Source organism: Bacteroidota bacterium (assembly GCA_020161395.1).
Taxonomy (GTDB): domain Bacteria; phylum Bacteroidota; class Ignavibacteria; order Ignavibacteriales; family Ignavibacteriaceae; genus UTCHB3.
This window is the reverse complement of sequence record JAIUOE010000009.1, coordinates 1-57,671: the sequence shown is the minus strand read 5'-3', so window position 1 is coordinate 57,671 and position 57,671 is coordinate 1. Positions and strand designations below refer to the sequence as shown.

48 protein-coding genes (1 of these 48 running past the window's edge) are annotated in these 57,671 nt (G+C 43.9%); 23 read left to right on the top strand and 25 right to left on the bottom strand.

Features of this window, described 5'->3' with window-relative positions; translation table 11 throughout:
- Nucleotides 1-150 carry the 5' portion of an outer membrane protein assembly factor BamD gene (bamD, locus tag LCH52_13525; protein MCA0389503.1) on the bottom strand. It extends 615 nt beyond the left edge of the window, so the window shows 150 of its 765 coding nt (coding positions 1-150); its start codon is at nucleotides 148-150; its stop codon lies off the left edge, out of view.
- 500 nt (nucleotides 151-650) lie between these two features.
- Here bamD and dnaN point away from each other — a divergent pair, with 500 nt between their 5' ends.
- The 5 genes from dnaN to gyrA are packed head-to-tail and all read left to right on the top strand — an operon-like array spanning nucleotide 651 to nucleotide 7,701.
- Nucleotides 651-1,760 carry a DNA polymerase III subunit beta gene (gene dnaN / locus LCH52_13520; protein MCA0389502.1) on the top strand — a complete coding sequence of 370 codons (1,110 nt, stop codon included), beginning with the start codon at nucleotides 651-653 and terminating at the stop codon, nucleotides 1,758-1,760.
- Nucleotides 1,757-2,848, top strand: a complete 1,092-nt coding sequence (gene recF, locus LCH52_13515; protein MCA0389501.1) for a DNA replication and repair protein RecF — start codon at nucleotides 1,757-1,759, stop codon at nucleotides 2,846-2,848. Before dnaN ends, recF begins: the two co-directional genes overlap by 4 nt.
- A gap of 51 nt (nucleotides 2,849-2,899) precedes the next feature.
- Complete coding sequence (locus LCH52_13510; GenBank protein ID MCA0389500.1) at nucleotides 2,900-3,190, top strand: DUF721 domain-containing protein; 291 nt, start codon at nucleotides 2,900-2,902, stop codon at nucleotides 3,188-3,190.
- 20 nt (nucleotides 3,191-3,210) lie between these two features.
- Nucleotides 3,211-5,211 (top strand): DNA topoisomerase (ATP-hydrolyzing) subunit B, encoded by a 2,001-nt coding sequence (gene gyrB / locus LCH52_13505; GenBank protein ID MCA0389499.1) that lies wholly within the window; start codon nucleotides 3,211-3,213, stop codon nucleotides 5,209-5,211.
- 18 nt (nucleotides 5,212-5,229) lie between these two features.
- Nucleotides 5,230-7,701, top strand: a complete 2,472-nt coding sequence (gene gyrA / locus LCH52_13500; protein ID MCA0389498.1) for a DNA gyrase subunit A — start codon at nucleotides 5,230-5,232, stop codon at nucleotides 7,699-7,701.
- Nucleotides 7,702-7,805: 104 nt separating this feature from the next.
- Here gyrA and LCH52_13495 read toward each other — a convergent pair whose 3' ends face one another.
- Nucleotides 7,806-8,540, bottom strand: coding sequence for a hypothetical protein (locus tag LCH52_13495; GenBank protein MCA0389497.1), 735 nt, complete (start codon nucleotides 8,538-8,540; stop codon nucleotides 7,806-7,808).
- A 175-nt stretch (nucleotides 8,541-8,715) separates the two neighbouring features.
- A complete protein-coding gene (locus LCH52_13490; GenBank protein ID MCA0389496.1) occupies nucleotides 8,716-9,771 on the bottom strand; it encodes an NAD(P)-dependent alcohol dehydrogenase in 1,056 nt (351 codons plus the stop codon).
- Between the two features lie 194 nt (nucleotides 9,772-9,965).
- Between LCH52_13490 and LCH52_13485 the strand changes: the two genes are divergently transcribed.
- The 9 genes from LCH52_13485 (at nucleotide 9,966) to fbp (ending at nucleotide 23,032) form a co-directional block, all read left to right on the top strand.
- Entirely contained in the window at nucleotides 9,966-10,538 is a 573-nt protein-coding gene (locus tag LCH52_13485; GenBank protein MCA0389495.1) for a hypothetical protein, read from the top strand.
- A 157-nt stretch (nucleotides 10,539-10,695) separates the two neighbouring features.
- Complete coding sequence (locus tag LCH52_13480; GenBank protein ID MCA0389494.1) at nucleotides 10,696-13,377, top strand: hypothetical protein; 2,682 nt, start codon at nucleotides 10,696-10,698, stop codon at nucleotides 13,375-13,377.
- 207 nt (nucleotides 13,378-13,584) lie between these two features.
- Nucleotides 13,585-15,330: an ABC transporter ATP-binding protein/permease gene (locus LCH52_13475; GenBank protein MCA0389493.1), complete on the top strand. Its 1,746-nt coding sequence runs from the start codon at nucleotides 13,585-13,587 to the stop codon at nucleotides 15,328-15,330.
- Between the two features lie 11 nt (nucleotides 15,331-15,341).
- Complete coding sequence (locus LCH52_13470; protein MCA0389492.1) at nucleotides 15,342-16,352, top strand: hydroxyacid dehydrogenase; 1,011 nt, start codon at nucleotides 15,342-15,344, stop codon at nucleotides 16,350-16,352.
- A 7-nt stretch (nucleotides 16,353-16,359) separates the two neighbouring features.
- On the top strand, nucleotides 16,360-18,153 hold the full coding sequence (locus LCH52_13465) for an ABC transporter ATP-binding protein/permease (protein MCA0389491.1): 1,794 nt from the start codon (nucleotides 16,360-16,362) through the stop codon (nucleotides 18,151-18,153).
- 777 nt (nucleotides 18,154-18,930) lie between these two features.
- On the top strand, nucleotides 18,931-20,559 hold the full coding sequence (locus LCH52_13460; protein ID MCA0389490.1) for a T9SS type A sorting domain-containing protein: 1,629 nt from the start codon (nucleotides 18,931-18,933) through the stop codon (nucleotides 20,557-20,559).
- A gap of 267 nt (nucleotides 20,560-20,826) precedes the next feature.
- Nucleotides 20,827-21,069, top strand: a complete 243-nt coding sequence (locus tag LCH52_13455) for a hypothetical protein (protein MCA0389489.1) — start codon at nucleotides 20,827-20,829, stop codon at nucleotides 21,067-21,069.
- An 82-nt stretch (nucleotides 21,070-21,151) separates the two neighbouring features.
- The gene (locus LCH52_13450) at nucleotides 21,152-21,607 is read left to right on the top strand and encodes a T9SS type A sorting domain-containing protein (GenBank protein ID MCA0389488.1); all 456 of its coding nucleotides are present in this window, start codon (nucleotides 21,152-21,154) and stop codon (nucleotides 21,605-21,607) included.
- 393 nt (nucleotides 21,608-22,000) lie between these two features.
- Nucleotides 22,001-23,032, top strand: coding sequence for a class 1 fructose-bisphosphatase (gene fbp, locus LCH52_13445; protein ID MCA0389487.1), 1,032 nt, complete (start codon nucleotides 22,001-22,003; stop codon nucleotides 23,030-23,032).
- Nucleotides 23,033-23,099: 67 nt separating this feature from the next.
- On the opposite strand, the gene LCH52_13440 is transcribed toward fbp, so the two are convergent.
- The 8 genes from LCH52_13440 to LCH52_13405 all read right to left on the bottom strand — a co-directional run bounded on the left by LCH52_13440 (nucleotide 23,100) and on the right by LCH52_13405 (nucleotide 30,126).
- Nucleotides 23,100-23,366: a hypothetical protein gene (locus tag LCH52_13440; protein ID MCA0389486.1), complete on the bottom strand. Its 267-nt coding sequence runs from the start codon at nucleotides 23,364-23,366 to the stop codon at nucleotides 23,100-23,102.
- 124 nt (nucleotides 23,367-23,490) lie between these two features.
- On the bottom strand, nucleotides 23,491-24,321 hold the full coding sequence (locus LCH52_13435) for an FAD/NAD(P)-binding protein (GenBank protein MCA0389485.1): 831 nt from the start codon (nucleotides 24,319-24,321) through the stop codon (nucleotides 23,491-23,493).
- Nucleotides 24,322-24,333: 12 nt separating this feature from the next.
- Nucleotides 24,334-25,362: a 4Fe-4S dicluster domain-containing protein gene (locus tag LCH52_13430; GenBank protein ID MCA0389484.1), complete on the bottom strand. Its 1,029-nt coding sequence runs from the start codon at nucleotides 25,360-25,362 to the stop codon at nucleotides 24,334-24,336.
- An 8-nt stretch (nucleotides 25,363-25,370) separates the two neighbouring features.
- Complete coding sequence (locus LCH52_13425; GenBank protein MCA0389483.1) at nucleotides 25,371-26,234, bottom strand: 4Fe-4S dicluster domain-containing protein; 864 nt, start codon at nucleotides 26,232-26,234, stop codon at nucleotides 25,371-25,373.
- Complete coding sequence (locus LCH52_13420) at nucleotides 26,234-26,701, bottom strand: hydrogenase iron-sulfur subunit (protein MCA0389482.1); 468 nt, start codon at nucleotides 26,699-26,701, stop codon at nucleotides 26,234-26,236. The genes LCH52_13425 and LCH52_13420 overlap by 1 nt, the downstream gene beginning before the upstream one ends.
- Before the next feature lies 1 nt (nucleotide 26,702).
- Nucleotides 26,703-28,709, bottom strand: a complete 2,007-nt coding sequence (locus LCH52_13415; GenBank protein MCA0389481.1) for a CoB--CoM heterodisulfide reductase iron-sulfur subunit A family protein — start codon at nucleotides 28,707-28,709, stop codon at nucleotides 26,703-26,705.
- Nucleotides 28,700-29,584 carry a CoB--CoM heterodisulfide reductase iron-sulfur subunit B family protein gene (locus tag LCH52_13410; GenBank protein ID MCA0389480.1) on the bottom strand — a complete coding sequence of 295 codons (885 nt, stop codon included), beginning with the start codon at nucleotides 29,582-29,584 and terminating at the stop codon, nucleotides 28,700-28,702. Before LCH52_13410 ends, LCH52_13415 begins: the two co-directional genes overlap by 10 nt.
- Entirely contained in the window at nucleotides 29,581-30,126 is a 546-nt protein-coding gene (locus LCH52_13405; protein ID MCA0389479.1) for a 4Fe-4S dicluster domain-containing protein, read from the bottom strand. Before LCH52_13405 ends, LCH52_13410 begins: the two co-directional genes overlap by 4 nt.
- A 262-nt stretch (nucleotides 30,127-30,388) precedes the next feature.
- On the opposite strand from LCH52_13405, the gene LCH52_13400 reads away from it, so the two are divergent.
- Entirely contained in the window at nucleotides 30,389-30,853 is a 465-nt protein-coding gene (locus LCH52_13400) for a MarR family transcriptional regulator (GenBank protein MCA0389478.1), read from the top strand.
- 3 nt (nucleotides 30,854-30,856) lie between these two features.
- On the opposite strand, the gene LCH52_13395 is transcribed toward LCH52_13400, so the two are convergent.
- Complete coding sequence (locus tag LCH52_13395; protein ID MCA0389477.1) at nucleotides 30,857-32,359, bottom strand: glycosidase; 1,503 nt, start codon at nucleotides 32,357-32,359, stop codon at nucleotides 30,857-30,859.
- Between the two features lie 108 nt (nucleotides 32,360-32,467).
- Here LCH52_13395 and LCH52_13390 point away from each other — a divergent pair, with 108 nt between their 5' ends.
- The 6 genes from LCH52_13390 to rseP all read left to right on the top strand — a co-directional run bounded on the left by LCH52_13390 (nucleotide 32,468) and on the right by rseP (nucleotide 40,507).
- On the top strand, nucleotides 32,468-32,932 hold the full coding sequence (locus LCH52_13390; GenBank protein ID MCA0389476.1) for an 8-oxo-dGTP diphosphatase: 465 nt from the start codon (nucleotides 32,468-32,470) through the stop codon (nucleotides 32,930-32,932).
- 195 nt (nucleotides 32,933-33,127) lie between these two features.
- Nucleotides 33,128-34,327, top strand: coding sequence for an ATP-binding protein (locus LCH52_13385; GenBank protein MCA0389475.1), 1,200 nt, complete (start codon nucleotides 33,128-33,130; stop codon nucleotides 34,325-34,327).
- A 99-nt stretch (nucleotides 34,328-34,426) separates the two neighbouring features.
- The gene (locus tag LCH52_13380) at nucleotides 34,427-37,282 is read left to right on the top strand and encodes a S8 family serine peptidase (GenBank protein MCA0389474.1); all 2,856 of its coding nucleotides are present in this window, start codon (nucleotides 34,427-34,429) and stop codon (nucleotides 37,280-37,282) included.
- Between the two features lie 193 nt (nucleotides 37,283-37,475).
- A complete protein-coding gene (locus LCH52_13375; protein MCA0389473.1) occupies nucleotides 37,476-37,967 on the top strand; it encodes a hypothetical protein in 492 nt (163 codons plus the stop codon).
- Between the two features lie 7 nt (nucleotides 37,968-37,974).
- Complete coding sequence (locus LCH52_13370) at nucleotides 37,975-39,117, top strand: 1-deoxy-D-xylulose-5-phosphate reductoisomerase (protein ID MCA0389472.1); 1,143 nt, start codon at nucleotides 37,975-37,977, stop codon at nucleotides 39,115-39,117.
- A gap of 16 nt (nucleotides 39,118-39,133) precedes the next feature.
- Nucleotides 39,134-40,507, top strand: coding sequence for an RIP metalloprotease RseP (gene rseP, locus LCH52_13365; protein MCA0389471.1), 1,374 nt, complete (start codon nucleotides 39,134-39,136; stop codon nucleotides 40,505-40,507).
- A 23-nt stretch (nucleotides 40,508-40,530) separates the two neighbouring features.
- Here rseP and LCH52_13360 read toward each other — a convergent pair whose 3' ends face one another.
- The 13 genes from LCH52_13360 to LCH52_13300 form a co-directional block, all read right to left on the bottom strand.
- Complete coding sequence (locus LCH52_13360; GenBank protein MCA0389470.1) at nucleotides 40,531-40,884, bottom strand: four helix bundle protein; 354 nt, start codon at nucleotides 40,882-40,884, stop codon at nucleotides 40,531-40,533.
- 22 nt (nucleotides 40,885-40,906) lie between these two features.
- Nucleotides 40,907-42,106, bottom strand: coding sequence for a hypothetical protein (locus tag LCH52_13355; protein MCA0389469.1), 1,200 nt, complete (start codon nucleotides 42,104-42,106; stop codon nucleotides 40,907-40,909).
- A gap of 124 nt (nucleotides 42,107-42,230) precedes the next feature.
- A complete protein-coding gene (locus LCH52_13350; protein ID MCA0389468.1) occupies nucleotides 42,231-43,349 on the bottom strand; it encodes a carboxylate-amine ligase in 1,119 nt (372 codons plus the stop codon).
- 6 nt (nucleotides 43,350-43,355) lie between these two features.
- A complete protein-coding gene (locus LCH52_13345; protein ID MCA0389467.1) occupies nucleotides 43,356-44,312 on the bottom strand; it encodes a hypothetical protein in 957 nt (318 codons plus the stop codon).
- A 172-nt stretch (nucleotides 44,313-44,484) separates the two neighbouring features.
- The gene (locus tag LCH52_13340; GenBank protein ID MCA0389466.1) at nucleotides 44,485-45,483 is read right to left on the bottom strand and encodes an AAA family ATPase; all 999 of its coding nucleotides are present in this window, start codon (nucleotides 45,481-45,483) and stop codon (nucleotides 44,485-44,487) included.
- On the bottom strand, nucleotides 45,468-46,670 hold the full coding sequence (locus LCH52_13335; GenBank protein MCA0389465.1) for a putative DNA binding domain-containing protein: 1,203 nt from the start codon (nucleotides 46,668-46,670) through the stop codon (nucleotides 45,468-45,470). Before LCH52_13335 ends, LCH52_13340 begins: the two co-directional genes overlap by 16 nt.
- Before the next feature lie 137 nt (nucleotides 46,671-46,807).
- The gene (locus LCH52_13330; protein MCA0389464.1) at nucleotides 46,808-47,011 is read right to left on the bottom strand and encodes a type II toxin-antitoxin system HicB family antitoxin; all 204 of its coding nucleotides are present in this window, start codon (nucleotides 47,009-47,011) and stop codon (nucleotides 46,808-46,810) included.
- Between the two features lie 19 nt (nucleotides 47,012-47,030).
- Nucleotides 47,031-47,618, bottom strand: coding sequence for a hypothetical protein (locus LCH52_13325; protein MCA0389463.1), 588 nt, complete (start codon nucleotides 47,616-47,618; stop codon nucleotides 47,031-47,033).
- Between the two features lie 245 nt (nucleotides 47,619-47,863).
- Nucleotides 47,864-48,064, bottom strand: a complete 201-nt coding sequence (locus LCH52_13320) for a hypothetical protein (GenBank protein MCA0389462.1) — start codon at nucleotides 48,062-48,064, stop codon at nucleotides 47,864-47,866.
- Between the two features lie 31 nt (nucleotides 48,065-48,095).
- Nucleotides 48,096-50,198, bottom strand: a complete 2,103-nt coding sequence (locus LCH52_13315) for a S46 family peptidase (GenBank protein MCA0389461.1) — start codon at nucleotides 50,196-50,198, stop codon at nucleotides 48,096-48,098.
- A gap of 22 nt (nucleotides 50,199-50,220) precedes the next feature.
- A complete protein-coding gene (locus LCH52_13310) occupies nucleotides 50,221-52,188 on the bottom strand; it encodes a carboxypeptidase regulatory-like domain-containing protein (protein MCA0389460.1) in 1,968 nt (655 codons plus the stop codon).
- The gene (locus LCH52_13305; protein ID MCA0389459.1) at nucleotides 52,188-53,945 is read right to left on the bottom strand and encodes an FAD-dependent oxidoreductase; all 1,758 of its coding nucleotides are present in this window, start codon (nucleotides 53,943-53,945) and stop codon (nucleotides 52,188-52,190) included. The genes LCH52_13310 and LCH52_13305 overlap by 1 nt, the downstream gene beginning before the upstream one ends.
- A 4-nt stretch (nucleotides 53,946-53,949) precedes the next feature.
- On the bottom strand, nucleotides 53,950-54,546 hold the full coding sequence (locus LCH52_13300) for an SIS domain-containing protein (protein ID MCA0389458.1): 597 nt from the start codon (nucleotides 54,544-54,546) through the stop codon (nucleotides 53,950-53,952).
- A gap of 203 nt (nucleotides 54,547-54,749) precedes the next feature.
- Here LCH52_13300 and LCH52_13295 point away from each other — a divergent pair, with 203 nt between their 5' ends.
- The gene (locus tag LCH52_13295; protein MCA0389457.1) at nucleotides 54,750-55,892 is read left to right on the top strand and encodes a metallophosphoesterase; all 1,143 of its coding nucleotides are present in this window, start codon (nucleotides 54,750-54,752) and stop codon (nucleotides 55,890-55,892) included.
- A 104-nt stretch (nucleotides 55,893-55,996) separates the two neighbouring features.
- Complete coding sequence (locus LCH52_13290) at nucleotides 55,997-57,529, top strand: serine hydrolase (protein ID MCA0389456.1); 1,533 nt, start codon at nucleotides 55,997-55,999, stop codon at nucleotides 57,527-57,529.
- Nucleotides 57,530-57,671 lie beyond the last annotated feature (142 nt).

The following is a 57,671-nucleotide window of genomic DNA, read 5'->3' as shown; positions in this document are numbered from 1 at the left end:
GGTTATTGCCTCAAGATATGACTCATCTTCGTACAAAGACAGTGCATACTTGAATCTCTCTTCGGGTGACATGGCAGAACGGTCGACATCAAGTGAGCAGCCTGCCAGGAAGATCACAGCCAAAAGTGCCGGAAATAATACTTTTTTCATCTCTAATTATTTTTTTGAGCAATTTGCAAATTTAACAAATAAAGCCAAGGTGGGAAAGGGATTAATTTAGCTATGAATTCTCCCCCCGACAGAAGGAAGAAACTCCAATTCCATATTTTCCATTTTGGCTTTAAAGTAAAATATAAATATTTATATTTTCCATTTTGGCTTTAAAGTAAAATATAAACTGTAAATATCCTCTTTTTTCACCATGACAGACCGCGTGAAGCCGTCAAATGTGAATGCGTGGTGCCCGGGCGAGCCGAAAAAAGTTCTGCAGACCATAGCGGGACGAAGCAGCGGGGGTGGTTTTCCGGACGCCTTTATATCCATTATAAGCGACATGTTTGGGCAAAAGAGGAAAAAACCTCAAACCCGAATGATTTTTGTTACCATGCCACCTGCAAGATTAAAAAAAAGCACTGTTTGAAGTAAGATAAAACTGCCAAAAATTGCGGGAAATTTTGTATTTTTGACATTCGGAAAAACAGGAAATCATAATGCAATTTACCATTAACAGTATAGCTTTTGACAAGCTGATAACAAAAGTCCTCCCGGCTGTGCCACTGCGTACCCCGATGCCTATTCTCGAGAACATCCTTGTGGAATTTGGGGATGGCGAACTCACCCTTACTGCCAATGATCATGAAGTTGCGATCAGTGTAAAAGATCTGGTTACATGCGACGGTTCGGCAAGATTCATCGTGAAAGGAAAACTCCTGAGCGATTTTGTGAAATCACTCGGTGACACGCTGATCAGAGTGGTGATTGAGGAACAAAAAATTGTGATGCAAACAGATTTGGGCCATTACAACTTCAATTACTCCTCCCCCGACAATTTCCCCGGATTTAAGGACATTGAAACCGAAAACAGCCTTGAAATAGACGCAAAGCTCCTCAAAAAAGCACTTCAGGCTGCCTCCTTCGCTGTATCCAAGGATTCAGCAAGGGTTTCCATGACGGGTGTGCTAATCGACATGAAAGAGGATGGTACTCATTTTGTTGCCACCGATGCCCACAAACTTGTCAGATTTTCGGCACTCAATTTGAAGCATGATGATCCCGTGGCTATAGTTGTACCGGGTAAAACTGTTAATATCCTTGTAAAACTTCTCGAAGACGGGGTTGTTTCCCTGAAATATACAACAGGCGGCATGTATTTTGAATCCGGAACCACAAGGCTTGTTTCCAGACTGATCGAACATAAATTTCCGGAATACAGCGCCGTAATTCCTGCTGACAGTCCGAATAAACTTTCAATCAGCAAAGCGCCCTTTATCTCCGCCACAAGAAGGATGGTGCTTCTCAGCAACAAAAACTTCCAGCTTGTAAAAGTTACTCTCGACAAAGAGAGCATACAAATGAATACAGAGGATCAGGAGAGCGGTTCGAGGGCTGACGAGTCGATTCCGGCAAATTATATTGGTGAAAATTTTACCATTGGCTTCAAAACCGAATCCCTGCTTGAAATTTTGAATAATCTAAACTGTGATGATCTCGTGGTCGAGTTGGTATCCCCGTCAAAAGCAGCAATATTCAAGCCGCTTAAACAGGATGAAAATGAGGATCTGCTGATGCTCCTCATGCCGACGCGTCTGAACACAATATGATATTAAAGTCACTGGAACTTAAGAATTTCCGGTTGCATAAAGATTCGCATTTTGATTTTTCTCCGGGGCTAAACTTCCTGGTTGGTGGTAACGGTAAAGGTAAAACAACCATTCTTGAGGCTGTGTACCTCATATGTACCACAAAAAGTTTCAGATCGAGTCCCGATACTGAGATGATAAATTTTGACTCGGATGTTTACGAAATCGTCTCATCCATCGAGAGCTTCACTTCTCATAAAGTGAGGATAAGGTATGGAAGAGAAGAGAATAAAAGAGTATATTTTAAGGACGGGAAGCAGTTAAACCGTGCCGCAGATGTGATTGGCAAATTTCCGGTCGTGGTACTGACTCCGGCAGATCTCGACCTTACCCACGGGTATCCCGCTGACAGAAGAAAATTTGTCGATTCGGTTATTTCGCAGTCAAGTGAAGTGTATCTTGATACACTACTCGACTACAACAGAACATTAAAACAAAGGTCATCTCTCTTAAATAAATTGAAAGAGTTCAGGTCGAAAACCCTCTTTGATCAACTGGAAGCCTGGGATGAAAAACTGGTTAATTCAGGCGTCCAACTCATCGTGATGAGACGAAAGTTCATCAGCGAATTCAAGGACTACCTCTCCGAATCATACTCTCACATCATGAACAACCAAGAGATTCCGGCAATCGAATACGATTCTTTTGCCGCGGATGATGCCGGCATTCAGAGTGTGTTTCACAAGGCGATCCTTGCGAACAGAGAGAATGAAATAAGGCGGGGGACAAACCTTACGGGTCCTCACAAGGATGATTTTGTTTTCAGTATAAACGGAAATTCCGTAAGGACTTTCGGATCACAGGGGCAGCACAAGACATTTCAGGTGGCTTTGAAGTTCGCACAGTTCTTTTTCCTGAAGAAGATTTTGAAGAACACCCCTTTTTTCCTGTTGGATGATGTTTTTGGTGAGCTTGACAAGGCAAGATCGATCGCAATCAGCGACTACTTAAAGGAAGTGGGGCAGGCATTTATAACATTGACCGACTTCTCAAACTACGGGTTTTTAAAAAAGGATGAGAACGATTCAACAATTTTTGTTAATCCCTGACAGGTACAATTGATGATTGGTTTTCAACCTTGTAAAATTTCAGGCTAAGGAATGGCAAAAAAAATCGTCACTTCGGTCGGTGAGGTTATGGCAAACGACCCCGCATTTCACAAAGTGAGAGAGATTCTCGAGAAAGAGGAAATTTACGAACACTTTTTCCTCATCTTCCCCGAGCTTGCAGGTCATGTTCTCCCTGACAAATATGACAACGGAATATTAAGAATCAAGGTTGACAATCCTTCGTTAAAGAACGAACTGAAGTTCAACGAGGAATTGCTTATTAATAAAATGAACACTTACTTTAAAAGTGAAAAGATTAAACAAATAAAGTTTTCAAGATAAAAACGGATTAGAACAATCAGATGAATGAAAAAAACGGTATTCCTAACGGAAACGGGAGTGATTACAGTGCATCGAGTATCAATGTCCTAAAAGGACTCGAGGCTGTAAGAAAACGACCCGCAATGTATATCGGTGATGTCGGTGTAAGAGGTCTTCACCACCTGATTAATGAGGTAGTGGACAACAGTATTGATGAGGCTCTTGCCGGATATTGCGACCAGATAAGAGTTACCATTAATCAGGACAGCAGTGTGACCGTGGAAGACAACGGTCGCGGTATCCCGGTTGATATTCACGAGGAAGAGCAGAAATCGGCTCTCGAAGTGGTGATGACTGTACTTCATGCAGGCGGAAAATTTGACAAAAATTCATACAAGGTTTCCGGTGGTCTCCATGGTGTTGGTGTTTCGGTTGTGAACGCACTTTCAAGATGGTTGAGAGTGGAAGTGAAGAGAGACAGAAAAGTTTACTTCATGGAATTTAAAAGAGGTGAGATGACAACGCCTCTGAAGGTGATCGGAAAACTTAAAACAGATGAAACGGGCACCAAAGTCACTTTCATGGCTGATGATGAGATATTCAAAACCACTACTTTTAAGTATGATACGGTAGCTTCCCGTATGCGTGAGCTTGCATATCTTAACAAAAATGTGAGCATCGCAATAAAAGATACCCGTGAAGGGCTTGAGGAAGAGGATATTTTCCACTTCAAAGGAGGATTGGTTGAATTCGTCGCTTACATGGATGAAGGAAGAAAACCCCTCCATAAAACTGTTTATATCGAAGGTGAAAGAGAAAACACCCCGGTTGAGGTTGCGTTCCACTACAACGAGGAATTTTCTGAAAACATTTTCTCCTATGTAAACAACATCAATACACACGAAGGTGGTACCCATCTTGTTGGTTTCAAAGCTGCTCTTACCAGAACATTGAATGCCTATGCAGCAAAAAACAACCTGCTTAAAAATTCGAAAATCAATCTTTCTGGAGATGACTTCCGCGAGGGACTGACCGCGATCATCTCAGTAAAAGTGATGGAACCACAGTTTGAAGGACAGACCAAGACAAAACTTGGCAACAGTGAAACAAAATCTGCCGTTGAAACCCTTGTGAATGAGAAACTTGCCGAATTCCTGGAAGAGAATCCGGGTGTTGGGAAAAAGATCATTGAAAAAAGTCTCAGAGCTGCCGAAGCAAGAGAAGCTGCCCGCAAAGCGCGTGATCTCGCAAGAAGAAAAAACGCTCTCGACAGTTTCGATCTCCCCGGCAAACTTGCCGACTGCTCGATAACCGACCCCGAACACTGCGAAATCTACATCGTTGAGGGTGATTCCGCGGGTGGATCTGCCAAACAGGGACGCGACAGAAGGTTTCAGGCGATACTTCCGCTTAAAGGTAAAATCCTCAATGTGGAAAAGGCAAAACTTCACAAAATCCTTGAAAACAACGAAATTCAGGCAATTATTGCTGCCATGGGTTGCGGAATCGATACCGAATTCGATCTCGCCAAGCTTCGTTACGGCAAACTTATTCTCATGACCGATGCCGATGTGGACGGAAGTCATATCCGGACACTTCTCCTTACCTTCCTCTACAGATACATGAAAGATCTGATCATTACGGGCAAGGTTTACATCGCTCAACCCCCTCTTTACAAAGTGAAAAAAGGGAAAGAGGAATTTTACGCTTTCGATGACAAGGAAAGAGATGAAATTCTGAAGAGAATAAGAGCCGGTCAGAAAAAAGCCACTGCCGTGGAAGCCGATGGAACCGAAGAATATGATGACGAAGGAAACATCAAAGGTGTGGTTATTTCCCGATACAAAGGTCTTGGTGAAATGAACCCGAGCCAGTTGTGGGAAACCACCATGAACCCCGAAACGAGAACCATTCTTCAGGTTAACCTTGAATCTGCTGCAGATGCCAACAGACTCTTCGAGGTTCTCATGGGCGACAGCGTTGAACCAAGAAGACTGTTCATCGAAAAAAATGCAAAATATGTAAGAAATTTAGATATATAAAGAAGAGTTTAAATCAATATGTCAAATATGTTTGATAAAATCATTCCTGTTTCACTTGAAGAAGAGTTAAAATCTTCTTACATCGATTATTCGATGTCGGTAATTGTTTCAAGAGCGTTACCCGATGTCCGCGATGGTCTGAAACCTGTTCATAGAAGAGTGTTGTTTGGTATGCACGATCTGGGCTACTACTACAACAGACCCTTCAAGAAATCTGCCAGAATCGTGGGTGAAGTGCTTGGAAAGTATCACCCGCACGGTGATTCCTCCGTTTACGATGCGATGGTGCGTATGGTCCAGGAATTCTCTCTCCGCTACCCGCTTGTGATGGGTCAGGGTAACTTCGGATCAGTAGATGGTGACTCCGCAGCAGCGATGAGGTATACCGAGGCAAGACTTGCGAAAATCTCAGATGAAATGCTTCGCGATCTCGACAAAAACACGGTAAACTTCGTCCCCAACTTCGATGATTCACTTCAGGAGCCATCGGTTCTCCCCTCGTATCTGCCCAACCTTTTGATCAACGGTTCGAGTGGTATTGCTGTGGGTATGGCTACAAACATCCCGCCGCACAACCTGACAGAAACGATTAACGGGCTTGTTGCCATGATCGACAATCCCGCAATTGATATCGATGGACTGATGCAGCATGTCTCAGCCCCCGATTTCCCGACTGGCGGAATTATCTACGGGTATTCAGAAGTGAAAAGTGCCTACCACACGGGCAGAGGAAAGCTTATCGTTCGCGCAAAAGTGAATACTGAAACGCAGAAAAACGGCAGAATTCACATTATTGTTACCGAACTTCCCTACCAGGTTAATAAAGCAGCTCTTATCGAAAGAATTGCTCAACAGGTTAAGGAGGGGAAACTGCAGCACATCTCGAATCTAAGGGATGAATCCGACAGGGACGGTATGCGTGTGGTTATCGAATTGAAAAAAGATGCTCAGCCTGCTGTAGTGCTCAACCAGCTCTACAAACATACCCAGATGCAGGTAACCTTTGGTGTAATCATGCTCGCACTTGTGAACGGAGCTCCAAAGGTACTCAACCTTAAAGAGATGATGCACCATTTCCTGCTCCACAGAATGGATGTTCTCATTCGCAGAACCCGTTTCGAACTCGATGCGGCAGAGCGAAGGGCACATATTCTTGAAGGCTACATCATTGCCCTCGATAATATCGATGAGGTAATTGCGGTTATTAAGGCTTCGAAAGATACCGAAACTGCAAAGAAAAACCTGATGGAACGCTTCAAACTTTCAGAAATTCAGGCAAAAGCGATACTCGATATGAGATTGCAAAGACTGACCGGTCTCGAAAGAAAGAAAATTGAGCAGGAATATAAAGAGCTTATCAAACTGATTGAAAAACTCAGAGGGATCCTCGAAAGTGAAGAGAAGAGAAATCTGATCATTAAAGAGGAACTCATAGCTCTTCGCGACAAATTCGGTGACGAAAGAAGAACCGAGATCATCTACGACTACGAAAACTTCTCACTCGAAGATATGATTGCTGAAGAGGATGTGGTGGTTACCATATCCCACAGAGGCTTCATCAAGAGATTCCCTGCCAGCGGCTACAGAAAACAGAAACGCGGCGGAAGAGGTGTAACAGGTGCAGGAACAAAAGAAGGTGATTTCGTGGAGACAATGTTTGTTGCCTCGACACACCATTACATTATGTTCTTCACCGACAAGGGTCGCTGTTACTGGCTTAAAGTACACGAAGTTCCCGATGTCGGAAGATCCGCACTCGGAAGGTCGATCCTCAATCTGATTGAGAAAACACCCGACGAGCAGATCACAGCTTTTGTTACCGTAAAAGAGTTCAAGGATGATCAGTACCTGATAATGGCAACCAAAAACGGCATCATCAAGAAAACTGTCCTCTCTGCCTACGGAAATGTAAGACGGGGTGGAATTATCGCCCTGAATCTGAACGAAGGTGATTCCCTCATCAGTGCCAAACTTTGTGAAGCCGGTGACAATATCATTATCGGTACACACGATGGTATAGCAATCCGTTTCGACGAGAGTGCTGTTCGTGACATGGGTAGAGCTGCAACAGGTGTTATCGGTATCAGACTCGAGAAAGGCGACTTCGTGATCGGTTCTCTCGTTATCAAAAGAACAAGTACCGTAATGGTGGTTACTGACAAAGGTTATGGAAAACGGTCGGATGTGAACGATTATCGCGTTACCAACCGTGGCGGAAAGGGTATCATTACCGTGAAAACCACCGAAAAAACGGGTAAACTGATGTCGATCATGGAACTCAACGACAACGATGAACTTATTTGCATCACTTCAGGCGGCATGGTCATTAAAATGGCTGCGAAAGATATCCGCACCATGGGAAGAAACACCCAGGGCGTAAGAATCATCAACCTGAAGGATAATGATTCGATTACCGACATCGCAAAAGTCGTACCGGACGACGATGATACTGCAACCGATACCGCAGAAACGGAAGAAACACTCCTTTAATGCAGTAATGCAGGTAATCCAATAATGCAGTAATGTTTTAAGCCTCTTCAGAAATGGAGGGGCTTTTTTAATGCAGTAATGAAGAGAATCCAATAATGCAGTAATTAAAAACACTCGGTAACAATTGCAATACCCGCTTTTATTTCGAAGCCACCGAAGGAGCCGGTGGTCTCTCTCAAGTGACGGTAATATGTGGAAGTGCCTTCGTAGAGAGGCCTGAAGTCAAGACCAAAGGCGTCAATATTGTAGGATGGTTTTACATAGAGATAGACTGACCCCGTCAGATTGAGAAGGAAACTCATTCCAATCGAAAAATTTGTTGAAGTGCCAATATCCCCCTTTACCTCGTTTGGTGATTTTGTGGTCTTTGTCGTAAAGGAGAGAGAAGTAATATTGGCTTCGAAGGTGGGAACGATCACAGCAAAACTCCCTTCCAATATCGAAAAGAGATAGCCACTCGAGATATTAAAGGTGTTGCCGGTCAGGTCAATCGATCTGCCGTAATCTCCATCAGTGGCGAAAAGCGGATCAATCTCAGAGTTCATTGATCCGGTATGGTGTGCGTAAAAAAACTCCACAACAACACCATCAACGCCGAAACCACCTCCCAGAAAATATCCGGAAAGCATTTGGGGTGGTTTCATCAGGGTTGAATGAATCGAAGTCCTGTCAGAATTGAAACGATATGCGAAATTCTCGAGCCCGGAGGAATTTACTGAATAAAAATCAGGTCCTCCCGTCAACCAGGCAGCAAAGGGAGCGTCAATGCTCCCGTAATACTGCGAATAAGCAGGTGAAACGAACAAAAGGAAGCATAAAAGTCTGTAAAATTTGAGCATATCGTTATCTCATTAAATGGAATTAATGGTTTAAATCGATATACTCTGCGATTTCAAAAAAGTTTCCTTTTCTCCGTTTCACACTTGACGCATCACAAAACTGACTGAATGTAATACAGGGTACCGTTGAATACGACCATCAGGTCAACCCTGAAGCAGGGACCCTGAATCGGGCTTATTTTTTCAGAGAAGCCATATCAATGACAAACCGGTACTTTACATCACCCCGTTCGAGCCGTTCAAATGCCCCGGCAACATCCTGAATTTGAATCATTTCGATATCCGCTGTGATGTTGTGTTTTGCACAGAAATCGAGCACTTCCTGGGTTTCAGTGATTCCTCCTATGCTCGATCCCGAAAAGCTGCGTCGTCCCATCACCACACTGAAAGCATGTATCTCCAGGGGTTCAGCAGGAAGTCCGACCATGACAACACTTCCGTCCAGTTTCAACAGGTTGAGGTAGGTGTTCACATCATGTTTTGCCGATACCGTATCGAGAATGAGATTGAGTTTTCCGGCATATTTTCTCATCTCAGCCGCATCAGTGGACAAAACTGCGTTGTCTGCACCAAGTCTTTTTGCATCCTCAATCTTCGATGAAGAAGTCGTAAACACAGTTACTTCGGCGCCCATCGCCTTTGCAATCTTAATGGCAAGATGTCCCAAACCGCCCATTCCAAGAATACCGACCTTCTTTCCCGGTCCGGTATGCCAGTGTTTCAGCGGTGAATAAACCGTAATTCCGGCGCAGAGAAGTGGTGCTGCTGATGCCGGATCGAGATTTTCAGGTACACGAAGTACATAGTTTTCGTCACAGACATAACTCTCGGAAAATCCGCCGTATGTCATCAATCCCGTATGCCTGTCAGGGCTGTTATAGGAATAAATCACACCCTCAGCACAGAACTGCTCCAGGTCTTCCTCACAATATTCACATTTTCCGCAGGAGTCAGCTATGCATCCAATGGCAGCAAGTTCACCTGCTCTGAATTTTGTCACTTCCGCCCCAACCCGGGTTACCTTTCCGATTATCTCATGACCCGGAACGACAGGAAATGTGGTGAATCCCCATTCATTCCTGATTTGATGCAGATCAGAGTGGCAGATGCCACAATAAAGAATATCCAGTTCAACATCGTGCGGCAGCAATTCCCGCCGCTTAATTACCATCTCATGAAGAGGGGTTTCATGCGTCTCTGTACCGTAGGCTTTTACATTTTTTGTAGTCATAATATTATCCGGCTTAAATGTGATTAAAATCTTCAATACAAACATAATGAAGTTGAGGAGATCAGACTGTACACAAAAATGGTGGCACAAATTCCTGTTATTGCTCTGTCTTTTGTTGTCTTGTGAATATTTTACCGATATTTCTTTAGTTTGACCGGGTTTTGTATTTTACAATTAACTAATTGAGATTTACCATGAGACAGATACTTTTTTTTGTAATCTTTATCCTGTTTGCATATCCCCTGGCTTCGCAGGAAAACGAGCTAAAAGCCGGTCCTACTCAATATAAAGGCGGCAACCCCGACTTCTACATCTTCCCCGGAAGGGCTGCCCTGATAGTTTACTCTTCTCTCGATAATCTGAAATTCAAATGCACGACTGATACCATAATTGGTCCCGTTTTTGAAGCAGCCGAAAAAAGGTACATCGTAATATTCGATACTCACGATCAGGTAATCGAGGTTTCTGCTCCGGGATTCAAACCCGTTCTGATAAATATACCATCACTTCAACCCTCGGATGTTTTGCCGTATTCAATTGAGCCAAAACTTGCTGAAAATGATCCCGGAATAATTGAAGTGACATTTACCATTTCACCACCTGATGCCGAACTGTTTGTGGATTTCAAGAAAACGGATCATCATCTTCCTGTTAAATTGAGTCCGGGAAATCACAAAATTAAAATCACTAAAGAGGGAAAGACGCCCTTGAAACAGGAAATTTTTGTGGACAAGGAGCACAAAACATTTACCGTCACACTCGAGTAGAAATATGGTGTCCGGATACGGACTGAGGTAGAACTCCAGAACCTCAGAATTTCGGAGAAACTGAGATTCCGGTGTTCGACAATATTGAAAACTAAAAGAAGACAGATCAATGACCTGTAGATACAGTTTATTAAGTTGTGCTATTTTTACGATCGTTTTGGTACAAACCATAAAATCACAGGTACCAGACGGGATACTTTTCGGGAAAAATTTTGCACAAAACAGCTTTTGGAATATATCTGAACCCGATGAAAGAAATATTGACTGGGAGAAACTACTCTCACATGGTATCCATAATATCTGGGAGGCAGAAGGAGGAAGCGGGAGTATTTATTCCGGCACTGTCAGAATGAACCGTGACTCCAATTACACAACTGTCATAAGCGATCAATCGGGGAGTTATGTCAAAACCAAATTAGCGGAAAGATTTCTGACCGACACAAGCTGCAACAAAACCCGTCAGGAGATCACACTCGTTGAAGGTCCATTTATTTATCAGGAAAGGGATTACAGATTTACAAACCTGCCTGGACTTCCAAATTCAATGCTGATACAATATCTGGCATATTTTAAGTTAAAGAGTGGGGGAAGGCCTGATTCGAACACCACGGTTTGTTCATTACGGGTGAATCTGAACCTGACAGATATATCAGGGAATAAAACAACCGTCATGTTGGCGGGAAAGGAAGTAAAACGGGATGATTTGTCCGATGAGTATTTTACGCTGATCATTCTTCCATACGATTTGCGAATAATAAGCAGTTTCAATAACAGTTCATCCTCTAAAATCGATCCGCAGAGCATAAAATCGATGAATATATCGTATGCAGTTGTACTTCCTGAATGTATCAGCACAGAAAACCACGGAGAACTATACATCGATAATATTGAAGTGATGGATGAGTTAATCTGGTATGTTTATGGCAGAGACAAGGAAAGAATACTGGAACGCTTCTCGATGAAGAACAGCCAAATGCTCAGTAAGACGAACAGCCATATAAAGACAGGATACCTCAACAAAAAAGATGAGATTGCTGAGAAGGGTCACTCCGGACGGACTCCACATTCAGGGAGCGGTCGGGCTGTTGTTCCAACCATCCGCTATGTGAAGGCGGGTAACCCCACGCCTGTGTATCCATACACAAGCTGGGCAACGGCATCTGACAGCATACAGAAAGTTGTTGACATGTGTGAGAGTGGAGATACGATACTGATTGGAACGGGTATTTACAGGGAGCAGGTTGTATCAGAACATCCGGGAAGAGACCTTGCGATAATCGGTATCGATGTTGACAGTTGTGTTGTGGATCTGAGCGGGTTTGACCTTTTTTTATCATGTACAGGGTTTGAGATTCAAGATAACTTAATACTAGAAAACATGTCAATAAAAACATACAATTTTAATACTTGGCATATTGGAGTTTGGTTAAAGGGATCAGTTTCATCCGAAATAAGAACAATTATAAAAAATAATAAATTTATTGGTGGCTTTCAATTTGCATTCTCTATTTGGAGTGGTGATGGTGAAGTCTGCAATAATTATATCCAACGCCCACAGGTCGGAATTGAAAATAAGTTCCGTCCTGGTTCCAGAGAATTATTTATTAGAAAAAATATCGTATTAAACTCACAGCTCAAAGGGATTGTGTCAAGCTACGGGAGAATTGTTGACAATATGATTCTAAAAAGTAAAATTGATGCATTTGAGTTTAATGTGATTGGTGGTTCAGTTGCTCAGTTAAACAATAATCTTTTAGATAATGGAAAAAATGGAATCTTTGCGGTGAAAAGCAGAATCATAAACAATATTATTTCTAATATGGTGAATTGTGCTGCCTCGTACGGTGGTAATGATCAGTTCAATTTTGTAAATAATATTATCGATTCCTGGGGCACTATCTTCGATCTTTCAAATTCAGGAGTAGTCTCGGGCAACATCAGTTACAACAACTTCTACGGCAACGGCACAATTTCCAATGACATTTCAAAACTTGATCCCGATACTCTGATCTACACTTCGTGTGACCCGATGTATGAAGGCACCGACAGTAGCAACTACCGTCTTCAGATGTACTCCCCCCTCATTGATGCCGGTGACCCGACCATCCTTGATGTTGACGGAACCAGAAGTGACATCGGAAGGTATGGCGGTCCCTACGGTCAGAGATACGAATATCTTGATCTTGCACCCAAAAAACCGAGGTTTACTCTTGTTACCTCACCCCCTTTACCCTCCCGTGGGGATGCCTCCGGCACTCTCCTGAAAGGCGAGGGGAGGATGGAGATTCACTGGCGGGGAGGTACAGAGGCGGATTTCAATTCATTCTCACTTCACAGGGGTAGAGACCCGTATTTCATCCCGGGAGAATTAAACAGAATATATACAGGCAGAGACACAATGTTTACCGATTCACTCTCAGACCCGACAGGAAACTATACATACAAAATCACAGCGAAGGATAACCAGGGACTCGTAAGCAAATGGGACAGTGTAACGGTGGTACTGACCGATATTGCAGAAGGAGGGGAACTTTCACCCAAGGGAGTGGTACTCTACCAAAACTATCCCAACCCTTTTAATCCATCGACAACGATAAGATTCAGGCTTGAAGAACCGGGAGAGGTGATACTGAGGGTTTATGATGTAAGCGGAGCGATAGTGGCAGTATTGAACAACGGCTGGCTACCTGCAGGAGAGCATGAGAGGGACTTCACCCCGGGAAAGACAGGAACGATGAATGACATGGCATCGGGAGTATATTTCTACAACCTCACCGTGAGGGATGCAAATCTGAAACCCGTGTTCATCCGCTCGGATAAGATGCTTTTTGTGAAGTAGAACCTCAGAACTTCAGAGTGTCAGAACTTCGGAGATTCTGAGGTTCCGGAGTTCCGAGGTTCTAAAATGGGAATCTGAACCATCTCTCAAGAAATGTTGTTACAACATATATTAACACAAAATACAACCGTTTGAATAATAGTTTTTTAATCCTGTTGTAAAATGTGCGATTTTTCAGACTTCAATTTTTAGAATTTCCGGAAAAAAATGAAAAACCTCAGGTCGCTGAAGAAATATTTTGCCCGCTATAAAACAGCTCTGTTTGCGGGGATTTTCTTTATCATCGTATCAAACCTCTTCACGGTGTATGTCCCGATTATAATAAAGGACTCGTTGAATGACCTTCAAAACGGACTTGCACACGAAAAATTATTGAAGTATGCCCTGCTTATAGTGGGTTCCACTCTCATTGCGGGTATTTTCCGGTTTATGATCCGGCAGACCATCATCGTGATATCCCGAAAGATTGAATACGATCTTCGTCAGGATTTTTGGGAACACATCCAAAACCTCTCTCTCCGCTTTTTCCAGAATCATTCCACCGGCAACATTATGGCACACGCCACCAATGACATCAGTGCCGTAAGAATGTTCATCGGTCCCGCAGTGATGTATTCCATCGATACAGGCATAAGGATGATCATAGTTGTCTCCATCATGTCGATGATAAGTCTTGAAGTGACTCTTTGGAGCCTTATTCCGCTCCCGATCCTTTCATTTCTTGTATATACCGTCGGACAGAAAGTTCATAAAAGATTTACCCTCATACAGGAGAAATTCTCTGATCTTACCACAAAAGCCCAGGAAAATTTTTCGGGTATCAGGGTTATAAAGTCTTATGTGGCGGAAGAGAGGGAAATAGAAGATTTTGACCGTTTAAGCAAAGAATATCTGACACGAAACATGCACCTGATCAAGATTCAGGCTTTGTTTCAGCCTACTCTTTTTCTGGTCACAGGTCTTTCGGTCATCGTGACCATCTGGACAGGCGGTTCTGCTGTAATCAATAAAACCCTGATGATCGGTGATGTAACTGCTCTGGTTATGTATCTTGGAATACTGATCTGGCCCATGATCGCTCTCGGATGGGTAATCAATATTATTCAGCAGGCGGAAGCAAGCATGGCGAGATTAAACAAAATGATGGCTGAGAAGATCGAGATCAAGGATGTCTCTGAAGCCGAAAGTGCTTTGAAGGACATCAAAGGGGAAATAGAATTCCGGAATGTTTCCTTTAAGTACGGGGATGATCTCCCCTGGGTTTTGCATGATCTTAACCTGAAAATGCCGGCTGGCCACTCGATCGCGTTGATGGGGAGTACAGGAAGCGGAAAGAGTACTCTTATCAATCTCATTCCCCGCCTGTTCGATGCCTCATCTGGAGATATTTTTATTGATGGTGTAAACATCAAAGACATATCACTGAAGACACTTCGCCGTTCCATCGGATTTGTGCCGCAGGAGGCTTTCCTCTTCTCTGATACCATAAGGAACAACATCTGTTACGGGAAGGATGATGCCTCGGAGCAGGAATTGATGCAAAAAGCTGAAATTGCCCAGTTCTCCAAGGATGTGCTGCAGTTCCCCGAAGGTTTCGATACCATGGTTGGCGAGAGGGGAATAACCCTTTCCGGTGGTCAAAAACAAAGAGCATCCCTCACCAGAGCCCTTATGATTGAACCAAAAATTTTAATACTCGATGATTCCTTCTCTGCCGTTGATACCCACACCGAGGAGGAAATTCTTCAGGGACTCCGCGGATTCATGAAAGAGAGAACCACCATAATGGTAAGTCACAGGGTTTCAACTGTGAAAGACGCCGACAAAATCGTGGTTCTCGACAAGGGAAGAATTATTGAAGAAGGTACGCATGAAGAGTTGCTGCAGTTGAACGGACTCTATGCCGGTATCTACTCGAGACAATTACTTGAACAGGAAATCGAAGAAATATAAGGAATATTGCCATGTCACAGATAAAAATTGCGTTTTTTGAGATCGACGGTGATGAGAAAAAATATATCAAGAGAAAATTTGACAAAAACTTCATTCTCGAATTTTACAAAGAGCCTCTTACAGTCAACAACTGGGAAAAGGCGAACGATGCGGATGTTGTCTCGGTTTTTATCTATTCAAAACTGACTGAACAGGTACTGCACAACCTCCCCTCCCTGAAACTTATTTCCACCCGCAGCACGGGATTCAATCATGTCAATCTGGATGCGGCACAAAAGCGGAACATCTCGGTTTGTAATGTCCCCTACTATGGCGAAAACACGGTAGCGGAACATACTTTTGCCCTCATTCTGGCTCTTTCAAGGAATCTGCACAAGGCTTATGTCCGCTCTATTCAGGGGAATTTTTCCCTTCAGGGTCTGAGAGGTTTCGATCTGAAAGATAAGACGATCGGCATAATCGGCGCAGGAAGCATCGGAACTCATGTTATTAAAATGGCAAAGGGATTCGGAATGAACATCCTCGTTTTCGATCCTGTGCAGAATCACATTTTTGAAGAGATACTCGAATTTAAATATGCCACTCTCGAAGAGTTGCTCTCGAAATCCGATATAATTTCCCTTCACTGTCCATACAATGAAAACACCCACTACCTTTTAAATATGGAAAACATCGGTCTGGTAAAAAAAGGTGCTCTGTTTATAAACACCGCAAGAGCCGGATTGATAGAACCCTCAGCCCTTTATTATGCAATCGACAACGGCATATTCAGTGGTGCAGGACTCGATGTGTTCGAGGGTGAGGACCTCGCAGGTGAAGAAAATCAGATGCTCTCAAAAAATGTTTCTCCCGAACAGATGGAAGCAATTCTAAAAAGGAACATCCTTCTTAGAAGGGAAAATGTGATTATTACACCACATATTGCATTTGACTCAATTGAAGCTGTAGAAAGAATTCTGGAGACAACAGTTTCCAATATTAAAAGTTTCTTTAACGGCGATAAATACTACAAGATTATATAGAGATAAAATGGCGAAGAAGATAAATTCCGAAGATGAAGTATTAGGTAAAGCGTACGACTCGAAGCTGATGAAACGGCTTCTCGGTTTTGTGAAGCCCTACAAAAAATATGTGGTAATTGCGATACTTCTGAATGTGCTGGTTGCCGGTTTGGGACCTTTGAGGCCCTACCTGACAAAAATAGCCATTGATGACAAGATTTTCAACAGTGATTTTAACGGCTTGCTCCTCATTGCCCTGGCTTTGTTCGGAGCTCTGGCTACGCAGTCTGTCATACAGTATTTCCTCACTTACTACACACAACTGCTCGGTCAGAAGACAATTCTTGACCTAAGGAAGAAACTTTTTCGCCATACTCAAAAACTCTCCGTCAGTTTTTTCGACAGGACACCTATCGGCAGACTTGTAACCAGAGTAACGAATGATGTGGAATCGCTAAACGAACTCTTCTCCTCGGGTATCGTAATGGTCTTCAGTGATGTCTTTATCATTTTATGGATTCTCGGTTTTATGTTCTTCATCAACTGGGAACTGGCGCTGATAACCCTTTCAGTCCTTCCCCTGCTGATATACGGAACCTTCCTTTTCAGAAAGAAGGTGAGGGAGTCATACAGGGATATCAGGATGTATCTAGCACGACTGAACTCGTATCTGCAGGAGCATATTACCGGTATGGGTATTGTTCGCCTCTTCAACAAGGAAAAAGAGGAAGCTATAAAGTTTGCCGGGATAAACGGTGATCACAGGGATGAAAACATTAAATCGGTCTTCTATTATGCGGTTTTTTTCCCGGGTGTCGAGTTAATTTCCTCTGCCGCAGTTGCATTGATAATCTGGTACGGTGGTGGTGATGTAATTCAGAACAACATCTCTCTTGGTGTTCTTTTCGCTTTCATTCAATATACAGAAATGTTTTTCAGACCGATCAGAGACCTCTCCGAGAAGTATAACATCATGCAGACCGCGATGGCTTCCTCCGAAAGAATTTTCGGATTGCTCGATGACGAGTCATTTATTAAGAATCCTGAAAATCCAAAACCGTTGGATGAGGTGAAGGGAAAAATTGAGTTTGAACGGGTCCACTTCGCTTACAACGACGATAACTACATACTTAAGGATATCTCATTTTCGATAAATCCCGGTGAAACCATTGCAATTGTAGGAGCAACGGGTGCCGGCAAAACGAGTATCATCAATATTCTCACCCGTTTTTACGACATCAACAAAGGTAAAATAAAAATTGACGGTGTTGATATCACTCAGGTTGATAAAAGGGAGTTGAGAAGGAAGATTTCAATAGTTCTGCAGGATGTTTTCCTCTTCTTTGGCACAATAAAATCGAATATCGGCATGAACGACCCTGCAATTTCCGATGAAAAGATTATCGAGGCAGCGAAGCATGTAGGTGCCCACCGTTTTATCGAATTGCTGCCGAACAAATATGATGAGCCCGTTAAGGAACGGGGAGCAACCCTCTCTGTAGGACAGAAGCAGTTGATCTCTTTCGCCAGAGCTCTCGCTCACGATCCGAGTATCCTGATCCTCGACGAAGCCACTTCAAGTGTGGATACCGAAACCGAAAAGATGATTCAGACCGCCATCGAGACACTTCTCGAAGGAAGAACCGCCATCGTTATCGCCCATCGCCTCTCCACGATAAGAAATGCCGACAAAATTATCGTTATGCACAAAGGGGAAATCAAGGAGATGGGGAATCATGATAAACTTCTCGAAAACAAAGGTCTCTACTATAAATTGTATCAGCTTCAGTATAAAGATCAGGAGTTGTTGCTTTCAAAATAAAAGGGAAATGTGGCAACCTCAACTGCTCAAATAAAAGTCACAGAGTCACGAAGTCACAAATTTCCAATTAAGGCTGTCCGCTGTAATTATCGGTCAGCCTTTTTTTGTATTATGGCATTATAATTTCTCTTTAGGGACTATAAATTGGCAGTAAAGTAATAATACTGCCGAAATATAGATAATTTATATTCCACTCTCTTAAATTTGGAATCAATCCTGATATAAGGGGTCACCTTAAAAATTACTGATACTCAGGTCAGCCAAAAAGTTTGATGTTACTTCCCGGATCATTTTTTATCGATCCTAAAATTAGCCTTTTTCACCTTTGCTACTATTTTTCCCTGTAAATTAAACAATTATTCTGCCCTCGAAAAATCATTCTGGAACTCACTGAATTAAAAATAATTTTTCTATAATGCAATCAGGAAAAGGTATTACCTTTTACCTTTTTTTATTCGGATGTTGTTATGATGTTAAAGTGAGCGTTGGATTTTAATTTGATTCAGTGTTGCACAATTCATTGTGAGTAAAATGTATCATGGGTTCATTGTTTATAGTTCTTAAAGCCGGGCTTATTATCAACACTTGGGAAATTTTTTTGTCTTCTGCCGGGAAACTTGCCATACCTCCGTTTTGGTTTGTTAACTTTCTGTCTTCTCTTTTTATCTCCTATCCCGGTTTTACGGGTCCCCCAATTTTTCTGTACCTTCCTGAAACTTTTCATTCTAAATATCTATTTTTTGATCCATCAACACAAACTTTGTGTGAGGAAATTCTATGTCTAAACTAACAAATAACCCTTTTCAATTTGTCTCGTTTTCATTTCTGCTGCTTTTAGTTGTTTGCACAAATGAAGTTAGTGCCCAGTTCGATTCTGTTGTGCTTGTCCGCCGGGCATGGCACTGGGATCAATCAGTTGTATATCTGGGAGACCAGAACAATGATGGATATGACGATTTTGTACTTGTGGAGCAAGACAGTGCAAATGGAGAATACAAAAAATGGGGATTTGCCCATTTCTTCTTTGGAGGCGATCCACTGAGTTCTATTCCTGCATATTCGATCTTTCATCCTGCGGGTGCTTATGCTGTTACTGCCTGTGATGTAAACAGGGACAGCTACAGAGACCTTATAATTGGTCAAAAATCACATCGAGAAACTGATCATTGGTACAAAGTGTATTATGGCGGACCGGATTTTGACACAATACCGGATTTTGAATTCCAGTTCCCTGATACTTCTGCATCTTACATACTTATGATGGGACGGGAATGGCCGGCGGATATTGACGGAGATGGATGGGAAGAATTAATACTGTGTCATCAATATTACACAATCCCACCTTCAAGTGGAAATTACACAGGTACAATGTATTTTTTTAAGTCTTCTTACACAAATCCACTTCAAGAGGTTTATACATATACGCCACCAATCCAAACAGATGGATATGGGATGAGTACTGTGCAAAGCGCTTTCTCATTTATGGACATAGACGGAGACAAAAAAGGTGATCCATCATTTGTTATCAGAAACCCTAACGGAAATCCAAAAACTGCCAAGAGATTTTTATTTGGAGATTCGACTTTTACTTTCGAGTACACTTCTGATATTAAGGACGCTTACGCAGAATACGCCTCCCGCATTCATCCAGTGCCTGATATGAATGGTGACGGGAAAAGCGATATTATCACAGTAGACGCAATCGAAAATATATTTCCATATTGGTTCGGAGCAGTGCTTTTTAACGGTTCAAGACCTGTTAACACGAATGCCGTTGAAGGTTTTAACACACAAAACAATAGTTGGTCATATCTGTTTTCCCCCGGTGATGTAAATGCTGATGGATTTAACGATATAATAATTCATACATTCTACACCAGCGCGAGGCTTTACCTTGGAGGCAACCCAATTCCGGATGAAAAAGCGAGAGTCTATTCTCCCGCAGACCCGGGTTTTTATTCTTTTAATTTTGGCGGCAGAATAGGCAATGTTACGGGTGACGGAGCAGATGATATTTGCATCCTGGAGAATGCGTTTTACGATGTAAGAGCAAAACAAGGCAACACTTTTATAATAAAAGGCACAAGAAAACCCACTGACATTGGAGATGAGAAGGATTTATCCCTTCCTTCAGAAATTGAGATATTTACCTCCCCAAATCCCATAGACGGAAGCACAGATCTTAAATACATAATCCCCAAAGATGGAATTATACAAATTCAGGTATTTGACATAATGGGAAGAGAAATTTATTCGAAATCAAACTACAAAACAAGAGGTGAACACAATGAGGATATAAACTTTGGTGCCCTCAATATTTCAAGCGGCACCTATATGATAAGGGTTTCTTCTGACCTGCAGAAGGGGGCGACGACCAAAACCGTCAAAGTAATATACATTAAATAAAATAAAAGAAAATTAAAAAGATGAAACATGCAAGATTATACATTATGTTTGTGTTCATTTCGTTTTGTGCATTCTCACAGAACAGACCGGGGATAGATTACTTTCCCCACACCAGCTTTTTTGATTTTTCCGTTCAATATCTTTACCCGCCAAACTCAAAAATATAACTATGTAACAAAAGCGGGAACCTGGCAAAATCCTGCGTTTGAACAAGATACTAATAAATGATATACTGCTGTCCGGGAATTTATAAGTTCTGTTAAACCGATGGAATCTACTTTACTCAAACTCAGATGGCTGGCTGCCAAATATTGGGATGAAACTTCTGCAATTCCAAAAAGCTGGATAAGTGAAATAGAAACCTCACCTACGGGAAGTTTCCCTGTAAATCCTACAGACCCCCCGATGGTACAAACAGGATATTTTGAAGAGTATAGCCATCTTGCGGGTTATAATCCAAAATCTAAGTACATCTACATAGTGAACAGAGGATGTAAACACAGTATATGACGATATCATTACGAGATATCCGGGGAAATACCCTGCTGAATATTCCCTGTACAAAAAAGCATTGTATCAGACCGGTTCTCAAATGGATAAAAAAGGAGCAAAAATCACATTCAATAAATTGAGGACTGATTTTCCCAACTCCCTGTTCATCAAAGACCTTGTTGTAAGGCTCGCAGACACTATGGTGTTTTCCAACAAATCAGTTATTCCACTTGGACTTCCTAAACAACAATCTCAGACGACAAATTCGGAAGTTTTTGAATACAATCTTCTAAATAATTATCCTAATCCATTCAATCCTGAAACGGTTATTAAATTCTCCCTCAAGGAGAAGAGCAGCGTAATGCTAACAGTTTACAACATCACGGGTCAGAAGGTTGCAGAACTTGTATCAGGTGAAATGGAGAAAGGGTTTTACGAGAAGAGATTTGATGGAACAAAACTCTCATCAGGAGTTTACATTTTCCGCATTGAAGCGCAATCGCTTGTGAGTAAGACAACATATTCAAAAACGATGAAAGCTTTGCTCTTGAAGTAGCGGAGTAGCGAAGTAACAGAGTAGCATACATTACCAATAGCCCTCGAATTCATTCGGGGGTCGAAAACCAAAAACTACAACTAATTTATAGGGCTGTCTCTAGAGGGGGCAGACATTTAATGTATCGTTTTATCTGAAAAAGTGGTGGCAAGCCGGTCAGACAAAAAGTTCGATATTGCTTCTCGATACTTCATTTTTTTTCGATTCCGATACTAAACCTTTTAATACTTTGCCAATATTTATTCCTGCAGGACGATATAAGGTTGTGAAATCTATGGATATCACTTCCCGAACTTCTGGCATGCAACTAATTTGCTAATCGCTTCATAAACTCTCCTTTTTGTATTATATTTCAGTAGATCAAAAAAAAATACATACGGAGAAGAAATTAATATGTCACAAACACCCTTTATGACACTCGAGCGATATATCATCGAGGAGGAACGGAAGCATCCCGAAGCGACGGGGGCACTCTCAAGGATATTGTCGGATCTTTCAATTGCTGCAAAAATCATTTCGAGGGAAGTGAACAAAGCCGGACTTGTCGAGATACTTGGCTTCACGGGCGATACAAATGTTCACGGAGAATCGGTAAAAAAACTTGACATGTATGCACATGACATGATCTTCAAGGCAATGGATCATGGCGGTCAGCTTTGTATCATGGCATCTGAAGAAGAAGAGGATATCATCCACATCCCCCACCACTTCACTATCGGAAAATATGTTCTTCTGTTCGATCCCCTCGACGGGTCTTCAAATATTGATGCCAATGTAAACATCGGTACGATATTCTCGATCTATAAAAGGGTTTCGGAGGGAGACGGCCCCGGTACACTTGAAGACTGTTTGCAACCGGGGACTCAGCAAGTAGCAGCAGGATATGTAATTTATGGCTCCTCAACTATGCTTGTTTATACCACAGGTGAAGGAGTTCACGGTTTTACGCTTGACCCCTCTATCGGTGAATTTATCCTTTCCCACCACGATATCAGAATACCCGAAAAGGGAAAAATCTACAGTATCAATGAAGGGAACTACAAATACTGGCACCCCGGTTTGAAAAAATATATCAAATGGCTTCAGGAAGAGGACAAATCAACGGGGAGACCCTACTCAACCCGCTATATCGGGTCGATGGTGGCAGATGTGCACAGAACCATTTTATACGGCGGCATCTTTATGTACCCAGCAGACAGCCGGAACCCCAAAGGGAAATTAAGACTGATGTATGAGTGCAATCCTGTTTCGTTTATTGTGGAAGCATGCGGAGGGAAGGCAATAACGGGATATACCAGAGTGCTTGAAGAGATACCAAATTCACTTCACGAGAGATGTCCGATCTTTATCGGAAGTCCTTACGATATAGACAAGGTTGCCAAATTTATTGCCGATACAGATGCAGAACTGGAGAAACCTCTGTAACGGATTCCCCACACCGGGATAAGGAATTACCGGCTGCAGGCAGGATCACCCTTCTGCAGCCCGGTTTTTATAAATCGAATTTCTTCAGTTTTTCGGTAAGAAGGGAAGCGAGATTTTCCTTCGAGATGCCTTCCAATTTAAACTTGCCCGATTTAACAATAATTTCAGGTGCATCGCCCTCTTTGGTTGCATATTTATAGAGCATGTAACCGAGTCTGTTCCGGTCACTGGGCACAGGCATATATTCCTTCAATTCTTCAGCAATAGAATAAACTTTTTTCTCGAGATTATCCTCAGGGAATTCAATGGTTTTTGGTCCGGGAAGTGTTGACATTTTTTCTCTCTAAAATTTTAATAATCCATTACACTAAAATAATAAAGATTGGAATGATAACCACAAAGGTTGGAAAATGAGGGGAGGTTGTCACCTTGTAAAGTGACAACCTCTGAAATAACAATCAGTACTCCTGCGGAAGTTCCTGCAGTTCTTTGTATGAGAAGACGGGACCGTCCTTACAAACATAGACGCTTCCGATGTTGCACCTGCCGCACTTCCCGAGTCCGCACTTCATCCTGTTTTCGAGGGTGGTAATCATATTGTCTTCGGTGAAGCCGAGTTTCTCGAGGACAGGGAATGTATATTTTATCATAACCGGTGGTCCGCAAATGACAGCTACACTGTTTTCCGAAGCGGGAGCAACCTTCTCGACTATGGAGGGGACAAATCCCACTTCACCGTTCCAGTCAGGAGTTTCACCCCCCGGATCTACGGTAACAACGGTCTTTACTCCATCCATCCCTTTCCACTCTTCCAGTTCCCTCTTGTAAACCAGATCGGTAACCGAGCGGGCACCATAGATAATGGTAACATCTTTGAAGCGTTCTCGTAGATCGAGCACATTCCAAATGATGCACCTGACAGGGGCAAGCCCTATTCCGCCTGCGATGAGGACAACATTTTTGCCTTCCATCTTCTCAAGGGGGAAGTGGTTCCCGTAGGGACCTCTCAGTCCGATGATATCGCCTTTGTTCATTTTGTTCAAAGCTCCCGTTACTTTTCCGGCGATCTTAAACGAACATTCGAGATATTCGGTTCGTGTCGGAGGGGAGGCGATACAGAATGTGCACTCTCCCTCGCCGAAAACGGAATATTCGGCAAACTGACCCGCAAGGAACGAAAACTCCTCACGCATCTTTTTGCTTATAAACTGAAGTTTGAAGGTTTTTATGTCAGGAGTCTCCTGAATTATATCTATGATTTCAACGAGTTCGGGTTTGTAAATATTCATTTGATCCTCCTTTCAACCTGCATTTGAATGTGCTAAATGATCAATCTCTTCCACCAGCTCAAGTATGTCGATGGAAACGGGGCATCCGCGCGAACATCTTCCGCAGCCCGTGCACAAGATTTCAGAGAATTTGTCGTTGTAGTATTTGAATTTGTGGGAGATTCTCTGCCTGTATCTCTTTTCGCGGCTGTCCCTGGGGTTGTGTCCCGAGGCATGCTTTGTGAAAAGGGAGAACTGGCACGCATCCCAGTTTTTCGCTCTTACACCCGAGCATGTTCCGCACTGCTCATCCACAATGTCGAAACAGTGGCAGGTCGGACAAACAAAAGCACACTGCCCGCAACTCAGGCAGGTTTCCCCCGCCTCGTCCCAGAATCCATGATCGAAATGGCTGTCGAGCCACTTTTTCACATTGTCATAGTCGAATTTCTTTTCTTCGTGTCCGTTTTTGTTTTCAGCAGGAGGAATTCCCGTATAAGATTCGAAAAAACCTGAGTATTCTTCGATGAATTTCGCACCTTTCTCAGAAATTGTTTTCACGAGGAATGCATCTTCAACCGGAATCATAAAGATATCGGAACCCTTCTCCGATTCCTGCGACAAGCCAACCTCGTTGCAGAAGCACCAGTCATCCCGGTGATTACATTCCGTTCCGATGATTATCGAGTTTTCGACTCTTCGATTGAAGAAATCATCGGCATAATCCCAGTTGAAGACCTTCGAGAGTATGGGAAGTGATGCAGAGTCGCATGGCCTTGCACCGAATACAACGGTCTTTCTCTCGTCAATAACGGGTTCCTTCAGGTCGATGGCTCCGTTATTGTTTTTATAGTGGAACAGGGCTTCCGTTTTAGGGAAAAAATGTTCCTTAAACGAGATGGCTGTCGGAGGTGTATCCGTTTCCATGAATTTGAGGGATTCATCGAAATTTTCAGAGAACCTCTTTCCGTCGGGCGTCACCCCGATAACCCGGTGGTTATCCTTTTTAAGTTGATCGATCAGCCGGGAGAGATTTGCTTTTTCTATTTTCATCAGTTTCATATTGCCTCCTACCTGATAAATTCTTCATGGTCGGAAGTGCTGAAGGTACCAATCAGGGTCGGTGCGTTCATATCCGTTCCGTGTCTGTAGCCGAATTCCTTAAATGCCACCATTCCCATCTTTCTGTTGAGGAGTGAGAGGGGGATGTCAGCGGGACAAACGCGATCGCACTCGCCACAGCCGATACATCTGCCTGCCTGATGGAAGGCACGGATCATGTTCCAGGCGAAATTTGCCCTGTTTGTGGCACTGCTTTCTATCCAGCGGGGTTCTGTTTTATCAACGATGCACTGATCACAGTAGCACATGGGACAAACTTCCCGGCAGGCGTAGCACTTGATACATTTTTCGAACTCCGAGTTCCAGAATTCCAGTCGCTCTTCGGCAGACATTTCCTCGATCTGTTTCATCAGAAGGGCGTTGTTATCTTCGGGGAGTTCGAACTCAACAGACTCTTCAACAACGACATCGTACCAGGCTGGTGTTTTTCCTGCACAGGTTTTGCATTTTATCTGTGTGTTCTCCTTCGAGAATTCCTTGTTCTGATCCTTGACCACTCCGCTGCAGTTCACTCCGATTACATAGAGGTCATCCCGCTTTACGCGGTTTTCCTGAATCAGGGCAGTGATGGCTTTCAGATCGCACGGCTTAACAACGATTCCGATCCTCCCTTCAGTCCGGTTACGAAACCGGTGGAGATAGACAGCCAGATTATTAACTGCATTGTGGTTGTAAGTGAGTTTATCAGTATCCGCCTCTGTGTGAGCGATAAAGGGTTTCAGGTGATGGTGTTTGTCCTCTGTGTAGCCGATGATGAGGGCAGCTTTATTCCCGGAAATGGCTTCACGACAAACTTCATTCAGTCCGTTCATCAGATTTCAACTCCTTCCTCTTCCAATTCGGGAAGTTCGATCTTTCTGGACATTTTCCTGTACTGATCGAAAGGTCCCTTTTTCCTTACGGTTTCGGTTACGCCGTCGATCACATCAACCCACTTTTTCCCTTCGGAAGCTGAGACCCATGAGAAGTGGAGCCGGGACGAGTCGATACCGGCAAACTCAAGCAACTCCCTGAACATTATCCACCTTCTTCGGGCGTGGAAGTTTCCGGCATTGTAGTGGCAGTCACCGGGGTGGCAACCCGAAACGAGTACACCATCGGCACCACTTTCGAACGCTTTTATTATAAAAACGGGATCGATTCTTCCCGTACACGGTACACGAATCAATCTTGCATTTGGCTGTTGTTTCAATCGTGAGGTACCCGCCAGATCAGCTCCGGTATAGGTACACCAGTTACAGACAAACGCTGCTATTTTGGGTTCAAATTTCTCTTCCATGTTATACCTCTGCAAAAGCATTTATCTGGGCGAATATCTGGTCATCTCTAAAGCCGATCAGTTCAATCGACTTTGAAGGGCAGGTCGCATTACATGTTCCGCACCCCTGACAGAGTCCCGAATTTACATGAGCAACCACTTTTTGAAGCTGTCCTTTTCTGTCTCTTATCTCGTTGATGTCAATGGCATTATAGGCACAAACCTTCTTGCAATAGAAGCACCCAGCACAGGTGGAGGGATCCACTTCTGCGACAACGGGCTCCCTTTCGAGCATGTCTGAACCAAAAAGAACCATCGTTTTTGCAGCCGCAGCGGAAGCCATCGAAACACACTCGGGGATATCGCGCGGTGAGTGGCAGGCACCCGCAAGGAAGATTCCACCCGTGGCGGTTTCCACCGGTCTCAACTTCGGATGCACTTCCTGGAAGTAACCATATTTATCGTAAGAGACACCCAGGGTCTGGGCTAGCACTGAAGCTTCGGGCTGAGGCACCATCGCAGTCGCCAGAACGACGAGGTCGGCATCAATCGTGACGGGCATTCCGGCGATTGTATCCTCACCTCTGACGATCAGCTTTCCGTCTTCCTCATATATCTTCGAAACCCTTCCGCGGATATACTTCACATGGTCTTCCTCGATTGCGCGGCGAACAAATTCCTCATAGTTCTTTCCGCCCGATCTGATATCCATATAGAAGACATAAGCTTCACCGTGATGAACCTTGTGTTTGTAGAGCATCGCGTGTTTGGCTGTGTACATGCAACAGATTTTACTGCAGTATGAGATGCCTTTCGATTCGTCGCGGGAGCCGACACACTGGATAAACACTATCTTTTGTGGTTCCTTGTTATCGGAAGGACGAAGGATTTCTCCCGAAGTGGGACCCGACGCACTTGCGATTCTCTCGAACTGAAGTCCGTCAATCACATCTTTGTATTTGCCGTATCCGTACTCTCCGTAGCCTTTATAGATGCTCCCCTCGGGTTTTTTATCGATTGTGTAGAGTTTATATCCCGTGGCAACTATAATGGCACCGACCTCCTCTTTCACGAATCTATCCTGCTGATCGAAGTCGATTGCATCGCGTCCGCAGACGCTCTTGCACAGGGCACACTTCCCGTTTTTGAAATAGGTACACACCTCTCTGTCAATAACCGGGATATTCGGAACCGCCTGAGGGAAAGGGACATACATCGCAGACCGGAAGGAAAGCCCTTCGTCGAATTCGCTGAGAGCCTTTTTCTTGATCGGGCATTTTTGAGCACAAAGTCCGCATCCCGTGCAGAACTCTTCTTTTATCGATTTTGCTTTTTTTCTGATTGTTACGGTAAAATTGCCGATAAATCCATCGACTTTTTCCACTTCAGAATAGGACATCAGTTTAATTTTGGGGTGTTGATAGACTTCGACCATCCTTGGGGTGAGGATACACTGCGAGCAGTCCAAAGTAGGAAATGTCTCCGAAAGCTGACTCATGTGCCCGCCGATTGAGGGTTCCTTCTCAACCAGCACCACTTCATAACCCGCATTGGCTACATCAAGTGCTGCCTGGATTCCTGAGATTCCACCGCCGATTACGAGGGTTCGTTTGGTAACAGGAACACGAATCGGGGAAAGCGGAACATTAAACTTTACTTTTTCAACCGCGAACCGCATCAGGTCGATCGATTTCCTCGTGCCTGCCTTAATGTCATCGTGTATCCAACTGCAGTGTTCCCTCAAATTGGCTATCTCGACCATGTAAGGATTTACACCTGCATCGGCACACGCTTTTCTGAATGTCTTTTCGTGCATGTGGGGCGAGCATGAACCCACCACAACAGCATCGAGACCCTTCTCCCTGATCGCCTGTTTTATCAGGTTTTGTCCGGGGTCCGAGCACATATATTTGTAGTCTTCAGAATGGGCAACCCCCGGAAAATGGGCGCATGCCTCCGCTACTGCATGGCAATCAACTGTTCTGCCGATATTTTCACCGCAATGGCAGACAAAAACTCCTATGCGCATACAACCTCCCGCTTTGTTATTTTCGAAAGGATTGGTTTTACATCAATATAATGCGAATTGATACCGAGTGCAGCAGGGTCGATTCCCATCGCGAGTCCGATAAGTTCGGTAAGGTAGAGGACGGGTATCGGATTTCTTCCCTTGTCCTGATCGATAATGGCAATTTGCCTCATGTCAAGGTTTGAGTGGCACATCGGGCAGGCAACAGCAATTACATCCGCACCCCGCTTTATGGCATCATCAAGTATCTTTTTGCTCAGTTTTACCACAATATCTGTGTGGGCTATCGAGTGAGCGGCTCCGCAGCACTCGGTTTTGAAGTTCCAGTTCACCGTTTTTGCACCCGTTGCCTCCACAATCGCTTCCATCGAATGAGGATCTTCGACATCATCGGCAAGGGCGATATCTGCAGGTCTTACAAGCAGACAACCGTAGTAACAGGCAACCTTCAGGTTTTTAAGATCTGCTGTTATGTGATCCTTCAACTTTTCGGGACCGATCTCTTCAAACACCTGAAGAAGATTGCAGATTTTCATTCCTGTGTTCATTTTGTCTTCGAGCAGTTCCTCGACCCGCATACGGGTTTTTTCATCGAGTCTCATCTCTTTTTGTGATGAGACCAGTCTGCTGTAACAGGCTGCACAGGGAGCGAGAAGTTCGTTTAATCCCTGCTTTTGCGCAAGCAACAGATTCCGTGCCGGTAATGCAACCGAGAGAAGATGGGAAGTGACATGTGCCGAGGTGGCGCCGCAGCAAGACCAGTCTTCAAGTTCATCGAGTCCAATGTCAAGAACTTTAAAAACCTCCTTGAGGGAGAGGTCGGCTTCTTTTCCGGTTCCTTCAGCGGAACATCCGGGATAATAACCGAGATTCATGCCTTGCCTCCTTCCGCTTCAGCGAAAATCTTCCTGATGCTCTTCTTCCCTTTTACTTTTGGAGGAAGCAAACCCAGTTTCCCTTTAATCAAGGTAACGGGAGCCAGGTCGAGGTCCTGGAAAAAATGTCGTGTTTTAAGTTTATATTCGAGGAGGAAGCCGATCTCATAAGATCTGCCGAAGTTTTTTATCTGGTTAAGGAATGATCTGTGGAAAGCCATGCCATCGGGGTCAGGCGGTTTTATTCCATACTCTATTGCCAGTTCACGGAGGGCATCCATGAACCGCGCCATATCGAAACCTTGCGGGCACCTCGTGCTACAAGTCTGACACCCGGCACACAGCCAGATTGATGGTGAAGAAATTGCTTTTTCGTAAAAGCCCAGTTGTACGAATCTTCCAACCCTGTTGGGTGGAGTTTCGGTAAAGTCCCTCACGGGACAGCCCGCAGAACATTTGCCACATTGATAACAAAGTGCAATATCCTGGGACATTATTGTATCTAATTTCTCTCGGAAATTGTTCGGGTCTGTATTTTTCATGGTTGACTCCGTACAGAGAAAGAGGGGTGTTTATCAGAAGTGAAAATAAAGCGATCATAAGATCAGTTTTTATCGCATATTTTAGGATAAATGATATCGAAACTTATATAAACATTTTTTCATAATTGTGAAATCCCCTGTTTTTTCTTTCATACTTCAAACCTCTGACATCATACTTCAACATTATTATTTGAGTAAAGTCTTATTAGTTAGTTGTTTTACAATCGTATAATTTACGGGGTAAAATAATTTAAATAGTGACATGATAGACGAAACAGCAAAAAAGTTTGCGGAATTAACCTGTTCGCTTTCCAGAGAGTGTGGCAGAAAGGAAGAGTTCTTTGCGAGGTGTTATAATCTCACCCCTGCAGAGTTAAGACTTCTGATGCTATTTGGTGAAAGGCATTTTATTTCAATTAAGGAGTTATCCACACATTTGGCTCTAACACCCGGCAGGATAACTCACATCCTCACTTCGCTTGAGGAGAAGAAACTCGTTTCAAGGAAGCAGGACGAGATCGATAAAAGAAGTTTTAATGTTTACCTTACCGGGCAAAGCAGACCCTACATCAATAAGATAAACATGGGGCATATTTTAGTACATAAAGAAATTTTTGACACCCTTGACGAGACCACACGGGAAAATGTGATCATCGTGATGGAGTCGCTGATAACAGCCATGAAGAACTGGGTGGTCAATGAAACCGGCAGAGAAGTAACTGCATAGCGTTCAATAGTAGTTGCCTGAATCTGTGTATTCCTCATCAAAAACGAAAATGTGACTTTTATAAGGAGGAAGGTCGATATACAAACCTTTCTCCAGCACTTCCGCGAGTGATCTTATGTAAATTTTGTCATTAAGCACATCGTTCAAAAGCACTCTGTCATCAGCAATTGAAACCGGGAATTTCAACAGACACTGGGATTGGACGGGCGAGTAGTTTACCACAACAAGAACATTCCTCACTGCGAGTTTCCACTTCCAGGCAAGCAAGTTTGCACTGGATCCATTGTCATCCCACGCACGGTGACAAAAGAGCAGCTCCCAAATACCATCCTTAAAAGCCCTGTCGTTGGTGATTTGCAGCAGTTTTTTGTAGAATTTCTCAACTTTTGGATGAATCTGCGCCTGCGCCTCCCTCCCGAGTTGAAGTGGCTGTTTCTGTTTCCTCCCTTCCCATTGTCCGTCCTGATAGAGTGTCAAACCCGGAATTGTAGTCGCGATTACTGCCGCTGCCATCGATTTATCGTGTCCGAATGCGTGAAGTGCCCTCTCCTCCTCATATTTCTCGACAAATCGAACCGATTTTTGCTGCATATTCATGTCCGCGGTCAGATGACCCCTTATTTCATTTGCACCGTTGTTTTTTAATTTGTCATAAAGCACTTTGTCGGTGGTGTAATCGAACCCGAGATTTTGAAGTGATCTTTCAAGATTCCAGTAAGTCTCGGCTATGAAAATGAACCCGGGATTAAACGACTTTATCTCCTTTATTGCAGACTGCCAAAACTCGTCATTTGTCTCGGGATATTTATGCTGATCTGCCGCTCCGCTCCAGGTGTTTCCAAAAACATTATTAAGAATCAGCATCGACATCGAACACCTTACCCCGTCGCACAACTGACTGATATTCTGCAAAACCCCCGACATGTAGTCGCGGGTGAAGGGATTAAAATAATTCAATTGTACGGTATCGCGCCACGCAGGGAAAAACGGATCTCTTCCATGGGCAAAAAACTGATTTTTATGGAATGGTGATGAGAAGTAGGTATGTGGCTCTTCTTCAAATGATTTTTTGTCGACAGAAAGGAAAATTTCAGGATTGTCCCGCAGCACTCTGCTTGTTGAACCGAAATGGTTGGGCACAAAGTCGAGGATAAGTGCCATTCCAAGGTCGTTAAGTGTCTTCTTAAGTTGGAGAACATCTGCTTCCGAGCCAAGATCGGGATTGATTACATAATCATCGATCGCAAAAGGTGACCCGATTACATCGTCCCGTGTCCAGTCTTTCAATGCGGCATTATATTGTCTCACAAGTTCAGGGGTGAAACAGGTTTCGTCGATATTGTCGCCACAGGTCTTCCACAGCCCGAGCAGCCAGATGAAGTTTATCCCCTTTTCCCTCAGATCGCTCCAAACAGTAACAGGAATATCTTTTATTTTTGCATCAGGACCGAATTTTTTGATCCATACGCGGGTATTTATTTCGTAAAGTTTTGGATTGTTTAGCATGTTAAGTACCCGTTGTTTCTTAAATTTGGGCAGTTAATCAATTAAATTAATAAACCCCTAAATCTCACTGTTAAACCTACAAAACTTTTCGATGAAAGGAAAGTAAAAATGAAACTTGCCACACTTTGTTATGTCAAGGATGTGAAAAACGGCACAACTCTCATGCTCCACAGAATAAAAAAGGAAAATGACATGCATGAAGGGAAGTGGAACGGGCTCGGAGGCAAGTTTGAACCGGGGGAGACACCCGAGGAATGTGTCATCAGAGAGGTAAGGGAAGAGTCGGGACTCGAGATAAAAAATCCCAAAATGGAGGGGTTCATCACCTTCCCGGCATTTGATGACATTGATGACTGGTATGTTTTTGTTTTTACCGCAGAGGAGTTCTCCGGTGACCTGATCGACTCCCCCGAAGGTGTTCTCGAGTGGATACCCGACTCGGAACTCTTCAACCTCAATCTCTGGGAAGGTGACACAATTTTTATGAAGTGGTTCGGCTCGGGTAAGGTATTCTCCGCCAAATTCGAGTACGACAAAGGGGAATTCACCAGCCACGATGTAATCTTTTATTAATGCAGTAATCCAATAATGCAGTAATGCAATAATGCAATAATCCAATAATGCAGTAATATTTTAGGGGGGTTATCTGCGAGATGAAAAGCTGCAGGTCTCATTTTTTCTGCAACGGTTTAAAATTACAAATTAAATGCTTATATTGTTCATTAGTAATGAAAACTTTTGTTCATTAGTAATGAAAAGCATAGTTAAATGATTACATATCAAACACTTACCGATGTAGTGTCCCAACAAAGAGAGTATCTTCTCTCGACCCCAACCGGAATAGCACGGGAAAAGCTCCCTCAAATGCTCCCTCAACCGGGAGTTGCATCAATCATCACCGGAATAAGAAGGTGCGGTAAGAGCACCCTGCTGAGACAAATGATCGAGCAAACTCCGGACTTCAAATATCTAAACTTTGAAGATGTGAGGCTGTTTCAGTTTGAACCGGGTGATTTCGTTAAGCTGGATGAAATTTTCGGGGACTTCAGTGGAGTCTGTTTTTTTGATGAGATTCAAAATATTGAAGGATGGGAAAGATTTGTAAGAACACTTCTCGACAAGGGTAAGAGGGTGGTAATCACAGGTTCAAATGCATCGATGTTGAGCAAGGAACTTGGTACAAAGCTTACGGGCAGGCACCTCGCAACCGAGCTTTTCCCGTTTTCATTCAGAGAGTTTTGTGATTTTTACTCCATCCTGCCTTCAGCGGAGGCGTTTACCGAATATCTGAACAAGGGAGGATTCCCCGAGTATTTAAGAATCGGCGATCAGAATCTTCTTCAGACACTTCTGATTGATATCCTGATGCGGGATATAATCGTAAGAAACGGACTCAGGGAGGAGAAATTTGTGAAGGAACTTGCACTTTATCTGATCACCAATTCCGCTAAGGAGTTTTCATATACTTCACTAAAAAAACTGTTCGGAACGGGATCGGTAAACACGGTAATCTCGATTCTAAACCATTTCGAAGACAGTTATCTCTTTTTTACTCTGCAGCAATTCAATTTCTCTTATAAAAAGAGAATTGTCTCTCCGAAAAAAATATATTCCATCGATACAGGGATGTTGGCAGTAAACAGCTCCACCTTCTCGTCAGACAGAGGGAGAATCCTCGAAAATTCAGTTTTTCTTCACCTTAAAAGGGGTGGTGATGAGATTTTCTATTTCAGGGAAAACAAAGAATGTGATTTTATCACCCGGTCAAAAAACGGAGAGTTCAGGGCAATTCAGGTTTGTTATGACCTGAATGAAGGCAATCTTGACAGGGAGTTGAACGGTCTTGTCGAAGCACTTGCAAAACTGAATCTTGATTCGGGTCAAATCATCACACACAATACCTCCGATTACTTCACAAAGGGAGGTAAATCCATTCTCGTCGTGCCTGCCTGGAAATGGATGGAATAATCGAGTATATCTGTTGTTTTTACCAATTAAATATCCCCTTGTATTTTACAGAATAAATGCAGAAATTTACATTTCCCTTCAACTATAATCGAGTAACAAATGTTTTTCTTTTCCGCGGTTAAAAAAGCCGTCTTTTTGTCCCTTTTTATCGTTTTTGCGATCACCGCACAACAGGTTCCACAGAGAGTAATCTCTAAAGGAAATGTTGATTATCTTTCGAACGAACTGATAGTCAAATTCCGTTTTGCCCCGGCAACTGATGCACAGGGAGTGGCGACACTTTCCTCTTCACTCGCAGAAAAAATGGATTTCCTTAATGTGAAATCGACTAAGACACTCTTCCCGCCAAAAGCGATGGCTTCCTCTGTCAACGGAATCGAAAGAATAATTTCGGTCAAATACTCCGCCGATATCGATCCCGAATTTGCAGCATCAAAACTTTCAAAAGTTGCTGAAATCGAGTGGATCGAGCCCAGAATCGTCTATAAAACGGGATTTGTACCTAACGACCCTTCGTACAACACCCAGTGGTATCTCCCGAAAATCAAAGCTGCTGAAGCATGGGACATCAACCAGGGCTCCCCTTCAATCGTCATTGGAATTGATGATACAGGCGTTGACTGGAACCACCCCGACCTCGCCGGTAACATCTGGATTAACCCGGGCGAGATCGAAAGCAACGGAATTGACGACGACAACAACGGCTATATCGACGATTATCGCGGATGGGATTTCGGCGGCTTGAACGGCACGCCAGACAACAACCCGATGGAAGACCAGCCCGACCACGGAACACATGTCGCAGGATGTGCAAGTGCCGTAACCAACAATAATGTTGGCGTTTCCGGTATCGGTTTCAACTCAAAGGTGATGGCTGTTAAAACCTCCAGAAACGACCAGAGAGACCCCTCTTCAGGCTCCCCCTACATCGTTTACGGTTATGAAGGACTCCTCTATGCAGCCCAAAACGGTGCAAAAGTAATAAACTGCAGTTGGGGAGGTGGCGGTTATTCACTTCTCGGACAAAATATCATAAATGATGTTACGGCTCTCGGATCAGTAGTCGTCTCGGCGGCAGGAAACTCTTCCCTCAGGGATCCGTTCTATCCCGCTGCATACAACAATGTAATGGGCGTTGCGAGCACCACATCCTCCGATCTAAGGTCGTCATTCTCAAACTACGGCACCTATGTCGATGTTGCCTCCCCCGGAAGCAGCATCTACAACACATGGCAGGATAACACCTACGCAAGCCTCAGCGGCACCTCAATGGCTTCACCAATTACTGCAGGACTTGTAGCCCTCACGATGGCACAGTTCCCGAATCTCACTCCCCTTCAGGCAGCCGAAAAAGTAAGGGTTTCCACCGATAACATCGACAATCTTAATCCTTCGTATGCCCTCCTCCTCGGAAAAGGAAGAATTAACGCCCAGCGCTCTCTCCAGTCAAACGATTTTAAGTCGGTAAGAGCGATCGAAACAGTATTTTCCGATGCAGTTACAGGCAACAACGACGGCATTTTCCAGCGTGGTGAAACTATTACTGTATTTGTAAAATTTAAAAACATCCTTAATCCCGTCAGCAATCTGAATGTTACCCTCGTAAGCAAAACAGCAAATGCAACGGTAACTGCGAATCCGACAGTTTCTTTCGGTGCAAAGCAGTCGGGTGATATTTTCGACAATACCGGAAGTCTGTTTCAGTTTACAATATCAACCACTGCCCCTGAAAACTCGGAACTTTCATTCATTCTTGATATGAACGACAGCCCCTACACAGATTTTCAGTGGATTACAACAATTGGTAACCCCACTTATGCCACAACAGTCGGAAACAAAGTTGCCGTAACAGTCACCAGCACCGGTAATCTTGGATATGCCGACTACCCGACCAACTCAAAAGGGAAAGGCTTCGTTTACGACGGCGAAAGCAACATGCTTTTTGAAGGTGCACTCATGCTTTCAACAGCAGCAAATCAGGTAATTAATGCCGCAAGAGGACAGACCCAGAATGTGCAGGACAAAGACTTTCAGTCTGAAATCCCCTTCTCACTTAAAATACCGGGTGTAAAAGCTGATGTCGAGGGATACGGTGCCTTCAACGACAATCTTGCAGGTGGTTCGAAACTCGGACTTCAGGTTAAGCAGCGGTCATACAACTATTCCGCCACCAGCGATGAGGACTTCGTAATCGTTCGCTACACAGTAAAAAACACTTCACAACTGGCAGTTAACGGACTCTATGCGGGTCTCTATTTCGACTGGGATCTTATCGACGGATCAGGTGACAGAACAGAATGGAATGCCGCAGGTAACTACGGAAAAGTCTGGAACAACAGTGCCTCTTTCACCACGAAAGTTGCCGCTGCGTTCATAAGCGGTACCAACTATCTCTTCAGACCGATCATGAATGACGGTTCCGTCGGTGGAATAAATGTTTATGACGGCTACACCGACCTCGAGAAATTTAACTCCCTTTCAACGGGCGTAACAACATCGCAGATTGGTCCCGGCGACATTTCCCATGTAGTCGGTGGCGGACCTTTCAACATAGCACCCGGTGACAGCATCGAACTGGCATTCGCACTCGCAGCCGGAAACTCCGATGCCACCCTCGACAATGCAATAGCAAACGCCAGACTAAAATGGGGTGTGATCACTTCCGTAAAGGAAGTTCAGGATGTGGTGCCCGCTTCATTCGCACTCTTCCAGAACTATCCAAACCCGTTCAATCCCGAGACCAAAATCAAATTCTCGGTTGCAGCTCCCGGTCTGGTAAGCATAAAAGTATATGACATTCTCGGCAACATGGTCACCGAAATCATCAACCGCGAAATGGACAAAGGAGTCTACGAGGCTTCATTCGATGCAAAAGCTCTCAGCTCGGGAATCTACTTCTACGAAATGAAAGCAGGAGCCTTCTCACAAAAAATGAAAATGCTGCTTTTGAAGTAATGCAATAATGCAGTAATCCAATAATGCAATAATATTTGTGGCATCTGATTTTTCGGGTGCCACTTTTTTTTAAGGGGCTTTCCCGTCTCCCTTTCTCCCCCTTTTTTTATACCCTTAAGTTCCATAATGAAACTTTTTCGTATATTTGTTGTTTATTCTTACAAGTCAGTTTCTTAACAAACAGGAAAAACGGATGCCGTTAATACCAATATTAAAAATCGTACATATAGTTAGTGCAGGTCTGTGGCTTTCACTTCTTGTTTACGGGATAATTCTTAGATCAAGAATCAATAATGCAAAGGGGATGCCCGAGGAAAAAGGGCTTATTCTGACATGGATCAGCTCGCTGAATCTTATCGGAATAATCGGTTCAATGGGAGTACTTCTTACCGGTTTATACCTCTCTCTTTCGATGGATTACGGATTTTTCAAGTTTGCGAGCGGTGCGAATCACTGGCTCTACACAAAACAGTTTGTAATGGTCATCATCCTCATTCTTATCGGTGCGGTGATGATTCCTTCAGCAAAGAAGATTAAAGGTCTTCTTCTGCCCGGCTTAAAGTCAGACCAGCCCCTCAATGAAGAAGCCTACACGCTTTTGGGCAAACTAAAAAGAGTTGATATCAGCATTAACACTCTGGTGATTCTCAACATATTAATGGCTTTTTCACGATATTTTTTATAACGGTTTAATGCAAAAAATTGCAATTCTGGGCTCCTCGGGGTCCATCGGCGTAAACACTCTCGAAGTGGTGCGCCACCTGAAAGATCAATTTAAAGTAACAGCCTTAAGTGTAAACAACAAAATTGATCTTCTCGAAGCTCAGATAGCCGAGTTCAAGCCTGAAGCTGTCTGCGTTGTGGATAAAGAGGCTGCGGCGGTTTTGAGGTCCCGGATCAGTCCGGAAGTGAAGGTTTTCGCAGGCGAGGAGGGTCTCTCCGACCTTGCAACTGAAATAGACTACGATGTCTTCGTCGGTGCGGTTGTCGGATTTTCCGGTCTCAGACCCACAGTTGAAGCGATAAAAAAAGGGAAGAGAATCGCCCTCGCCAACAAGGAAACCCTTGTGGTTGCCGGTGAGCATATAAAAGGACTCTGCAGCGAGTACGATTCTGAAATGATACCCGTCGATTCGGAACATTCTGCCATCTTTCAGTGTCTCATAGGTGAGCATGTAAACGAGATCAGCAGGATAATTCTTACCGCCTCGGGTGGTCCCTTTCTCCGGTTTACCAAAGAGGAAATTGAAAAGGTTACAGTCGAGCAGGCTCTAAAACATCCGACATGGAAAATGGGCGCAAAAATAACGATTGATTCAGCTACTCTTATGAACAAGGGACTCGAACTGATCGAAGCCCGCTGGCTCTTTGACCTGAAGGCAGACAAACTTGATGTGGTGGTACATCCCCAGTCGATTATTCATTCAATGATTGAGTTTGTTGACGGATCGGTAAAAGCACAGTTGAGTGTACCCGATATGAAGCTGCCGATTCAATATGCGATGACATATCCAAAGAGAATTGGTGCGGATTTTGTAAAAAACAACTTCCCTCTCATAGGCACACTGAACTTCTTTCCACCCGACAAAGAGAAATTCGACTGTCTCGCCATCGCCTACGATGCCCTCGAAGCAGGCGGAACTGCCCCGTGTATCGTTAATGCTGCAAACGAGATTGCAGTTCAGAAGTTTTTAGACAAGGAAATCGGTTTTACCGGTATTCCTGCTTTAATAAGGAAGTGTCTCGACAAAATTGCGGTTGAAAAATCGCCCGACCTTCCGACAGTTTATGAAACAGACCAAAAAACAAGAAAACTCGCACTGAGTTTACATTGAAGGAGCGAATAATTTAATGCAAGAAGTAATTTATTTTATAATCACTATAGCAGTTCTTGTTTTTGTGCATGAACTCGGTCACTTCCTTGCCGCCAAAATGACGGGAATGAGAACCGAGGCGTTTGCCATAGGATTTGGAAGAAGAGTTGTCGGATGGAGCAAAAACCGCGGACTCTCTTTTGGCGCACTTCCCGAAGATCTTGACCTCGAAGGCTACACCGACTACAGACTCTGCTGGCTTCCGCTCGGAGGTTATGTGAAAATCTCGGGCATGGTGGATGAAAGTCTTGATGCAGAATATGCTCAGACCGAACCAAAATCCTACGAATTCAGGTCGAAATCTGCACCTGCAAAGATATTTGTTATCCTCGGTGGAATTCTTATGAATATCCTCCTCGCAGTGGTCATCTTCTGGGGAATGAACATCTCGATGGGAAAACAACTGGTTGAGGTAAGAGGTCTCAACTACATCCCAAAGGAATCACTCGCTGAAAAGCACGGATTCCAGAAAGGTGATTTGATTACCGCCATCAACAACAACAAAATTAAATATCTCCACGAAATTAGCGAACAGGTTCTGATTCACAACGCAGGCAGGGATATAACAGTGGAATTTGAACGCAATGGCGAAAAGAAGACAGTTACAATTCCCAAACAAAATGTGCCGAAGGATGAGTCGAAGGGTCCCCTTTTCCCGATCCTCGATAAAACCGAACCTTTCGTTGACAATACAGATGCCTCAACCCCTGCGGGCAAAGCGGGCATAAAACCAAAAGACAAAATCCTCGCTCTGAACAGCGAACCCGTAAATTCGGTTACTCAGGTTATCGACATTATCTCCCATTCCAAAGGGAAACCTGTTGATTTTACAATCCTAAGAGGTAAAGACACACTCGCAATTGCTGTGACCCCGAAACAGGATGAAGCTGGAGCATGGAAAGCCGGAATCGCACTCGGTGGAAAATCCGATACCACCATGTTTACAAGCTACAACTATGGTTTCTTTGAGGCAGGCGGCAAAAGCATCGAACAGATCGGTTCAGTTACTGTTCTTACCTTCTCGATGCTTGGCAAGGTTATTTCAGGAGATGTGGCGTTCGGAAAAGCTTTCGGCGGTCCCGTAAAAATCGCCCAGATAGCTGCCGATTCCGCAGACAAAGGAATGTCGGGATTCCTCTATTTCATCGCGATGCTTTCGCTCAGCCTTGCAATATTCAACCTTTTCCCGATTCCCGTACTTGACGGTGGTCATCTCGTTTTCATTATCATCGAATCGATAATCAAACGGGAAATCCCCCTCAAAATCAAGCTCCGCATAATGAATACCGGCATGGCGCTCCTTATCGGCTTGATGGCGTTTGTTATCTATAATGATATTTTTGGAAAATGAGAGAAGGTATTAGGTATTAGGTATTAGGTATTATTTTTTTTCGATTTAAGAGTTTTCAAGGTTTTTACTAAAAGTTTCATTAGTTCTATACAGTCATCATTGATGCTTGTAAACTCTTCGGTCGATAAAATTTTTGTTTCATTAAGGATCATCAACCAGTAAAGGGTTTCTGAACACTCTTTTTGGGCGATCGAATACTTATGAATGTAATCCAATTTTGATTCTGCATAAAGAGCTTCGCTTATATTAGCTCCAATGCTTGTGCCTGATCTAAGAATCTGATTTGAGATAATAAATTCTTTTTTACTATCCAGATGCTTTGCTAATTTAAATATCCGGACTGCAAACTTTAAACTTTTTTCCGATAAAGCATTCATCGCCAATTCCCGGCTACCTCAATTAATACCTAATACCTAATACCTGCTTTGGATGATACGCCGTTGCCGATCCCACCCATGTTTTGTTTTTGTTGAAATCGACACCCATCATTTTTCCTTTTGAGAAGCGGGTGAGATTGTTCACAAGGACGGGTTTTTCATTCCACAGAAACATCATTCTTATTTCACATTTTGAGTAGCCTTCGGGGGTGAGAATCAGCGGGGCATACTCTATTTTTCTTTGCAGAATGTAGTTTTCCCTCTCCGTTTTCGAATCAAGAAGTTCTTTTGTTACTTCCACTTCAACACCCAGACCCGCAAATGAAAAGAGGGGTTTGAGCACAAAATTCTCTAGATCAGCGGGATACTCCTTCAAGTCGGAAAGGAAGTGGCACTCGGGCACATATTCCCCTTTGAGATATGGAAGGGAATATTTGCTGATGAGGAAAAACCAGTCGGGATGCCCAACCCAGCGCACATCCAGGTCATCCTGAAATGAAAAAGCAGCTTTCACATCTTTTCTGAACAATTCGTCATATATCACCCTGTTGTAAATCCGTTCGATCAGCACTTCCCTGTCACCAGATTTATAGAAGAGTTGTCTCCCTTTTTTGATGACATCGGTAATGCACACAGGTTTTACGCCCGTTAATTGTTCGGTAACAACAAAATCGATCAGGGTTTTCTGTTTGTCCGGTTCAATTTCAAGAAGAATCACATTTTCAGGATTTGAGTCACCGAGAATGGTTTTTCGCAACAGTTCCACATACGAATCTCGACTGAGACCGCTGTAGTAGGCAGTATAATTTTCGGGAACCTCGAAATGCCGCAGGAAAACATCATCATAATAGACCTGAAAGCCGTAAAGCGAGGGGAAACCCTGAAGCTCGATCAGTTTGGGAATAAATCCACCTTTGCCATCATCGCAAATTGCGAAATCTATCTGCAAAAAGACAGGGTGATCAGCACGGTTCGGAACCGCCAGCCCTTCCGGAATTGAAGCCTCGGCATACTTTCTGTACTCATCGGTATCAAGCTGTCCGATAAGTTCGGCACACGCCTTCTCCAAAGTCTTTGTCAGTTCATCCGAGAGGAACAAGGGAGTTTCACACACCCTGAAATCGAGTTTCACCCCGGCAGCAGTGTTCAAATCTCCAATAAACGAATTGTATCTCTCTTCCGTAAATCCTGCATTATACAGGGATCTTATCTCTTTTACCATAGTCTCAGTTTTAGTTGGTGGAAAGTATGAACCATAGAGAGTACCTGAGTGACCTGAGTACTTGAGTGACTTGAGTTTCTCAAGTTTCTCAAGTCTCTCGAGTTTCTCAAGTCTCTCTGGTCTCTCAGCTACTCAGATTCAACCCCTTATGGGTCTCATCAATTATATAGTCGGTTACATTTTTCAGGTCGTAGCTCTGTTCCCAGACGGCGAGTTGTCTGTCGGCACCCGTACCCATTTCGAGGATGCGGTGTACATACTCAATCTCTTCGCGGCTGTCGAGATCGTCAATAACATCATCAACAAACTCGAGGAGTTCATGGATCAGGTCAACGGTCGGCACTTCCTCTCTCTTGCCAAAATCGATCAGCTTACCGGTAATTCCGTATCTTGAAGCACGGAACTTGTTTTCGGCAATCAACGCTCTTCTGTAGAGACGGAAACCGAGGTTCTGGCGGATCAGTCTGTAGAGTTTCACAACCACCGCCTGCATAAGTGCAGTAAGTGCGATGGTCTCATCAGCCCTCATCGGGATGTCGCAGATGCGGAACTCAATCGTCGGGAAGAAGGGGTGAAGCCTGATATCCCACCAGATTTTTTTCGCATTGTCGATACAGTTGGTCTTGACCAAAAGGTTAACATAGTTGTCATATTCGCCAATCGACATGAAATAGTCGGGAATGCCCGTTCTCGGGAATCTGTCGAATACCTTCACACGATACGACCTGAAGCCTGTGTTTCTTCCCACCCAAAAGGGGGAATTGGTGGAAAGGGCAAAGATGTGCGGCAGAAAATAGCGGGCGGCATTCATGATGTGAATTGCCGTTTCGCGGTCTTCAACTCCGACATGGACATGGAGTCCGAATATCAGATTGGCACGGGCAACAAGCTGCATGTCATCCACCACCTGTTTATAGCGGGGATGTTCGGTTATTCTCTGGTCCTTCCAGTGTGAGAATGGATGAGTTCCTGCGGCTGCAATTCTTAAATTGTTTTTGAAAGCAAGCTTGGCAAGTTCGCTGCGAAGGCGGAACACTTCCGATTTTGCCTCTTTAACATTTTTACAGACACCCGTACCCGTTTCCACAACCGACTGGTGCATTTCGGGCTTCAGAAACTCTTTGAGTATCAGTTCGCCGTCTTCAAATATCTCCTGTATGTGCGATTTCAATTCCCTGGAATGAGGATCAATAATCTGAAATTCCTCTTCAACTCCAAGGGTAAATGTTGGACTGTTGGACATGGTGCCTCACTCGATTATGTTTCCCTGGGCAGCACTTTTAACGAAGTCGCCCCAGACGGTATTAAATTTGTTAGCTTTTGCTTTTTTTGCTCTTCTTATTGCCATGTTTGCGGCGGCTTCCACCACCCATTCAAAATTTTCTTCGCCTACTGAATAGACATCCGCATCGGGAGCGGGATTGCAGAAATCGATCGCATATGGAACGCCGTCCCGAACCGCGAATTCAACTGTATTGAAATCGTAGCCGAGAGCATTGTTCAGTTTCATCACACCTTCCTTTATTTTGGCAAGAAGTGCTTTACCGTGATGCTGTTTTTCCCTTACATAGCGGAGGTGGTGCGGCTGTTTTGGATCGTAAGCCATTATCCGCACATCTTTCCTGTCGATGCAGTAGCAACGGAAATAATCGGTGAACTGTATCTCCTCCTGAAGCATCATAACCAGTTGACCCGTCTCGTTGTACGCTTTGAAAAACTGTTCCTTGTCTTCAATTCTGTAAACATTTTTCCAACCGCCACCTGCAAAAGGCTTGAAAAACGCAGGAAATCCGATATAATTAAAGATGCCGTCCCAGTCGAGAGGGTATTTCAGATTTCTGAACGATTTTGTTGTTGTGTCAGTAGGATGAACATTTGAGGGGAGTATTACCGTTTTTGGAACTGCAACACCGACAGCAAGGGCGAGCGCATTGTTGAAAAATTTGTCGTCTGCACTCCACCAGAATGGATTATTGATAACGGAAGTTCCGGTAATCGCTTCATTTTTCAGATAAGCGCGGTAGAAGGGGACATCCTGTGAAATCCTGTCGATAATCACCGAGTAGCCGCCCGGCTGTCCCTGCATTACCTTGTCTATCTGTACAAACTCGGCAACAATATCCTTTTCCTTCTTCGAGTTTACTCTCTCCACAAACGCCGGTGGAAAGGTTTCTTCCATACCGAATAAAATTCCAATTTTTTTCATAGCAGTTCCATATTTTATTGTTTACACACTTATTAAATACAATTTTGGGGTTTTGATGAAAGCGGATTGATTAATCTCCAATTTACGAAAAAAAATCGAAATATTAGAATAGCCCGTGAATTAAAAAGAAAAAAATGAAATTATTTGAGGGGGGAGTGGGAACAACACTTTTTTATTCTCGTTTAGGTTCGACTTCCCCACACGCACTTAAAACACTCTCTGTTAGTGATTTGAAGTCCTCATAACATTTCAGTACTGCTGTCATATGCGCCCCAATGGCACCATCTGCCGGCTTTAGCAGGAACATGGGTTTACGCGCTTCCATAGCCATTGGTGCCAGGCTGTGATAATGCTTAAGGAGTCCCAGACAACTTTCATCAACTTCGATTGATGCGGGCTGTGTGCTGTCCTTCAATACTCTGGAATGATAAATATCGGGTATTCTTTGAGACCATTTCAGATAAGCTTTAACAGGACGGTTCTCTCTTGCGGAATGTTGAAGGATTACATAACCGGATGCTTTCATCCCTCTGGCAGGAGACTTGATTTGAGTAGGTTTGGGATTTTTTGTCGCTCTTTCACCCCATTCCAAACGCCATTTTGTTAGAGTTTCACCAATATTTTTTAGACCTTGAAGTGAAAAGAGGTCAGGGGCTACCGGAATAATAATATAGTCAGTGGCAATAAGGACACTCCGGTTCAATGCTCCAAGATTGGGGCCAATATCGACCAATACTAAATCCGGATTAATCCTTGCAACAGAATCTTCAATTATCGAATTAAAAATTGATGTAACTTTAAAAGCATAAGCATCCCCGTTTAAGCACTTTGTCCATGCATCACTGAGATTATCCTCCACTGCTGAAAGTGCAAGATCTCCCGGTATCAAAGATATTTTTTCACTTATTTCCTCTATATGCGGGGATATGAAAGGTTCACCTTCGATTACTGGCTTTAATGAGTGCAGAATTGTCAATTCACTTGTTTCACCGATATAAATTTCTTCCATCCTTTCAGAGGATAAAAAAGCTGCCGTAAGATTAGACTGAGGGTCTAAATCGACAACAAGTACCCTGTAACCAAGTTCTGACATCATCCAAGCAGTATGATATACCAGGGTTGTCTTACCAACTCCTCCTTTATTATTAAAGAAAGTTACGATTCGAGCCATATTTTACTTTTCTTAATCGTTACTGAAAACCTTCGGGGATCATTTATAACAAACTCAGCAAGCCCGTTCCCGTTTTTCTCAAGTAGTTGATTCGAGAAACGAATGCCGAAATTATATTTATTCACATATCCCAATACACGCATCACTTCCGAAATTACCGGATTTCTGTATGAACTTGCATCAGGGAAATTTTCGGGTGACACTTCACCAAACAATCCGCCCGGATTCGTAATTTCGATCCGGTCATCAAATTCATTTATATAAATCGGGGAATTTGATTCATAATTTCTGTGCATTATTGCATTAAGAACCAGTTCTCTCAATGCGCGGTAGGGGTAGTTTTCATAATATTCATCCCTCATTGTTCCGTCATCAACCGGCTTTTTCATGACTATATTCGTTTTTATAAAGTCATCAAGATTTTTTAATAAGGAAATTAATGGCCCAGAGAACTTTTGATCCCTCGGGGATGGAGATACTTCCACACCATCGTACTTAAGAAATTGTATATAGGCTCCGGGGAAGAAAAATATTGTATTATAACCGAGAGTTAAAAGACCTGCATTGGTTGGCAATCCAGACTTTTGGTCATAGAATCTTAACGATGCGAGTTGTTGTTCGATACTTCTGTTATTTGATGCAATAGTTTCCTGATCCACAGCAATTGGCTGATAAACCAATTTAAATGCATTTATATCCAGATCATCTATACTGCTTTCCAGATTTGGTTGCATGTCAAAGTTTTTGGCACCGGATATTCGTTTCTCTATGAGTAATTTTTCTTCGGTTTCGTTAGCTACCGCTTTGCGAGGACCAACTCTTATCCAACATTGCCCTTTGTATCTGACCGGAGGGAATTCTGAAGGTTGCACCTCAATATATACAACATCTCCTTCGGGGAATTTATATACATCACTAACAACTATTACGGGCTGTGGAAGGATGTTACCATCAGAGCGGATAGCACCAAGGTTTTGCAGGATTCGATCGTCTATCGTCTGATTTGCTATTTTGCCATGGTCATTAACTCCAATCAGAATATAACCGGGTAATCTGCGGCAGGAAAAATCATTCGAGAAAGCACAAATTGCCTGCCCGAGTTTCTTCTCCTCGGTTGAAGTTGTCCACTCAATCCTGTCGGACTCCATTACTTCAATTAATTTCTTGACTTCTTCAATTGTCAGCATAATCTCACTTAAGATCGTTTTTGGTTTTTTAGCTCGAAAATTTCAGGAAACGAAAAATTCCAATGACGAATTTAATAAATTCCGGAACGATTTGTGATCAGAAGATTAAATTCTTTGTAGCAACCCGTGAGACAGGTTTATAAGGTCGGGTTTTCGGGTTCTTCGTTCAGGGAGTGGCAGAATTCAATATAGTCATCCACTGAATCGTGAAATGCTTTTTCCAGTTCGGTCAAGGATTCGGCTTGAAAAGTTATCACATCTTTAATGTTGATCACTTCGCCGGAGAATGTTTTGGATTCTTCATCGAGCGATATGGTGGCTGTGTAGTTTTTGTAAGGCATGGTTAGATATGGTCTCCCCCTAAAACCCCACCCCCACCCTCATCCCAATCCCCACTCCGGGATCGGTGATGGTACCAAGTAGCGGGTAAAGGGTTACATTCGCATTGTTCTGGTGGACAAAATACATTGCGGCATCAAAGACGAGGAGGAAGGCACCCTGAACGAGAAGGCTGTTGCCGTATCCTGTGAGGAGTTCTTTCTTTTCGGAGGATTTAGCTTTTTCTTTGAGGAAGAAGCCGGTGGCGATGTATGCGAGGTCGAGCCCGGCATTAAGAACGAATATGTTTTGAAGTGTCTGATGCCCGGTTACGGAATTGTAAAGGGAGAGGGAGTCAGTACCTGTGTTCAGAAGTCCGTTTATCGCAAGACCGAGGTTTACGGTGTTCCAGAGGGCATTAAACTGATTGAAATATTTGGCTTCTCCCTGCAAGGTGAAATTGAGGGTGGTACCCGAAACAATGTTTGCCAACGCCCATCCTCCGAGAACGAGCATCCCCGTCCGGTTGATATCGCTTTTTGTTTTCTCAAATTCCTTGATGGAGGGAATGGCATCCTGTGCCAAAGCGATTACCGAGAGAAATATTAAAAGGAAGAGAGTTTTTTTCATTTTATGGTAACCAATTTAATGTATTAGGTATAAGGTATTATTTTTTGTTAAATGGAAGCTTCCCGGTTGGACAATCGGGACGATTGTCGCTCCTTTTCCGAAATTCAACCTTCAGGACAGCTAATAGTTCATAGATTACAGTTTATACCTGTTTCTACCCACATGTCGCCACAAGGGCTTTTTGAAGGTATTAGGGTTTAGGTATTAGGTATTATTTTCTGTGCTACTCTGATTCTCCACCTCTGCTACTTGATTCTCATACTCTCCCGGTGTGCCTGGGCTTCCTCGAAGGTTTTAAATTTCAGGACACCTTTGTGTACTTTGAATTTCCTCAGGTGAGAGGTGAGTTCATAAAATTCTTTTACTCTTTTGTAATAAGCTTCGTCGGGGTTAAAACACCAAAGATCCTGCTGAGCTTCTTCAAAGGTTTTGAATTTTTTGATCATCCGCTACTCCGATTCTCCGCTACTTCGCTACTTACCTCTTCCCTTTCACTATCTCCTGTGCGAGTTTTTTAGCCCCATAGAGGTCTGAGATGGCTTCGACCATGCCCTGTGAGTGGACGGCGATGGCTCTGTTGGCTTCGTCGGTGTAGATGAAGTCGGCGGTGAGGGATTCCACATTACCGTCGAAGACGAGTCCAACGATTTTACCTTCTTTATTGATCATCGGTGAACCTGAATTGCCGCCAATGATGTCGTTTGTGGTAATGAAATTAAGTGGTGTCGAGAGATCAAACTCTTTTGGCAGGTTCTCCCAGATTTTTGGGAGGTTAAATGGAAATTTCTTCCCGAATGAGTAATATCTGTCCAAAACACCATAAAAAGTGGTTTTTACGGGTGCAACTGTTCCGTTGTAATTGTACCCTTTTACCACACCGTCATTGATTCTGAGTGTAAAGGTGGCATCGGGGGGAATCGACTCTCCGTAAACTTTGAAAAGGGCTTCACCGAGCATGCTGTTGTTTACCTGATCGCGCGACAACACTTCCTTGTTGATCTTTCCGTATTCGGCAAGTTTTTTCTTAGCCGTGAGGATGAATTTAATTACAGGATCGGTTGAGTTCAAAATATCATCTGATGAACCTTTAAGGAGTTTATCTCTGTACGATTTGTCCATAAGTTTTGTGCCGGCGAGCAGTTGTTTCTTCGCTTCACTTCCCGTTTTTCCCGCAAAGAGGAGCTCCATCAATTCCTTGTTCCCTGAGAGATTGCGGAGAATGAGATTCACCTGCACCTGGAGGTAGCGTTCCTGCGTTTCGAGATTCATGGACGCAGGGAAAAATGTAGCGGCGATGGAATCAAGTTTTTCCACTGTGAACTTGTCAGGATTCGATTTTTTCCCTTCGGCAACAGTTACCAGGGTGGAAGCTATCCGGAAAAGTTCGGGTGAATATCTGCGGTTGAAGTTATATCCAAAAAGCTCTCTTGCAATCGGTTTCAGCCGTTCGCGTCCTTCGGCAACTTCGTCCCAGATGTGCCCGTATTTTTCTTTCAGAGCGGGATTCGCCATGACTGCCGCTTTGAAATTCTTCTCAAAATCCTTCTTGCGGGCAACGAGATACTGGTCGTTCAGACCTTTATAAATACCGTCGTAAACTTTCAGACCGTTGCCGATGGAATAAAGTTCGGCGATAAGTTTGTAGTTTTCTGTGTTTCCGTTGAGCACCTGCTGTTCAATGATTTTGTAGAGTTCACTCAGCCATTCAACCACAGGGAGATTGAGGTAGTCCCGCTCAAACTCCATCTGTGCAATGGTGTTGAGGCGGGAGGTGCTGCCGGGATTTCCGATCACAAAAACAGCTTCGCCTTCATCTGCTCCTTTTTCACTCCACGCAAACCAGTCATCTGTTTTTATCGGCTTGCCGTTTTCGTAGGCACGGAAGAACATGCAATCGAGTCCGTATCTCGGGAAGGTGAAATTGTCGTAGTCGCCGCCGAGTTTTGCGGTTCTGAGGTCGGGAGCAAAAACGAGCCGCACATCATCATATTTTTTGTAGCCGTAAAGGGAGTTCCTTCCTCCGTTGTAAAGGGGAACGACCATGAAATTGAGTCCGGGATTCTTTTCAGTAGCCTCATCGATGAGTTCTTCCGATTTAGCTTTTTTGATGGCGATTCTTTCTTCGTCTGTTTTGGCGGTAACGAGGGCATCGTTTATTTTTTCGGTAACATCCTCTATATAAACGAGCTGTTCGATGGAAAGATCGGGGATTCTTCTCTCGTTTTCGTCAGTTCCGGCATAAAATCCGTCTCTCAGGAAGTCTTCACCCTCCTTTTGACCTTTGTAGATGATATTTCTGGCGCAGTGGTGGTTGGTCATTATGAGACCGTCTTCGGAGATGAAGGAGGCAGTGCAACCTCCACCGAAACGAAGTGCAGCTCTTCTTACTTTTGTTAACCATTCCTCTGACGGTCGGAAATTGTAGGTTTTGTCAAAGTAGTCGACAGGCGGTTTTTCAAAAGTCCACATCCTCCCCATATCCCATTTTCCGGCTTTTACGGTATCGAGGTTGATGCCCGCATACTGCGAGAAAATTGAAATGGTGGTAAAAACGAGAAAGAAAAGCTGCTTTAACATCATCTTGGGTTGCTCCGTAGTCCTGTTATTTTAGATATGTGAATTTTCTTGAAGCGGTAAAACTCCCCGCATTCAATCTGAATATGTAGTTTCCGCTCGTCAGGTTTGCTGCCTCATATCTGAGAGAGTGGTTACCCGCTTCCATTGTTCCGAGGTCTTTTTTATCAATTTCCTGTCCCTCGATTGACCAGACAATCAGAGTGACATGTGAGGCAGAGGGTAGTGAAAAGTTGAGAACCGTGGAAGAATTAAAGGGGTTCGGGTAGTTCTGATCGAGCACAAAACTGCCGATAACGCCGTATTCAGCCTGAATTGTGTTGCTGTTCGTGAACGAGCCGTCGAGGTCGATCTGTTTCAACCGGAAGTGGTATGTCCCTTTTTCAGAAAGAGGAACTGTCGCTTCGTAACTGTTGTGTGTTGTGGAAGTGCCGGCACCTCTGACAGATGACACCACCTCAAAATTGGAACCATCTTTCGACATTTCGATATCAAAACGGGAGTTGTTTGTCTCGGTTGCCGTTGTCCAGAAGAGTTTCACTCCCCCCGTTACCGTTTCGGAAGAGAATGAAGTCAGTTCAACCGGAGTCCAGCCGACAGGATAAAGAGTGATGTCGAGTGGAGTTTTCACCCCTGCAGGAACAGCCACATTGTCGATGGTGAGTGTCTGATATCCGGGTGCAGAAACTGTCAGGTTATACGATCCCGGAAAAATCAGACGGGCATAGGCACCCGAAAGGGAATCGGAATAGACCTCTGAATTTGTGTTATCGTGACCGTTAATGAAGATTTTTGCCCTGACGGGTGCTCCGTCAGGATTTCTGACAGCTCCACCTATGCCTGTAAGCAATTCTTTCATCAGGTTCAGCCAGGCATTTTTATTGTACGCCCAGATGGTCGGGATGTAGGAGCCTGCAATCAGTTTTGTGCTCGAGAGTTCGATTGTCAGTTCTCTTCCATATCTGAAGTAGGTAAAATAATCCTGTCTTCCGCCATAGACCGAGTACCAGTCCCACCCGTTTGTAATGCCGTTGTTCAAATCGGTGAGATAGCCGTTGTTGTTGCAGTAAAAATGGACAGTATCGGCAAATCTTCTCGAGATCACCTGCCACCAGTTGTCATCGGGATGGCGGGCAATTCTTGAATCCCACGGGTAGTTAACAACTTCGGCACCACCGTGGTAATTTGCAGAAAGGTTGAAATTTCTGGAGGTGGCGAGATTCATCATTATCTGGGTTTCGGGCTGCCATGCGTATCCGTCGGGATGTTGTCCCTGAACGGGATCGGGGAAGTTTCTGTTGATGTCGATATTGTTCGCATTTCCTCTTCTTGCGCCCGTAACGGTTGAGTTACCCGAGCGGTAAGTGCCGTCCGGATTCGCAAGCGGATTTATCCATATCTCAAGATTGTTCACGAGAGTGGTTACGAGAGGATCGATACCGTAGTTCGACAGGAGGTAATCCGCAAGCCTGATCATATTGACGAAGGCAGCGGTTTCATCACCGTGCATCGAGGAGGAGTGCATAAAGCGGGGTTCAGCCTCGGTTGTGTTCACATTGTCGGATATTACGGCGAAGAGTATTTTCCTCCCCTGCGTGGTGGTACCCGCATCCACAATTCTGCAGAGGTTGGGATAATCGAGGGCGAGATCGTTCAGCATCTGCACATAGGTCTCGTATGTCGGGTAGGTATCCCACAGACCGAGAGCTTTCGGATTTCCCATCGCGACGGGAACATCACCCGGATGGGGCAACACTTCAACCTTATAGCCGTTCTTTTCAAATTTTCTGAATTGTTCTTTATTTGCATAAGCGGTAACGAATTTACCGTCAAATTTATCGATCGATATGATCTTTGTTATTTCAAGCAGTTCCCTTTTGTCGAAGACGGGGAACCGGAAACAGACTTCGCCGTTCTTTTCAAAGTATTGGTCGTCAACACCTTGTGCGAACAGCGAGACGGATAGAATAAACAGAGCAAATATTTGCTTAAACATTAGTATCCGGCTTTAAGTAGATTGTATAGTGTGTCAAAAAGTTCGTAACGGGGTTTCCCCTCGTGTTCGAACACAATTTCGTTTGCCTCGTCACTGTCCATTTCGAAAGCTTCGAGATAAGCTTCGATTTCCTGAGCAGTAACGGGTTCCTCACCACTGAATGAGAAATCCTCTTTCACCACAAAGAATCCGGCAATGGCGAGTTCCTGTATCTTGGTAAACCGGGGATTTGTATTCCAGAGGTCTTTGTAGGGGAAAAGCTGGCAACCCGCTTCGAGGAGGACATCCTGAACATCCATCACGGAAATGTCTGCGGGTCTTCTCTCCTTTTTAATGGAGAGGGCAGCGAGGGCACCAACCGCCTGACCAATAAGCATTACACACGGTTGAAGTCTGGTGCAACCATTCACAATATGCGATACGGAAATCGATTTTTCTGCGAGAAGGAGTCCGTTCACTCCGGCAGGGATAAGGCAGTCCATCGGAATCTGAAACGGTGCATTTGCAGGAAGTTCCTCGAACAGCCTCTCTTCGGGTTCCTTGAACATGTGGCTGTGATGGTGGTCGAGGAAATAGTCGCCCACGGCAATCGAGTCGCTGATGAGGGGAGGTCTCAAGGTATATTCATCGGGCACCACATCCCATTCTCTCATGTAATAATTTCCGATGCCTCTTCTGCTTTCACGAACATAAGGAATCGGGGGGAAGTGGTCTGGAGTGTCATAAGCTGTTTCATCGATTCCCCACTCGGGATGACCGAGCTTCGTTTGCATGTAGTGGATGTAGTCGCGGGTCAGCTCCTTCGCCTTCTCGAGGTGCCATTCCCTTTTTTCGAAATCGTCATAGATTTCCCTTGTGGTCGGATAATCGTTCGATCTGAAGGGCCAGTTAAGGAGATATTTATCATTGGGAAGTGCGGCATAAGAAATGAAGCTCTCCCAGTTGTGAAGTTTGTGGTTCAGATATGCTTCATCCGTCGAATTGGAATGTTCCGCTGTTGAGTTTACAAATCTTTCGGGATCGTAATTCTCTGATGGAGGTACAATTTTAATGTTGTCGGGATCTTTTTTAAGAATCGCACAAAAAGTGAGGTCCTGAATTATCTCATCGGGATCATGCGGAGCAGAGGGTTCACCTGACTCAAATGTTGACTCCCTCCCAAACCTGAAAGGCAGTCCCGCCAGATAAAGTACATCCCCGTACTCGGTAGCTTCAACGGTAATATCAGCGTGGATCTGAACTTGAGTACTTGAGTAATTGAGAACTTGAGTATATGAGTGCTCTGTTTCTTCATTACTCAGATTCTCCGATACTCCGGTTCTTTGGTACTCTGGTACTCGAGTACTCAAGTTCTCAGGTACTCGAACCACCGCCCCCCTGACATTATTCGCATCCTTGATTATTGAGACGAGTTTGGTGTTGTACCATATGGTGAGGTTGTCACCTGCGGAGGCGATGAGTTCGTCGAGGGCTTTTTGTCCAACGCGGGGTTCGAAACAGGTAAGACTGATCCAGCCGGTGAAGGTGTTGTCAGGACCGCCGTAGTGGTCTTCAATTTTTTTTCTGAACTCGCCAAAAATTCCGCCTCCGACTGCATATTTGTTCCCGTCGAAAGCAGTTACACCGGCAGCTAGGAACATTCCGCCGACCATGGAGGATTCTTCAACAATCAGGGTTTTAATACCCATGCGGGCAGCCTGAATTCCGGCACAGATGCCCGAGGCACCGCCGCCAATAATCAACAATTCCGTTTTCAAATCGCTATCCTTTTATTTTACCGGAATAAAGTTCAAGTTCGGTTAGTTCGAAAATGATGTGCCCCGCAGTGATGTGTCCTTCCTGAATTCTCTGGACATTATTCGAAGGGATTACTATTGCCACATCGACCATCGATTTAAGTTTTCCGCCTGTGCCACCGAGGAAGCCAACCACTTTCATCCCCTTCTCTTTCGCTTTTTCGACTGCTTTCAAGACATTTCCGGAGTTTCCCGATGTCGAGACGGCCATCAGGAGATCGCCTGTGTTTCCGAGTCCTTCAACATTTCTTGCGAAAACATTCTCGAAACCGATGTCGTTTCCACCGGCAGTTAGATTGGAAGTGTCTGTTGTCAGTGCTATCGCGGGAATTGCGGGTCTGTTTAATTCGTGATTGAGTCTGATCATAAACTCGGTTGCGAGATGCTGACAGTCGGCAGCACTTCCACCGTTTCCACAGAGGAGGAGCTTTTTGCCGTTTTTGAATGATTCAACAAAGAGGGTTATCGCCGCAAGAATGTCATCTCCGCAGGCTTCAATCATGTCAAGTTTTGTCTGTGCACTTTCGTTCAGTGATGCTACAAGAAAATCTTTTTTAAGCATTTTTTCCGTAATTTTATTATTAACAATCTACAAACTTAACTCTTTTAGTTTTGATAGAAGAGGAATAAAAACCGCCAATTGAACAAAATCGGGTTTATCGGTGTTATAACTTGCATCCGCTGATCCTCTCTAAAACTGCTGTTGTGTGCGGGCTAATCCTGTGACCGGTGAATTTCGACATTTAATACCTTAAAACAAACAACATGGCAATATTTTTCACAATCTTCTTCCTCGTTTACGGTTCTGCGAACCTTTATGTATATCTCAGGGGTCTTCAGGCGATAGATGCAGCACCGCTTTACCTTAAAATTGTTTACTCTTCCATCTTCCTGCTCGGGGCGCTGGGATATATTCTCGTCAGGGTGTTCGACTGGGACGGAATACTGTACGACATTGTGCATTATTGGGGGGCACTCTGGTTTGCGATACTTCTTTATTCATTTATGGCGGTTTTCCTTCTCGATATAGTCAGACTGATCGACCGCTTTTTCCCTTTTGTTCCTTACAATATCTTTTCAAACCCGCAGTACTTCAAGCTCGCCGTCTTTGGTGTTGTGATGGTTTATCTGATCGGAGTGGTCGGGTACGGTCTCTACAACGCTGGTGACATCAAGGTGAAAACCCTGGAGATTACACTTCCAAAAAAAGGAAGTAAAGTTTCCGAAATGAAGATCGCGTTTCTTTCCGATTCCCACTTCTCGCCAATAACAGGTTACGGAAAGGCTGTCCAGATTCACGATATTTTGAAAGGTCTCAATCCCGATCTTATTCTTATGGGTGGTGATATTATTGATGACAAGGCACACCACCTTGAGAGGCACCAGATCGACAAAAAACTGCGGGAAATAAAGGCACCGCTGGGCGTTTACACCATCAATGGCAACCATGAGTTTATAAACGGATACCGGGAGAGTGTCGAATTTATCAAAAGATCGGGCATCTCCCTCCTTGCTGATTCAAGCATTGTAATAGATAGTTCACTGGTGGTGGTCGGAAGAGAAGACCTCTCCATCAACAGGTTTGCCAATAAAAAAAGGAAAGAACTCTCCGAACTGATGGAAAGTGTAAAAGAGCTGAATCTCCCCGTAATTTTACTCGATCACCAGCCCTACAACCTTGAACAGGCGGAACAAAACGGAGTGGATCTGCAGCTTTCGGGACATACCCACAACGGGCAGTTGTTCCCCGCCAATCTTATCGTTCAGAAGATCTATGAAAAAGCCTGGGGCTACCATAAAAGAGGAAACACACAATATTACATTTCATCGGGTGCCGGTGTTTGGGGTCCGCCGGTAAGACTCGGAAGTGATTCCGAAGTGATACTTCTGAAGATCAGGCTTGAATAGTAAAAAAGAGGTGTTATTCAATAAGTAACGCCCCTTTTGCAGTCACACTAAAAATTATGACTAATTTACCCGTGTAACTTTTACTTTTTTCACACGGGAATCTTATGAAAAAGACATTGTTGTTTGCCCTCCTCTTACTTACGACGGGCATTCATTCACAGAGTCAACAGCTAACCACAAAACTTGAAGCAATAAAAAATAACAGGGGCGTCCTCGGGATGTCTGTAACGGTAGTGAAGGATAAGGGAGTTTCGTATTCAAAAGGATTTGGACTAAGGGATGTGGGGCGCAATCTTCCCGTTAACGATTCATCAATTTATCGTATCGCCTCCATTTCAAAAATGGTGGCTGCCATAGCACTGATGCAACTGTATGAAAAAGGACTTGTAAACCTCGATGCTGACATCAGCAATTATCTCGGATTTAATCTACGCAATCCTTCATATCCCAATGACATAATTACTGTTCGAAAGGTGATTTCCCATACCGCAAGCCTGAGGGACGGTTCGGGCTACGACGGTTTCCTTTCGGCTACCTACAATCAGAATCCACCGCCAAATATTCAGGCTCTCCTGACTTCAGGCGGATCATATTACACCTCCGACATGTTCAGCAACACCAAATCACCAAATTCAAACTATTTTCAATACTCCAATGTCGATTTTGGGGTGATCGGAGCGGTTGTTGAAAAGGTCTCAGGAAAGAGATTCGATATCTATTGCAGAGAAAATATTTTTATTCCCCTCGGGATGGATGCTGGATATAACATTCAGGACATTTCATCATTCAACGATATTGCGGTACTCTACAGAAAAAGCGGCGGACAATGGGTGGCACAGGCGGACAACTTCAACGGTATTAAACCTCCACCTCGCGATTTTTCGCAATATGTTATCGGAAATAACGGACTGATATTTGGTCCTCAAGGTGGACTCCGCACTTCTGCTCACGATCTTTCGAAAATTTTGACTGCACTTCTTAATAACGGTTTGTACGGCAATTCTCGTATCTTAAATGACACCACCTGTGCCCGACTAAGAGTGATGAACTGGATCTACGACAACACCAACGGCAACAACTACTACGGTATCTTCAATTCCTACAGCTACGGACAGCACAGAACCACCGAATTGCTGCCATCTGAAGTACTCTACGGTCATCCCGGTGAAGCTTATGGACTTATCAGCGATGCATACTACCCAACCGGTAAACGGTTTGGAATAGTTTTCATCACCAACGGCGGTCAATGGGGATATGGCGTTTACAGCGGCTGGTATGATGTGGAGGAAGATGTCTTTCAGGCATGCCTTTCGGAAATGAACAACCTCACGGGAGTGGAAGAAGAAGAACCACAGGCTAACACCTTCGCCCTTTTGCAGAATTATCCCAATCCATTTAATCCGGCAACCACAATAGTCTATACCCTCGCAGAATCAGCATTTGTGAAGCTTTCCGTGTTCAACATGCTCGGTGAAGAAGTGTCGGTACTCGTTTCAGGTGACCACCCTGCCGGCTCCTTCAACGCACGATTCAAACCCGATAACCTCCCGTCAGGAATTTATACTTATAAACTTTCGATCCTCAATAATGCCGGAAGAATGTTTGCATACCAAAAGAAGATGGTGTATTTGAAATAGCTATGAACTTTGATCTATGAGAAGGTATGTTTAAAAAGTTAATTTAAAATAATAAGGGGCATCCTCGCTGCATATTACTAAAATTCAGTAATTTGTGTATCATTAAACAACCAACACAAACAGTCAAAAGGATGCCCAAAAT

Coding starts and splice junctions, on each gene's coding strand:
- dnaN (MCA0389502.1), top strand. CDS start 651: ATGCAATTTACCATTAACAGTATAGCTTTTGACAAGCTGATAACAAAA.
- recF (MCA0389501.1), top strand. CDS start 1,757: ATGATATTAAAGTCACTGGAACTTAAGAATTTCCGGTTGCATAAAGAT.
- LCH52_13510 (MCA0389500.1), top strand. CDS start 2,900: ATGGCAAAAAAAATCGTCACTTCGGTCGGTGAGGTTATGGCAAACGAC.
- gyrB (MCA0389499.1), top strand. CDS start 3,211: ATGAATGAAAAAAACGGTATTCCTAACGGAAACGGGAGTGATTACAGT.
- gyrA (MCA0389498.1), top strand. CDS start 5,230: ATGTCAAATATGTTTGATAAAATCATTCCTGTTTCACTTGAAGAAGAG.
- LCH52_13495 (MCA0389497.1), bottom strand. CDS start 8,540: ATGCTCAAATTTTACAGACTTTTATGCTTCCTTTTGTTCGTTTCACCT.
- LCH52_13490 (MCA0389496.1), bottom strand. CDS start 9,771: ATGACTACAAAAAATGTAAAAGCCTACGGTACAGAGACGCATGAAACC.
- LCH52_13485 (MCA0389495.1), top strand. CDS start 9,966: ATGAGACAGATACTTTTTTTTGTAATCTTTATCCTGTTTGCATATCCC.
- LCH52_13475 (MCA0389493.1), top strand. CDS start 13,585: ATGAAAAACCTCAGGTCGCTGAAGAAATATTTTGCCCGCTATAAAACA.
- LCH52_13470 (MCA0389492.1), top strand. CDS start 15,342: ATGTCACAGATAAAAATTGCGTTTTTTGAGATCGACGGTGATGAGAAA.
- LCH52_13465 (MCA0389491.1), top strand. CDS start 16,360: ATGGCGAAGAAGATAAATTCCGAAGATGAAGTATTAGGTAAAGCGTAC.
- LCH52_13460 (MCA0389490.1), top strand. CDS start 18,931: ATGTCTAAACTAACAAATAACCCTTTTCAATTTGTCTCGTTTTCATTT.
- LCH52_13455 (MCA0389489.1), top strand. CDS start 20,827: ATGGAATCTACTTTACTCAAACTCAGATGGCTGGCTGCCAAATATTGG.
- LCH52_13450 (MCA0389488.1), top strand. CDS start 21,152: ATGGATAAAAAAGGAGCAAAAATCACATTCAATAAATTGAGGACTGAT.
- fbp (MCA0389487.1), top strand. CDS start 22,001: ATGTCACAAACACCCTTTATGACACTCGAGCGATATATCATCGAGGAG.
- LCH52_13440 (MCA0389486.1), bottom strand. CDS start 23,366: ATGTCAACACTTCCCGGACCAAAAACCATTGAATTCCCTGAGGATAAT.
- LCH52_13435 (MCA0389485.1), bottom strand. CDS start 24,321: ATGAATATTTACAAACCCGAACTCGTTGAAATCATAGATATAATTCAG.
- LCH52_13430 (MCA0389484.1), bottom strand. CDS start 25,362: ATGAAACTGATGAAAATAGAAAAAGCAAATCTCTCCCGGCTGATCGAT.
- LCH52_13425 (MCA0389483.1), bottom strand. CDS start 26,234: ATGAACGGACTGAATGAAGTTTGTCGTGAAGCCATTTCCGGGAATAAA.
- LCH52_13420 (MCA0389482.1), bottom strand. CDS start 26,701: ATGGAAGAGAAATTTGAACCCAAAATAGCAGCGTTTGTCTGTAACTGG.
- LCH52_13415 (MCA0389481.1), bottom strand. CDS start 28,709: ATGCGCATAGGAGTTTTTGTCTGCCATTGCGGTGAAAATATCGGCAGA.
- LCH52_13410 (MCA0389480.1), bottom strand. CDS start 29,584: ATGAATCTCGGTTATTATCCCGGATGTTCCGCTGAAGGAACCGGAAAA.
- LCH52_13405 (MCA0389479.1), bottom strand. CDS start 30,126: ATGAAAAATACAGACCCGAACAATTTCCGAGAGAAATTAGATACAATA.
- LCH52_13400 (MCA0389478.1), top strand. CDS start 30,389: ATGATAGACGAAACAGCAAAAAAGTTTGCGGAATTAACCTGTTCGCTT.
- LCH52_13395 (MCA0389477.1), bottom strand. CDS start 32,359: ATGCTAAACAATCCAAAACTTTACGAAATAAATACCCGCGTATGGATC.
- LCH52_13390 (MCA0389476.1), top strand. CDS start 32,468: ATGAAACTTGCCACACTTTGTTATGTCAAGGATGTGAAAAACGGCACA.
- LCH52_13385 (MCA0389475.1), top strand. CDS start 33,128: ATGATTACATATCAAACACTTACCGATGTAGTGTCCCAACAAAGAGAG.
- LCH52_13380 (MCA0389474.1), top strand. CDS start 34,427: ATGTTTTTCTTTTCCGCGGTTAAAAAAGCCGTCTTTTTGTCCCTTTTT.
- LCH52_13375 (MCA0389473.1), top strand. CDS start 37,476: ATGCCGTTAATACCAATATTAAAAATCGTACATATAGTTAGTGCAGGT.
- LCH52_13370 (MCA0389472.1), top strand. CDS start 37,975: ATGCAAAAAATTGCAATTCTGGGCTCCTCGGGGTCCATCGGCGTAAAC.
- rseP (MCA0389471.1), top strand. CDS start 39,134: ATGCAAGAAGTAATTTATTTTATAATCACTATAGCAGTTCTTGTTTTT.
- LCH52_13360 (MCA0389470.1), bottom strand. CDS start 40,884: ATGAATGCTTTATCGGAAAAAAGTTTAAAGTTTGCAGTCCGGATATTT.
- LCH52_13355 (MCA0389469.1), bottom strand. CDS start 42,106: ATGGTAAAAGAGATAAGATCCCTGTATAATGCAGGATTTACGGAAGAG.
- LCH52_13350 (MCA0389468.1), bottom strand. CDS start 43,349: ATGTCCAACAGTCCAACATTTACCCTTGGAGTTGAAGAGGAATTTCAG.
- LCH52_13345 (MCA0389467.1), bottom strand. CDS start 44,312: ATGAAAAAAATTGGAATTTTATTCGGTATGGAAGAAACCTTTCCACCG.
- LCH52_13340 (MCA0389466.1), bottom strand. CDS start 45,483: ATGGCTCGAATCGTAACTTTCTTTAATAATAAAGGAGGAGTTGGTAAG.
- LCH52_13335 (MCA0389465.1), bottom strand. CDS start 46,670: ATGCTGACAATTGAAGAAGTCAAGAAATTAATTGAAGTAATGGAGTCC.
- LCH52_13330 (MCA0389464.1), bottom strand. CDS start 47,011: ATGCCTTACAAAAACTACACAGCCACCATATCGCTCGATGAAGAATCC.
- LCH52_13325 (MCA0389463.1), bottom strand. CDS start 47,618: ATGAAAAAAACTCTCTTCCTTTTAATATTTCTCTCGGTAATCGCTTTG.
- LCH52_13320 (MCA0389462.1), bottom strand. CDS start 48,064: ATGATCAAAAAATTCAAAACCTTTGAAGAAGCTCAGCAGGATCTTTGG.
- LCH52_13315 (MCA0389461.1), bottom strand. CDS start 50,198: ATGATGTTAAAGCAGCTTTTCTTTCTCGTTTTTACCACCATTTCAATT.
- LCH52_13310 (MCA0389460.1), bottom strand. CDS start 52,188: ATGTTTAAGCAAATATTTGCTCTGTTTATTCTATCCGTCTCGCTGTTC.
- LCH52_13300 (MCA0389458.1), bottom strand. CDS start 54,546: ATGCTTAAAAAAGATTTTCTTGTAGCATCACTGAACGAAAGTGCACAG.
- LCH52_13295 (MCA0389457.1), top strand. CDS start 54,750: ATGGCAATATTTTTCACAATCTTCTTCCTCGTTTACGGTTCTGCGAAC.
- LCH52_13290 (MCA0389456.1), top strand. CDS start 55,997: ATGAAAAAGACATTGTTGTTTGCCCTCCTCTTACTTACGACGGGCATT.